Annotated in this window: 43 protein-coding genes and 3 tRNA genes; 20 read left to right on the top strand and 26 right to left on the bottom strand. The window is 65.6% G+C overall.

Going from position 1 to position 53,311, the window contains the following annotated elements; all coding sequences use genetic code 11:
- Window positions 1-49: 49 nt before the first annotated feature.
- On the bottom strand, window positions 50-1,960 hold the full coding sequence (locus PCK14_RS17460; protein ID WP_269939791.1) for a S53 family peptidase: 1,911 nt from the start codon (window positions 1,958-1,960) through the stop codon (window positions 50-52).
- 181 nt (window positions 1,961-2,141) lie between these two features.
- Between PCK14_RS17460 and PCK14_RS17455 the strand changes: the two genes are divergently transcribed.
- The 3 genes from PCK14_RS17455 (at window position 2,142) to PCK14_RS17445 (ending at window position 5,418) form a co-directional block, all read left to right on the top strand.
- Window positions 2,142-2,501: an ArsR/SmtB family transcription factor gene (locus PCK14_RS17455; protein ID WP_269939793.1), complete on the top strand. Its 360-nt coding sequence runs from the start codon at window positions 2,142-2,144 to the stop codon at window positions 2,499-2,501.
- Window positions 2,498-2,983, top strand: a complete 486-nt coding sequence (locus PCK14_RS17450; RefSeq protein WP_269939790.1) for an SRPBCC family protein — start codon at window positions 2,498-2,500, stop codon at window positions 2,981-2,983. Before PCK14_RS17455 ends, PCK14_RS17450 begins: the two co-directional genes overlap by 4 nt.
- Window positions 2,984-3,258: 275 nt before the next feature.
- Window positions 3,259-5,418, top strand: a complete 2,160-nt coding sequence (locus PCK14_RS17445; RefSeq protein ID WP_269939789.1) for a hypothetical protein — start codon at window positions 3,259-3,261, stop codon at window positions 5,416-5,418.
- 92 nt (window positions 5,419-5,510) lie between these two features.
- On the opposite strand, the gene PCK14_RS17440 is transcribed toward PCK14_RS17445, so the two are convergent.
- The 10 genes from PCK14_RS17440 to PCK14_RS17395 all read right to left on the bottom strand — a co-directional run bounded on the left by PCK14_RS17440 (window position 5,511) and on the right by PCK14_RS17395 (window position 16,636).
- Entirely contained in the window at window positions 5,511-6,956 is a 1,446-nt protein-coding gene (locus tag PCK14_RS17440; RefSeq protein ID WP_269939788.1) for an amino acid permease, read from the bottom strand.
- A gap of 311 nt (window positions 6,957-7,267) precedes the next feature.
- On the bottom strand, window positions 7,268-7,924 hold the full coding sequence (locus tag PCK14_RS17435) for a response regulator (protein ID WP_269939787.1): 657 nt from the start codon (window positions 7,922-7,924) through the stop codon (window positions 7,268-7,270).
- Window positions 7,921-9,183 carry a sensor histidine kinase gene (locus PCK14_RS17430; RefSeq protein WP_269939786.1) on the bottom strand — a complete coding sequence of 421 codons (1,263 nt, stop codon included), beginning with the start codon at window positions 9,181-9,183 and terminating at the stop codon, window positions 7,921-7,923. Before PCK14_RS17430 ends, PCK14_RS17435 begins: the two co-directional genes overlap by 4 nt.
- Window positions 9,184-9,335: 152 nt before the next feature.
- A complete protein-coding gene (locus PCK14_RS17425; RefSeq protein ID WP_269939785.1) occupies window positions 9,336-10,112 on the bottom strand; it encodes a fumarylacetoacetate hydrolase family protein in 777 nt (258 codons plus the stop codon).
- Window positions 10,113-10,148: 36 nt separating this feature from the next.
- Entirely contained in the window at window positions 10,149-11,369 is a 1,221-nt protein-coding gene (locus PCK14_RS17420; protein WP_269939784.1) for a hypothetical protein, read from the bottom strand.
- 1 nt (window position 11,370) lies between these two features.
- Entirely contained in the window at window positions 11,371-11,880 is a 510-nt protein-coding gene (locus PCK14_RS17415) for an RNA polymerase sigma factor (RefSeq protein WP_269939783.1), read from the bottom strand.
- A gap of 48 nt (window positions 11,881-11,928) precedes the next feature.
- Entirely contained in the window at window positions 11,929-12,384 is a 456-nt protein-coding gene (locus PCK14_RS17410) for a hypothetical protein (RefSeq protein WP_269939782.1), read from the bottom strand.
- 242 nt (window positions 12,385-12,626) lie between these two features.
- Window positions 12,627-13,937, bottom strand: coding sequence for a YncE family protein (locus PCK14_RS17405; protein ID WP_269939781.1), 1,311 nt, complete (start codon window positions 13,935-13,937; stop codon window positions 12,627-12,629).
- Between the two features lie 343 nt (window positions 13,938-14,280).
- Window positions 14,281-15,393 (bottom strand): branched-chain amino acid aminotransferase, encoded by a 1,113-nt coding sequence (locus PCK14_RS17400; RefSeq protein WP_269939780.1) that lies wholly within the window; start codon window positions 15,391-15,393, stop codon window positions 14,281-14,283.
- Window positions 15,394-15,553: 160 nt separating this feature from the next.
- Window positions 15,554-16,636 (bottom strand): 3-isopropylmalate dehydrogenase, encoded by a 1,083-nt coding sequence (locus PCK14_RS17395; protein ID WP_269939779.1) that lies wholly within the window; start codon window positions 16,634-16,636, stop codon window positions 15,554-15,556.
- Window positions 16,637-16,765: 129 nt separating this feature from the next.
- Here PCK14_RS17395 and PCK14_RS17390 point away from each other — a divergent pair, with 129 nt between their 5' ends.
- Both PCK14_RS17390 and PCK14_RS17385 read left to right on the top strand, forming a co-directional pair.
- Window positions 16,766-18,163, top strand: coding sequence for a DUF7134 domain-containing protein (locus PCK14_RS17390; RefSeq protein WP_442864752.1), 1,398 nt, complete (start codon window positions 16,766-16,768; stop codon window positions 18,161-18,163).
- Window positions 18,164-18,167: 4 nt separating this feature from the next.
- The gene (locus tag PCK14_RS17385) at window positions 18,168-18,875 is read left to right on the top strand and encodes a response regulator (RefSeq protein WP_269939777.1); all 708 of its coding nucleotides are present in this window, start codon (window positions 18,168-18,170) and stop codon (window positions 18,873-18,875) included.
- Between the two features lie 138 nt (window positions 18,876-19,013).
- Here the strand turns inward: PCK14_RS17385 and PCK14_RS17380 are convergent, their stop codons facing one another.
- The 4 genes from PCK14_RS17380 to PCK14_RS17365 all read right to left on the bottom strand — a co-directional run bounded on the left by PCK14_RS17380 (window position 19,014) and on the right by PCK14_RS17365 (window position 23,405).
- Window positions 19,014-19,850: a carbohydrate ABC transporter permease gene (locus PCK14_RS17380; RefSeq protein WP_269939776.1), complete on the bottom strand. Its 837-nt coding sequence runs from the start codon at window positions 19,848-19,850 to the stop codon at window positions 19,014-19,016.
- Window positions 19,847-20,818: a carbohydrate ABC transporter permease gene (locus tag PCK14_RS17375; protein WP_269939775.1), complete on the bottom strand. Its 972-nt coding sequence runs from the start codon at window positions 20,816-20,818 to the stop codon at window positions 19,847-19,849. The genes PCK14_RS17380 and PCK14_RS17375 overlap by 4 nt, the downstream gene beginning before the upstream one ends.
- Window positions 20,819-20,824: 6 nt before the next feature.
- Entirely contained in the window at window positions 20,825-22,126 is a 1,302-nt protein-coding gene (locus tag PCK14_RS17370; protein WP_269939774.1) for an ABC transporter substrate-binding protein, read from the bottom strand.
- A gap of 64 nt (window positions 22,127-22,190) precedes the next feature.
- Window positions 22,191-23,405, bottom strand: a complete 1,215-nt coding sequence (locus PCK14_RS17365) for an aminotransferase class V-fold PLP-dependent enzyme (protein ID WP_269939773.1) — start codon at window positions 23,403-23,405, stop codon at window positions 22,191-22,193.
- A gap of 219 nt (window positions 23,406-23,624) precedes the next feature.
- Here PCK14_RS17365 and PCK14_RS17360 point away from each other — a divergent pair, with 219 nt between their 5' ends.
- The 3 genes from PCK14_RS17360 (at window position 23,625) to PCK14_RS17350 (ending at window position 25,750) form a co-directional block, all read left to right on the top strand.
- Window positions 23,625-24,317 (top strand): FadR/GntR family transcriptional regulator, encoded by a 693-nt coding sequence (locus tag PCK14_RS17360; protein ID WP_269939772.1) that lies wholly within the window; start codon window positions 23,625-23,627, stop codon window positions 24,315-24,317.
- A 39-nt stretch (window positions 24,318-24,356) separates the two neighbouring features.
- Complete coding sequence (locus PCK14_RS17355) at window positions 24,357-25,472, top strand: winged helix DNA-binding domain-containing protein (protein ID WP_269939771.1); 1,116 nt, start codon at window positions 24,357-24,359, stop codon at window positions 25,470-25,472.
- A 98-nt stretch (window positions 25,473-25,570) separates the two neighbouring features.
- Entirely contained in the window at window positions 25,571-25,750 is a 180-nt protein-coding gene (locus tag PCK14_RS17350; RefSeq protein ID WP_269939770.1) for a hypothetical protein, read from the top strand.
- Window positions 25,751-25,803: 53 nt separating this feature from the next.
- On the opposite strand, the gene PCK14_RS17345 is transcribed toward PCK14_RS17350, so the two are convergent.
- Together PCK14_RS17345 and PCK14_RS17340 are read right to left on the bottom strand one after the other, a co-directional pair.
- A complete protein-coding gene (locus PCK14_RS17345; RefSeq protein WP_269939769.1) occupies window positions 25,804-26,394 on the bottom strand; it encodes a GNAT family N-acetyltransferase in 591 nt (196 codons plus the stop codon).
- A 68-nt stretch (window positions 26,395-26,462) separates the two neighbouring features.
- On the bottom strand, window positions 26,463-27,605 hold the full coding sequence (locus PCK14_RS17340; protein ID WP_269939768.1) for a class I SAM-dependent methyltransferase: 1,143 nt from the start codon (window positions 27,603-27,605) through the stop codon (window positions 26,463-26,465).
- 169 nt (window positions 27,606-27,774) lie between these two features.
- On the opposite strand from PCK14_RS17340, the gene PCK14_RS17335 reads away from it, so the two are divergent.
- From PCK14_RS17335 to PCK14_RS17325, 3 genes are all read left to right on the top strand, one after another.
- On the top strand, window positions 27,775-28,527 hold the full coding sequence (locus PCK14_RS17335) for an ABC transporter ATP-binding protein (RefSeq protein WP_269939767.1): 753 nt from the start codon (window positions 27,775-27,777) through the stop codon (window positions 28,525-28,527).
- Window positions 28,528-28,530: 3 nt separating this feature from the next.
- Window positions 28,531-31,053 (top strand): ABC transporter permease, encoded by a 2,523-nt coding sequence (locus tag PCK14_RS17330; RefSeq protein ID WP_269939766.1) that lies wholly within the window; start codon window positions 28,531-28,533, stop codon window positions 31,051-31,053.
- A gap of 200 nt (window positions 31,054-31,253) precedes the next feature.
- Window positions 31,254-32,258 carry a type IV toxin-antitoxin system AbiEi family antitoxin domain-containing protein gene (locus PCK14_RS17325; protein WP_269939765.1) on the top strand — a complete coding sequence of 335 codons (1,005 nt, stop codon included), beginning with the start codon at window positions 31,254-31,256 and terminating at the stop codon, window positions 32,256-32,258.
- Between the two features lie 89 nt (window positions 32,259-32,347).
- On the opposite strand, the gene metG is transcribed toward PCK14_RS17325, so the two are convergent.
- A complete protein-coding gene (gene metG / locus PCK14_RS17320; RefSeq protein ID WP_269939764.1) occupies window positions 32,348-33,928 on the bottom strand; it encodes a methionine--tRNA ligase in 1,581 nt (526 codons plus the stop codon).
- Between the two features lie 39 nt (window positions 33,929-33,967).
- On the opposite strand from metG, the gene PCK14_RS17315 reads away from it, so the two are divergent.
- Window positions 33,968-34,090 carry a hypothetical protein gene (locus PCK14_RS17315; RefSeq protein ID WP_269939763.1) on the top strand — a complete coding sequence of 41 codons (123 nt, stop codon included), beginning with the start codon at window positions 33,968-33,970 and terminating at the stop codon, window positions 34,088-34,090.
- Here PCK14_RS17315 and serA read toward each other — a convergent pair.
- From serA to ilvD, 5 genes are all read right to left on the bottom strand, one after another.
- Window positions 34,087-35,682 (bottom strand): phosphoglycerate dehydrogenase, encoded by a 1,596-nt coding sequence (gene serA, locus PCK14_RS17310; protein ID WP_269939762.1) that lies wholly within the window; start codon window positions 35,680-35,682, stop codon window positions 34,087-34,089. The two genes, PCK14_RS17315 and serA, sit on opposite strands and share 4 nt — an antisense overlap.
- A gap of 313 nt (window positions 35,683-35,995) precedes the next feature.
- On the bottom strand, window positions 35,996-37,021 hold the full coding sequence (ilvC, locus tag PCK14_RS17305) for a ketol-acid reductoisomerase (RefSeq protein ID WP_269939761.1): 1,026 nt from the start codon (window positions 37,019-37,021) through the stop codon (window positions 35,996-35,998).
- A gap of 75 nt (window positions 37,022-37,096) precedes the next feature.
- Window positions 37,097-37,609, bottom strand: a complete 513-nt coding sequence (gene ilvN / locus PCK14_RS17300; RefSeq protein WP_269939760.1) for an acetolactate synthase small subunit — start codon at window positions 37,607-37,609, stop codon at window positions 37,097-37,099.
- Between the two features lie 2 nt (window positions 37,610-37,611).
- Entirely contained in the window at window positions 37,612-39,501 is a 1,890-nt protein-coding gene (locus tag PCK14_RS17295; protein WP_269939759.1) for an acetolactate synthase large subunit, read from the bottom strand.
- A 389-nt stretch (window positions 39,502-39,890) separates the two neighbouring features.
- Window positions 39,891-41,579, bottom strand: a complete 1,689-nt coding sequence (ilvD, locus tag PCK14_RS17290; protein ID WP_269939792.1) for a dihydroxy-acid dehydratase — start codon at window positions 41,577-41,579, stop codon at window positions 39,891-39,893.
- 401 nt (window positions 41,580-41,980) lie between these two features.
- Here ilvD and PCK14_RS17285 point away from each other — a divergent pair.
- From PCK14_RS17285 to bcp, 3 genes are all read left to right on the top strand, one after another.
- Window positions 41,981-42,053, top strand: a tRNA-Lys gene (locus tag PCK14_RS17285).
- Between the two features lie 66 nt (window positions 42,054-42,119).
- Window positions 42,120-42,192 (top strand) — tRNA-Lys (locus tag PCK14_RS17280).
- 138 nt (window positions 42,193-42,330) lie between these two features.
- Window positions 42,331-42,807, top strand: coding sequence for a thioredoxin-dependent thiol peroxidase (gene bcp, locus PCK14_RS17275; RefSeq protein ID WP_269939758.1), 477 nt, complete (start codon window positions 42,331-42,333; stop codon window positions 42,805-42,807).
- Between the two features lie 63 nt (window positions 42,808-42,870).
- On the opposite strand, the gene PCK14_RS17270 is transcribed toward bcp, so the two are convergent.
- A tRNA-Leu gene (locus PCK14_RS17270) sits at window positions 42,871-42,952 on the bottom strand.
- A 147-nt stretch (window positions 42,953-43,099) separates the two neighbouring features.
- Between PCK14_RS17270 and PCK14_RS17265 the strand changes: the two genes are divergently transcribed.
- From PCK14_RS17265 to PCK14_RS17255, 3 genes are all read left to right on the top strand, one after another.
- The gene (locus PCK14_RS17265) at window positions 43,100-44,791 is read left to right on the top strand and encodes an ABC transporter substrate-binding protein (protein WP_269939757.1); all 1,692 of its coding nucleotides are present in this window, start codon (window positions 43,100-43,102) and stop codon (window positions 44,789-44,791) included.
- 78 nt (window positions 44,792-44,869) lie between these two features.
- Entirely contained in the window at window positions 44,870-46,357 is a 1,488-nt protein-coding gene (locus PCK14_RS17260) for a malate:quinone oxidoreductase (RefSeq protein ID WP_269939756.1), read from the top strand.
- A 72-nt stretch (window positions 46,358-46,429) separates the two neighbouring features.
- Complete coding sequence (locus tag PCK14_RS17255; protein ID WP_269939755.1) at window positions 46,430-49,708, top strand: efflux RND transporter permease subunit; 3,279 nt, start codon at window positions 46,430-46,432, stop codon at window positions 49,706-49,708.
- An 18-nt stretch (window positions 49,709-49,726) separates the two neighbouring features.
- Here PCK14_RS17255 and PCK14_RS17250 read toward each other — a convergent pair whose 3' ends face one another.
- Window positions 49,727-51,202, bottom strand: a complete 1,476-nt coding sequence (locus PCK14_RS17250) for an MFS transporter (RefSeq protein WP_269939754.1) — start codon at window positions 51,200-51,202, stop codon at window positions 49,727-49,729.
- A 201-nt stretch (window positions 51,203-51,403) separates the two neighbouring features.
- Between PCK14_RS17250 and PCK14_RS17245 the strand changes: the two genes are divergently transcribed.
- Window positions 51,404-52,519 carry an LLM class flavin-dependent oxidoreductase gene (locus tag PCK14_RS17245; RefSeq protein ID WP_269939753.1) on the top strand — a complete coding sequence of 372 codons (1,116 nt, stop codon included), beginning with the start codon at window positions 51,404-51,406 and terminating at the stop codon, window positions 52,517-52,519.
- Window position 52,520: 1 nt separating this feature from the next.
- Window positions 52,521-52,976 carry a MarR family winged helix-turn-helix transcriptional regulator gene (locus PCK14_RS17240; RefSeq protein ID WP_269939752.1) on the top strand — a complete coding sequence of 152 codons (456 nt, stop codon included), beginning with the start codon at window positions 52,521-52,523 and terminating at the stop codon, window positions 52,974-52,976.
- Window positions 52,977-53,056: 80 nt separating this feature from the next.
- On the opposite strand, the gene PCK14_RS17235 is transcribed toward PCK14_RS17240, so the two are convergent.
- Window positions 53,057-53,311 (bottom strand): HNH endonuclease (locus PCK14_RS17235; RefSeq protein ID WP_269939751.1); only part of this gene is annotated, 255 nt, incomplete at its 5' end.

Below are 53,311 nucleotides of genomic sequence, written 5' to 3'. Positions count from 1 at the left end.
CGGCACCGTGGGTGCCGTGCCCGACGTCGTGCATCAGGCCATTGCCGCCTTACGGAACCGGGGTCAGCCAGCCGGCACGGGGGCTGCCCCAGCCGGTTTCGCTGTCCCAGCCGCTGCCCACCGTCAGGGTGGTGTTGATGGTGTTGAACGAGCGCACCGAGTACACGTACCCGCCGCTTGCATCCAGGCCATTGACGAAGTCAACCCTGATGTTGCCGGCATCAATGCCCGCGCCGGTTACATCGTGGAAGCCCGAGTGGTTCGCGTAGATCTTCGGGTTCAGCAACCCCAGCCCGTGCCCGCTGGCCTGGATCTTCAGCGCCGTCATGCCCGCGAACAGCGGCGAGGCAAGGCTCGTGCCGCCAATCCGGTACCTGTCGTAGGCTGCAGTCTTGCCAAACGTCTGGGTCTGGCCCACCAGCATTCCGGTGGTCGGGTCCGCATTCATTGACACGTCGGGCAGCGCACGGCCGCCGTTGGGGCTGTGGATTCCGGCGGCCACCTGGTAGTCCGGTTCGGGGATGTTGGAGGAGAATCCGCCTCCGCCACCATACTGGAAGGCGATGGACGGGGCCCAGGCGCCGTTGGTGATGGAGTACTTGGTGGTCTGCCATCCGGTCTCGCCCGTGACGCCGGCCGGGGTGATGGCCGTTGAGGTGCCGCCCACTCCGGTGACGTAGGGGTCCGAGGCAGGGTAGTCGGTCTGCGGCGTGCCCACGTTGGTGACCTCGTCTCCGGAGTCGCCCGTGGAAAACACGTAGCTGATGCCCTGCACGGCACCCTGCAGGAACGCGGTCTCGTACGCCAGAAGGAGGGTCGGCTTGACCACATCACCCACGCCGCCCCACGAATTGGTCACAATGTTCGCGACGCCCTCGTCGTTGATGCGGCTGAAGGTGTCCAGCAGTGCCGAGTCCTGGCAGCTCGCGCCCGCGTAGTAGCGGATGTTCGCGGCCGGGGCCATGGCGTGCACGGCCTCGACGTCGAGGGTTTCCTCGCCGTACCATCCGGATGCGTCGCACTGCCTGGGCGAGTTGTTGGCATTGACCTGGGTGAAGGCCCGGGGCAGGCTCTGGGAGAACTGTCCCGCCGCGAAGGGCCGGTCGCCCGTCTCGATGGCGTAGCGGTTCGCGTCCGCCTCGATGGTTGGGGAGGCGTAGGCGTCGGTGATGGCAACCGTCACGCCGCGGCCGTCGAGCCCCGCGGGAGCCCCAGCCTCGTAGGCGTTGCGCAGCTGGGGGCCGGTGTAGCCGCACGGGGCGTAGGGCAGTGTTGCTCCATTGAGCTGCGGGAGCACCGTGCCGTCAGGGGCAGGGAGCGTGGTGGGGTTTTGGTCCCCGTACCAGTGCGAGCAGACGGGGGCGTTGCGGAAGCCGTCGCTCGGAGGCGAGGGCTTCTGGGTCTTGGGCTCGACGATCGAGACCGTGGTGTCCAGTCCCGAAACGGCAATGATGGCCGCCGCAACGTTGTCAGGAGCGGTGGCCGGGCCGGTTGGGGCCTGCACGCTCAATCCATCGTGGCTGAATTTGGAGATTTTGACGCCGAAGGCCTTGTTGGCCTGGCCCACGCTTCCCGTCGCATCAATGTAGCGGTGGTTTGCTTCCACGCTCACCTTCAGGCCGGAGCCGGCCAGCCAGCTGCTGACTGCGTCCACGGTTGCCGCGGAGGGGTCAAACTGCGCGTGGTACTGGCCGGGCGTGAGGTACTGGTTCGAGCTGGACGCAGCAGTTGCGGCGGCTTTCAGTGCATTGAGCCCTCCGTTGGGCGCGAGGTAGACGCGTGCGCTGACGGGGGCGTTCGGGGCTGCTGTTCCAAGGTTTTTGCCATGGGCCAGCCAGCCCGGTTGTGAATTGGGAATGGGTTTCGGGGTCGGGGCGGCGTCTGCGGCGCCAGCACCAGCGATGGCAACCACAACAGCCGCCACCACCGCCATTGACACTCCCGTGAAGTGTTTGTGCATTGCAGAATCTCCAGACTTTTTTGGGGCTGGGTGACGGCTGTCAAAAGCCCACGGGTCAAGGCTAGGACTCGGGGCCCCGGGCGGCAATGGTTTTTGCTTCACCCGGCCAGAAAGTGCCCGTTGAATTGCCCCTGCCCCAACCCTTGACATGGCAAATCCGGCAGGCGTAATCTACAACCAAATGGTTGTAGATCAGCTCAGCGAAGACACCGTCGACCGCCTGTTCCAGGCGCTCTCGGATGCGACCCGGCGGGACATAGTCCGGCGGGTCAGCTCCGAACCGTTTTCAGTGTCGGGCCTCGCCGCCCTCTACGCCATGAGTTTCGCGGCGGTCCAGAAACATGTGGCCGTGCTGGAGCGTGCTTCCCTGGTCACCAAGGAAAAGCGCGGAAGGGAGCAGATGGTGAATGCCAACCGCGACGGGCTGCAAAGGGCCCGCCAACTGCTCGACGAATATGAGGCAATCTGGCGGCAGCGCGCCGTACGGATCGCCGACATCCTTGCCGAAGACAACGAACAGCTTGGAGATGCATTGCCATGACAGTCACCAACTCCACCAAGACCCCCGAGGACCTGCAGCTGGCCATCACGGCCGAGTTCGCCGCCGGCGTCGACCGCGTCTGGCAGGTCTGGGAGGACCCGCGCCAGCTCGAGCGCTGGTGGGGCCCGCCCACCTGGCCGGCCACATTTGAAGACTATGACTTCCAGCCGGGAGGCAAGGCCGCGTACTACATGACGGGCCCGGACGGCAGCAAGCCCCGCGGCTGGTGGCAGTTCACCTCCATTTCCGCCCCGACGGCGCTGGTGGTCGAGGACGGCTTCGCCGACGACAACGGCGACCCCATGACCGAGATGGGCTCCGCCAGCATGTCCGTCTCCCTTGAGGACCGCAGCGGACTCACGCTCATGACCATCACCACCACCTTTGAGAACGAGGCACAGATGGAGCAGATGCTGGCCATGGGCATGGAGGAGGGCATGCGCGAGGCCATGGGGCAGATCGACTCAATTCTGGCCGGGTAGCCACCCGGCACCACGGCCACCCGCAGCCACCCGCGGAAAATGACACCGATCCCGCTTTTTGACCCCGGAATTCCGGGGTCAAAAAGCGGGATCGGTGTCATTTTGCGCATGCCCGGGAGAACGCAGGCAGGGAGTCACGGCCACTTTTTCTTGTTCAGTAAAGGTCACGTTTACATAACGACCGACTTTAGTGCCATCCGCTCATGTATGTTACTCGTCAGTAGCTTAACTTGTTAGCTACGTCACATTCTTCCAACATTCGTGAGGAACTGCCCATGACCCGCAGCACTACAGGCGCGCCGTTGCACAGGACCGTCAGAAACCACTACATTGCCCATGCTGTGCTCGGCCTGTTGATTCTGGGGCTGGTCGCATTCTTCGCCCTGACCACCACCAAAATCGCAACCGGCGCTTCTCAGCTCAACGACGGCACCAAACTCACCTCGGCCGGGGCCAACAAACTCCAGCAGGGGGCCACCGAGCTGGACGACGGCGCAGCCGCGCTGTCCAAGGGCGCCGCCGCGGCAGCCACGGGTGCCGCCGATGCCAGCGCCGGGGCCGGCAAACTCTCCAGCGGGGCAATGGAGCTCAGCGAAGGAATTGAAGAAGAGCTCCTGCCCGGACTCGAAGGCGCCAACGAGGGCGCCCAGGCATTGTCCGACGGGGCAGCCAAGACGGCCAATGACGTCCGCAACAAGCTCGCCCCGGGCGTCTACTCGGTTGACGACGGCGCGAAACTGCTGGCGGTGGGCGGCGCGGAACTGTCTGCAGGAGCCTCCACCCTCGCCTTCGGCGTGAAGAACCAGCTCGCCCCGGGCGTTTTGGCCGCCAACAACGGCGCCCAGGAATTGTTCGCGGGATCCAAGGCCCTCCGGTCCGGCGCAGCCTCCGTGGCCGACGGCGTGGCAACAAAGCTGGCACCCGGCATCTCAGCTGTGGACAAGGGTGTCGGCGACGCCGTGCTTGGTGCCGCCAAGCTCAACGGCGGGGCGCAGCAGTTGAGTGCCGGGGCGGCCGCTGCCGCAGCCGGCGCCGAAGCCCTTGGCGCCGGCGCCGCCCAGGCAAACACCGGTGCCTTGCAGCTGAGCGCTGGCGCCCAGGGATTGGCCGCCGGCGTCTCACAGCTCTCCGCCGGCCTCACGGCCTCGTCCACGGGAACAGATCCACAGAACCTGGCTGACGGTGTCAAGCAATTGGCGGCCGGGGCAGCCCAGCTGGCCGGCCACGGTTCCGCGGAAGGCGTCCCGGCCGAGGGCACCGCCGCCCTCAGCGAGGGAATGTCGCAGCTGCTGGCATATTCCCAGGCCAACCCATTGACCCCTGTTGGGGCCCTGCTGGACAAGCTGGCGGCCCTGGACGCGGGCGCCCGGAAGGCTGCCGCGGGAAGCGCCAACCTTGCAGCCGGAGGCCAGCAGCTCCAGGCCGGGTTTGGCGTATTGGGCCAGAAACTCAACAGCACAGATCCCCAGAATCCGGGCCTTGTGGCCGGCGCACAGCGACTGCAGGCCGGGGCCCAGCAGCTTGCCGCCGGAACGACGCAACTGTCGGCAGGGCTCAACGGTGTACCCAACGATGCCACCCAGCCCGGACTTGTTGCCGGCACCCAAAAACTTGCGGCAGGCGCCGTCGAACTTTCCGGCGGAACCCAGCAGCTCGAAGATGGCGCCGCAGCCTTGCGTGCCGGAACGCGGCAGTTGGTTGCGGGTGTGCATGGCGTGCCGGGTGATCCGGCCCAGCCGGGTCTGCTCAAAGCGGTGCAGTCCCTGGCGGCCGGATCCACCGCACTGTCCACCGGCACGGGCAAGCTCGCCACCGGCACAGGACAAATCGCCGCGGGCCTGGATGGAACCGCAGGAAAGAAGGGACTCATTGACGGCGCCGCCGAACTGGCTGCCGGAGGCTCAAAGATCTCTGCAGGCACGGGCAAGCTCGCCGCCGGCACCCAGTTGCTGGTCTTCGGCATGGACGGCACCCCCGGGGACCCCGAACGTCCCGGCCTGCTGTACGCAACCAAGAACCTGGAAGCCGGCACGGGAAAGCTCGCCACTGGCACGCAGGCGCTGCATGACGGCGTCGCCGGAACCCCGGAACAGGCTGGCTCGGGCCTGCTGGCGGGCAGCAAGGCGCTGGCCGACGGCGCCGGGAAACTGGCTGCGGGCAACGCGGCGCTGAAGGACGGGAATGCCAAGATCGCCGACGGCTCCTCGGCCTTGGCCGCGGGTGCAAGCCTCATGGCCGACGGGGCGGACGCATTGGCTGCAGGCAACAGCCAAGTGGCCGACGGCACCTCGGAGCTGTACACGGGAGTTTCGGCCGTCACTCCGGCCGGCGCAGTCTCGTCGCCGGCGCCCATCCTGGCCATCATCGGGGCACTCCTGGTGGCCATCGCGCTGACACTCATGCTGCGCCGCCGGACGTCGACACGGCGGGACTAGCCGGCAGGGCATGAAAAAAGGATGGCGTTCGTGCCGCCGGCCTCGGGTTTCCCCTGGGCCGGCGGCGCGAACGCCATCCCTTTTGGCGGGTGCTAGCTGAACAGCTCGCTCTTGGGTTCGTTGTTCTTCACGAACTGCCAGCCGAGCCACAGGACCACGGCGAAGAACGGGATGGTGCACAGCGTCCACAGGCCCAGCAGGAAGACGCTGCCGTCAGGGGCCGTCATGGTGTCAAAGCCAATCAGCACGGTGATGACCAGGAGGGCAACCAGGCCCACCCAGCTTGTCCAGGGCGATCCGGGCATGGGCAGCGAGGAGACCTTGCCCTTCTTCTTGCGCAGCATGATCTGGCTGGCAAAGATGGAGCCCCAGGTGAAGATCACGCCGATGGAGGCCGTGTTCAGTGCCAGGTCGAAGGCGTGTGAGCCGCCGAGCCAGATGTTGGCGAGCACGCCCACCACGTACACGCCGGCAATGCTCAGGATCGCGGCGTACGGCACATGGCGTGAGGACATCTTGGTGAGCCAGGCCGGCGCGTGGCCATTGTTGGCCATGGTGCGGAAGATGCGCCCAATGGAGTACAGCCCGGAGTTGCAGGACGACAGTGCCGCGGTGATGACAACAAAGTTCATGACCGAGCCCACCCAGTCCAGGCCCATGGCGGAGAAGACCGTCACGAACGGGCTCTCGCCGGACTTGTACTGGTCGGAGGGCATGATCATGGCCAGCAGCGTGACCGAGCCAACGTAGAACACCACAATGCGCAGAACGACGGCGCGGATCGCCTTGGGCACCTCGCGGGCCGGGTTCTTCATTTCGCCGGCAGTGATGCCCACCAGTTCAATGGCGTTGTAGGCAAAGATCACGGCGTTCAGGACCAGGATCATGACCAGGCCGCCCTTGGGGAACATGCCGCCCTGCTCGTGGAACAGGTTTCCAACGCTGGCATGGCCGGCGCCAACGGAAGCGTTGGTGACCACCATGAAGGTACCCACTGCGAGGAAGATCAAAATGGCGCCAACCTTGAGGCAGGAGGCCCAGAACTCAAACTCGCCAAAGGCCTTCACGCTGAGCAGGTTCACCGCCACCAGCAGGATCAAGGCACAGAAGGCGCTCACTTCAACGGGAACGCCTGGGAAGAAGTATTGGAAGTACAGGCCAATGGCAATCAGCTCCGCCACGCCCGTCATGGCCCAGTTGATGAAGTACATCCAGCCGGAGAGGAACGCGCCCTTCTTGCCGAAAAGCTCGCCGGCGTAGGAGACGAATGAGCCGGAGGTCTGGCGGTACATGATGAGCTCGCCCAGCGCACGCATGAGCAGGTAGGCAATGACGCCGGCGATGGCGTAGGAGAAAATCAGTGCCGGGCCCGTGGAGGCGAGGCGTCCGCCGGCACCCATGAACAGGCCCACGCCGATGGCGCCGCCCATGGCAATCATGGTGACCTGGCGTCGGTTCAAGGTCTTTTGGTAGCCCTCGGCGGTGATGTTGTCCGGGACGGCAACGGGTGTTGCTTTGTCTGTTGCTTCGGTTGTCACGCAAGGTCCTTTGTTGTAGGTTCGCCCGCTTGCAGGAGTCCATAATTCGCAGTTTTGCCACAAACATGGTCTCAAAGGGCTTCACAATCCTACTACGGCAAAATATGTGCGTGATGCCAATCACAAGCTCATCTGCGATCCGCGGCACCCCGGGGCCACGCCAATTTGGCAAAAAATCCGCGGATTGCCGCTTATTTTCGGTTGAGCGGGACACGCCATAAATTCGGCAAGAAAATTGCGCGGCGATGCAGACAATATCGGGTACAAAAAATCGCCGGACCGCTCCGCAGGCCCGGGAAAATTGCCGCGGTTCAGTGCATCGAGTCCCGGAAAAGAAGCGCCGCCTGGACCCTGTTTTCCAGTTCCAGTTTCGCCAAAATCCGCGAGACATGGGTCTTGACGGTTCCCTCGCTCAGGAACAGCCGACGCGCGATCCCGTCGTTGCTCATGCCCTGGGCAACAGCGTCCAGCACCTCGGATTCCCGCGCCGTCAGCCTGTCCAGGCGGGCAACGGCTGCCTTGGCGCGCGCCGCCGCGGCCCGTTCCCTGGTCCTGTCGATCAGCCGCTTCGTGACGCTCGGCGCCAGCATGCCCTCCCCCGCCGCCACGGCCCTGATGGCATGGAACAGCCGATCCGGGTCCGTGTCCTTGAGCAGGAATCCGCCGGCACCGGCCTCCAGGGCGGCAAACACGTAGTCGTCCAGGTCGAAGGTGGTCAGGACCAGGACCTGCGGCGGCTGCTCCAGTGCGCGCAGCTGCGCCGTTGCCGTGATCCCGTCACCACCGGGCATGCGCACGTCCATCAGCACGACGTCGGCCCGCTGCACTTGTGCGCACCGCACCGCCTGCGGGCCGTTGGCGGCCTCCCCCACCACCTGCATGTCGGTGCGGGAATTGACCATCTTGACCAGGGCGGCCCGGACCAGCGTCTCGTCGTCGGCCACAATGACCCGGATCTGGTGGTTCACTCCGGGGCCCCATCCGCTGAGTCCAGGAGGTCCGGACCATGCCCTGAAATCGGGATGCGGGCGCACAATTGGAATCCGTTGCCGGCGCGCCCGTGTGACAGCGTGCCGCCCAGAAGCTGGACACGTTCAGCCAAGCCGACCAGACCCAAGCCCGCTCCCACTGCGGCGCCCGCCGGGTCTCCGGGACCGTTGGAAACTGTGATGTGCAATTGCCGTGCAATGATTTCAAGGCCCACCTTTGCCTGGGCATCCGGGGCGTGGCGGGCCACGTTTGTGATCCCTTCCTGCACCACCCGGAAGGCGGCCCGGCTGACGGCATCCGAAAGTCCTGCTTCGAGTTCGGGGATGGGCGTGAAGTCGACAGCGACTCCGGCCTGGCGCCATTCCTCCAGCAGCCCTGGAATCTGGGCAATCCCGGATGGGGCAGTTCGGATCCGGCCGCCGGAGTCCGCTGACCCGGTTCCGTGACGTTCCACGGGCTTCCAGCCGGCGTCAGTCGCGGTTCCGTCCTCATGCAAAACACCCAGGACATCGCGGAGCTCCCCCAGGGCCGCGTGTGCAGTTTCCCGAATCAGCCGGGCCGAGTTGGCGGTTTCGGTGTCGGGGGCATCCACCTGCAGGGCAGCGGCCTGGACGGCCACGAGCGACATCCGGTGGGCCAGGGTGTCATGCATTTCGCGGGCAATCCGGTGGCGCTCGGCCAGCCGGCTGTTTTCAACGGCCGCGGCCCGTTCCAGCTCGGCCAGCTCGGCACGCTCCCGCAGGGAAGCCAGCCGCGCCTCCCGGTCCCGGACGCGCTGGCCACGGTAGGCGCCCCACCCCGCAATGGCCGCGAGCAGCACAACACCCAGCAAGGCTTCCGCCCAGCCCAGCGGCTCGATGCCGACCAGGGCCTCGGCCCCCAGGCAAAGCGCAATGAGGCCGGCAACCCACCACGACAATTGCCGCCGGGCCAGCAGGTAGAGCGCCACCAGGAAGGCAATTCCGCTGAAGGTCAGTGCGCCCACAATGGCGGCGGCTGCGGCCACCGACCTGGGAAATCGGTTGCGCCAGATGAGCGCCACGGCACCCAAGGGGGCAAGCACGGGCAGGCCCGCGTAGCGAATGAATTCGACGGCGCCCGGCTCGGCCGGCACGGTTCCGCTGTCCAGGCCGAGGCCCAGGCTTATCAAAGAGAGCAGGAAGTCGGCGGCGGCAACAACGACCACGAGCAATGCCGTACGCCATACGCTGCCAACTGGGGTGGTTTTTGTGTTCATGCTTCAAGCCTAAATTTCGCGGCATTGCCGCCACATCCAACTAAAGTTGTCACTTCCAGCGGGCCAGCCAGGATCGCGGGGCGGGCACCGCACAAAAGCCAAGTGCCGCCGTCGAACTTAATCAACGGCGGCACGCAGCAAAGAACCGGACGTCAGCGGCGGACCACCGGGTTGGACAGGCGGCCGATGCCCTCGATTTCGACATCGTAGCGGTCTCCTGCCTGCAGAAGGTCCACGCCGGCCGGGGTGCCGGTCATGATGACGTCGCCCGGGAGCAGGGTGAAGGCGTGGGAGACGATCGAGACGAGTTCGCGGACGCTGCGCACCATCTGGTTGCTGCTGCCGTCCTGGCGGAGTTCGCCGTTGAGCCAGCCCTTGATGTAGACGTCGTCGGGGTCCAGCTCGGTTTCGATCCACGGGCCCAGCGGGGCTGAGGTGTCAAAGCCCTTGGCGCGGGCCCACTGGCCGTCGCCGGCCTGGACGTCGCGGGCCGTCAAGTCGTTGCCGCAGGTGTAGCCGAAGATGACCTCGTCCACGCGCTCCTCCGGGACGTCCTTGCAGATGCGGCCGATGACCACGCACAGCTCGGCCTCGTAGGAGACCTCCTCGGAGAATTCCGGCAGCACGATGGGCTCGTTCGGGCCGATCACTGAGGTGTTGGGCTTGAGGAACATGAGCGGGTTCTCGGGCACCTCATTGCCGAGTTCGCGGGCGTGCTCGGCAAAGTTGCGGCCCACGCCGATGACCTTGCTGCGCGGGATGATCGGTGCCACGAGGCGCACGTCGGCAAGCGGGTGCTTCTCGGCGGTGCGCTCAACGCCGTTGAAGAAGGGGTCACCCTTGATGACAGTGACAATTTCACTGCCGGGTTCGCCTTCAACCACGCCGTACATGGGGTCATTGTCTACTACAAAACGGGCTATACGCATGTGCTTCAGTGTATCCGCTCGGCCGCGGCGGGCCAGTCACTCCGGCGGCTCGCCCACCAGCCCAAGCCTGAGATCCGCGGGAATTCCGGCCGCCTCCATGTCCTGCACCATCGATTCGATCATGGACTCCGGGCTGGCACCGGCTCCCGAGCGGGACTCCCAATCCGGCACGGACGTCCCGGGCGTGAACTCGTACGCAGTCCCGTTGTACTTCGCGAAGTAGAAGGAGTCGCTGCCTTCATGGACCTGACCGCTGGCCTGGGTGTCATCGTGCCAGCTTTGGCGGCCGGCGTCGCTGAGTTGGAAGGCCAGCCAGCCTCCCGCACAGTGCACCACCCGGTAATTCTCCGTGTGGGCGGCGATGTCTTTCACGAGCCAGTTCTCTGAGTCGCCCACGGTTGTCATTGCCTTGATGCTGCACGCCGAGCCGTTGTTCGGGTCATCCGCCCCGACGTTCCGGGGGCCTGCGGGTGCTGCGTCAGGGCTGGCCGGCGGCCCGCCCACCAGTTCCGGGCGACGGATCGGCATGACGCCCAGTTGCTCCTGCAACAACCTGTCCATTTCCACTGCCTTCTCCGCCAAGGTGCCGTCGACGGGTTCGATGATGTCCCAGCCGGGAAGGGCAACCTCGGGGTCGTATATGTAGCCACTGACGGCGAAGCGGGCAATGTAGTAAACCCCGAAGGCGCCAGCTCCTGCCCCCTGCGCCAGCAGCCGCTGGTAGCCGGTGTCAGTCAATTCGAATGCCAGCATCCCGTCGGTGCAGCCGAGCACCTTGAAGTCGCCCGGGTACGTTTCCATGTTGAGCGGCATCTGGCCGGGCACCCCCTCGGCCGAGACGTTGCGGAACACGCAGGCCGCCCCGGTTGCGGGGTCGCTCGGAGGCCGTTCCGTCGTCGTGCTTGGCACAGGTGTTGGGGAGGGCTGCGGCGTGGCAATCTGGGTGGGTGCCGCCGTCGAACTTGGCGAGGGCAGGGGCGTTGGACCGGCCGGCTGCGGCTTCAGGACACCCTGGGCCAGCACGCCAAAGACCCCGGCAGCGGCGACAAGCACCACGGCCGCCATCGCTGTGACCAGGGCCCGCCGCTTGGCGAATCCAGGAGTGCGTGCGCGGGAGATGCGGGCGGAATCGCTGCCTCCGGTGCGCGCATCGGACTCCTCTGCCAGAAGCAGCCCGGGTGGCAGCGAAGGCGTAGTTCCCGCAGACTCGCCGGGAACAGGATTGATGCTTCGAAGCATCGATTCGATGGGGTCCATCTCAATCCTTCCCGGTGGGACGCAGCCGTGGCGGCAGCGACTTTTCAAATGACTTCCGGGCCCGGTGGAGCCGGACCCGCGCTGTGGCCTCCTTGCATGAAAGCACCTGCGCAATCTCCGCCAGGTTCAGGTCCTCCCAATACGCCAATTGCAGGATCTCCCGGTCCTTTTCTCGAAGCCGTCCCAACGCTGCGGCGATGGCGGCGTGCGCGCCGTCGTCATCGCCGCCTTGGCACTTGAGCGTCTCACTGTCCCTGAGCCTGTCCTGCAACTGTGCGGCGCGGGCTCGGCTCCGGTACTCGTTGCCGATCAGGTTTCGGGCCACATTCAAGAGCCAGCCAATGGAGGGGTCAGGATCGCTGACTCGCTTTTGCCACGCGATGCGGAATACATCTGCAGCAATTTCCTCCGCCGTTTGGTCGGAGGAAATCCGGCGCCTGACATATCCCAGCACACGTGGCTTGAAGGCCTCATGCAAGGCGATAAAGCTGTCCTGCCGCGTTGGTGCCACCGGATCCCCTCCATCCGTCGTCCTGATTCAAAACCGGATTGCCCTTGTTCAGCAGATCGTGCTGGTGCCCCAACCTTCACGGAACAGGCTGGTGGTATTTGAAATCTGCCACATCACGTCCACGCAGGTGCTGCCGGGCGCGTAAGTCTGCAAGGTCGCGGCGCTGCCGCCGGCACCAACGGCAGTCTCATAGAAGTTGCTGCCCTCCGCGTGTCCGTGCATGACGACCCGGTAGGAGTTGTCGGTCGTGAAACCGTAAACATTGACCCAGTTCATGCCACACTTCGGTGAGTAAACCAGCTGCGCCAAACCCTGGACCTCGTTGTACACGGCGTTGCGCATGTCCCACGACTTCACCACATAGGCTCCAACGTTGCAGCCGGTCACGGTGGGGTCGGTGCCTTCGAGCGGGTGCTGGGCAGGTGCCGCCTGCGCCCCGGCGGTCTGCGACAGTGCCATGCCGCCTGCCAAAATGAGTGCCGCCACTACTTTTCGCTTCCACATGATTCTTCCTCCTGTTGCTCAGTTTGATAACTTCGCACGACCAAAAGGCCGCGATACACAGGTAGTTTCCGAATTGGTGACTTAGGTTGCATATCCCTGAGAGGAATTTCCATGGCGACGCGGACACGGCAGCTGGGCGTCCCGCCGTCGGGCACAAAAAATGCGCCCGTCCCCCGCGAATGCGCCCGGTTGAAGGGGCGCATTTGCGGGGAACGGGCGCGGCTGCCGGATTCAGGCAGGGCCTAGTGGGCCATCCTTCGGCGACCCATGGCTGCACCTCCAACGATGATCAGCAAGAGCGCTGCGGCAACCAAGGGCAGCACCGTCCCGGGACCCGTGGCGGCAAGAACAGCCACTGCGGAAGCGGAAGCCACCGGGGTGTTGCTGTTGGGCGCCGGTGCCGTGGTGGTGCCCGGCGCCTGCTCCTCGGTTGGCGGCACAGTGGTTGGCGGCACGCTGGTCGGCGGCAGCTGTGAGGGCGTTTCCGTGGGAACCACCTCACCGGCAGCCTCAACAGCAAGCGACCTCAAGACGGCGCTTCCACCCTCGTTGCCCTGGATGAACCAGGCGCGGTCGCCGTCGAAAGGTGCGGACAAGCGCCCCACCGAACCCGCGGCCGTGGCGGTGGAGACCAGGGTGTTCGTCGCGGTGTCAATCTCCCCCACGGTCTTGTGCAGGTTCCCCGCCACGATGAGCCGGGTGCCGCCTGATGTCAGTTGCGCAAAGCTCGCCTGGAAGCCGACGTCGATCGTGTCCAGGATGCTTCCGGTGGCCGTCTGGACCACGGCAACCACGCCATCGCCGCAGGCCACATATGCCGTGGCACCGTCCTTGCTGAAAGCCATCGCGCTGGCCACGTCACAAGGCTCGATGGACCGTACGACCAGTCCGGTTTCCACGTCAATGACCAGGATGTCTGAAACCGAGGTGCTGGGACTGGTCACGTAAAGACGCGATACATACGCGTAGTCATCGCCGGGGCTGGTCCACACCGCCAATGCTTCGCGGTCTGCGGGCAAGGGAATGGTCTTGGTGACAGTTCCCGCGGCCGGGTCAATCACGTACAGCTTTTTGGGCGAGCCTTCGCCCAGCAGCACCACGGAGGCGCCATCGGCGGATTCGGCAATGGTGTAGGCGGTATCGGCAATCGGCACTGTCTTCACCACGGTGTTTGTTGCCGTGGAGATGGTGGCAAGGATGCTGCCTTCGCCAGAGCCGTAGCTGCTGGCAAAAATTGTGGAACCGTCGCGGCTGGCTGTCAGCGCACCGATGATGCCGGGAAGCGGGATGGTCGCCAGGGCATTGCCCGACGCCAGGTCATAGGCCGTCAACGTCCCGGTGCCGGCCACGTAGGCGCGTGAACCGTCAGGAACCGTGACCATAGTCGAATCCTGCGGTGCCAGGGCAATCTCCGGCCCCTGCACCGTGAGCACCGCCGGCATGGTGCCGGCCTGGGGTCCGGCGGTGGCTACAACCACACCGGACAGGGAGAGCGTCCCCACCATGGCAGCGCCAAAAAGCACCTTCGCCATGGACACTCGACTAATTTTCACTCTTGCCTCCGAATCTATCCCAAACTCCTGTAGTCCGCGTCGCGGCAGGAGGAGATGACACAAAGACTAATGCATAAAATGCTCTTCAAATCCACCGCGAACGCCAGGTCTCGGGCCGTGACAATTGCCCCGTGGCGGCGCCCGCGGAATTCCGCCATCGAATTGACGCCGTTATGTTTTCGCCATCATTTCGAGCCCGAATTGATATGAAAGCCAGACGAACATGACGGTTCAATGACGGCACTGCCGCCAACAAAATTGACCCGCAGTTGTGGTCGTTAAAACAACCTCAATTGGTTGTTTCAACGACCACAACTGCGGGTCAGCTGAAAAGCGGGAAAGGCTACGCCAGGCGGGTCAGCCAGCCGTGCAGGTCCTCGACGGCGCCGGTCTGGATGCCCAGCAGCTGCTCGCGGATGGCGGCGGTGACTTCGCCGATGCCGTCCGCCGGGGAGGAGATGGTGCCCTCCGCGGTCTTGAGCTCGCCGATCGGGGTGATGACGGCGGCGGTGCCACAGGCGAAGACCTCGGTGATTTCACCCGAGGCGACGCCGGAACGCCATTCATCGATGGTGATCTTGCGTTCCTGGACCTTCATGCCGCGGTCCGCTGCCAGCTGCAGCACCGAGGAGCGGGTGATGCCGTGCAGGATGTGGCCGTTGAGTGCCGGGGTGACGAGCGTGCCGTCCTTGAACACGAAGAACACGTTCATGCCGCCGAGTTCCTCAACAGCGTTGTCGTTGAACGGGTCAAGGAACAAGACCTGCTTGCAGCCGTTGGCCTCGGCCTCCATCTGCGCGGCCAGCGAGGCGGCGTAGTTGCCGCCGCACTTGGCCTCGCCGGTGCCGCCTTCGCCGGCGCGGGCAAAGGTGGTGGTGAGCCAGATGGAAACGGGCTTGAGCTCGCCGCCAAAGTAGTTGCCGGCCGGGGAGGCGATGACGCGGTAGGAAACTTCACGGGCCGGGCGCACACCCAGGAACGCCTCGGTGGCAATCATGAACGGTCGCAGGTACAGGGCCTCGCCGTCGCCGGAGGGGACCCATTCCTGGTCCACGGACACCAGCTCGCGCAGCGATTCCAGGAACGTCTCCGGGGGCAGCTCCGGCAGCGCCAGGCGGCGGGCGGAGGTGTTCAGGCGTGCCGCATTGGCCTCGGCCCGGAACGTCCAGATGGAACCGTCGGCGTGGCGGTAGGCCTTCATGCCCTCGAAGATTTCCTGCCCGTAGTGCAGCACGGCAGCCGCCGGGTCCATCATGATCGGACCGTACGGCTCGATGCGTGCGTTGGACCAGCCGCCCTCCCCGTTGGCGTCAACCTTGAAGTCCACAACGGCCGTGTGATCCGTGAAATAGTCACCAAAGCCGGGGTTGGCCAAAATGGCGTCCCGCTCGGCTGCGCTCTTCGGATTCTGGTTAAGCTGGCGTGAAAAGCTCAGCTCACTGGCGTTCTGGGTCATGCTTCCTCCACGTTGTGATGCCCTGGTGAGCGTGCTGCGCCGTCCGGCCTGGGGCGGGCCCGGTGCGCACTCAATAGTCAATACCCCAAGCCTACTCCCGCGTACACCCCGCCCCGGCTTGCGCCGTTGTGGCGAAAGCCCGCAGGAATGGACGACGGCGTCAGGCGGCTGCCGCGATGGCGTCGCCAATCGCGCTGGTTGGCCGCGGTGACGCCGGATTGCGGGTGGCAATGTCGGCGGCGACGGCAACTTCGATGCGTTCCGCTGCGCCATGGTGGCCCAGGTGGTGCAGCAGCAGGGCCGCGGACAGGATCGCCGCCGTCGGGTCTGCCTTCTGCTGGCCGGCAATGTCGGGCGCCGAACCGTGGACCGGCTCGAACATGGACGGTGCCGTGCGGTCCATGTTGATGTTGCCGGAGGCGGCCAGGCCGATGCCTCCGGTGACGGCTGCGGCCAGGTCGGTGACGATGTCGCCGAACAAGTTGTCGGTCACGATCACGTCAAAGCGGGAGGGGTCGGTGACCAGGAAGATCATGGCCGCGTCAACGTGCAGGTAGTCAACGGAGACCTGCGGGAATTCCTTGGCCACGGCCTCAACCGTGCGCTTCCACAGGTGGCCGGCGTAGACCAGCACGTTGTGCTTGTGCACGTAGGTGAGCTTCTTGCGGGGGCGCTCGTTGGCGCGGCGGAAGCCGTCGCGGACCAGGCGCTCCACGCCGAAGGCGGTGTTGACGGAGACCTCGGTGGCCACCTCGTGCGGGGTGCCCTTGCGCAGCACACCGCCGTTGCCCACGTAGGGGCCCTCTGTGCCTTCGCGGACCACCACGAAGTCAATGGTGCCGGGGTTCGCCAGGGGTGAGGCCACGCCGTCGTACAGGAAGGAGGGGCGCAGGTTGACGTAGTGGTCCAGGGCGAAGCGCAGCTTCAGCAGCATTTCGCGCTCGATCAACCCGGAGGGGATGGACGTGTCACCGGGGGCCGCGCCCACCGCACCGAAGAGGATGGCGTCGTGCCCGCGCAGGGCCTCGATGGTGGAGTCGGGAAGTGTCTCACCCGTGGCCAGCCAGTGCTCGGCGCCGAGCTTGTAGTCGGTCAGCTTCAGCTCCAGGCCCTCGGCGGCGGTAACCTTCTTCAGGACCTTTACGGCCTCGGCCGTGACCTCGGGGCCAATGCCGTCGCCGGCGATGACTGCAATGTCAATGGCGGACGGGTTTGCAACGGCAGTGTCATTCGATGCGCTCATGCATTCAGCCTAGCCAAACCATCCACATGATGGGCAAAGTATCTCAAAATATGAGACGTCGAGCCATGGATCTCCACCCTGGGCAGGATGCAGCAGGCCGCCGCGCACCCTAGAGTTGAAGACGTGATCATGCATTCCATCTACGACTGGTTCCGGCAGCACCGCTTTGCCGTGGACTTTGTCCTGATGTCCGTTCTGTGGCTTGTCGCCATGCCCCTTAGCGCGATCGACGGCGGCTACTCCGGTTCCACCTCCGACACCGTCCTGGCCGTTGTCTTCGCCACGGCACTCATTGTGCCGCTGGCCTGGCGCCGCACACGCACAGTCATGGCTGGCTTCATCATCGCGGGTGTGGCGATTCTCCAGTGGGCACTGCACGTCGCGCCCACCCCCGCCGACATTGCGGTGCCGCTCATTGTCTACGCCCTGGCCGCCTTTGGGCCGCGCTGGGCTAGCCTGGGCGGGCTGGCCCTGGCCCTGTTGGGCTCGATCATGCTGGTCACCCGCTTCTTCTACAACCTCACCGCCCAGTCCCTGGCGGATGTTCCCTACGGCATCGTCATGGTCTTGATGGTGTGGGTCCTGGTGCTGTTCAGTTGGACGGCAGGTGACCTCACACGCACCAAGCGCCTGCGCGAACAGGCGCTTGCCGACCGCGCCCACCGCCTGGAAATTGAGGCCCAGCACGAACGTGAGCTGGCCGCCAGCGACGAGCGCGCCCACATCGCCCGCGAGATGCACGACATCGTGGCCCACTCATTGTCCGTCATCATCACCCAGGCCGACGGCGCCCGGTACGCCGCCGCCGCCAACCCCGAAATTGCCCCGGAAACCCTGGCCACCATTGCCGCAACGGGCCGGGCTTCGCTGCAGGAAATGCGCCGGCTGCTCGGCGTGCTGCGCGGCGGCGGGGAGGCCTCGACCCGCCCGCTGCCCGGCCTGACCGACCTCGACGAGCTCCTGCTGGGCATCCGCGCGGCCGGCCTGCCCGTGGCGTACACGGTCACCGGCGATGCGCGCCGGCAGCTGCCGCCGGGCGCGGAACTGACGGCCTACCGTGTGGTCCAGGAGGGCCTGACCAACGTCATGAAGCACGCCGGGCCCAACGTCACGGCGTCCGTCAACCTTGGCTGGAATGCACGCGGGCTTGAGGTCACTGTGCACGACGACGGCCGCGGCGCCACTGCCGCCCTGTCCACGGCGCAGGTCCCCCGCCAGCCCACGGCATCCCCCCGGGCACCGGCCAACGCGCCGCGGGTGCCCGCCATTTCCGCGGCGGCCCCGGCCGGCGGTGTCCCGAGCCCAGCGGCTGTACCCACCAACTCACCGCACGACGCCGGCACTCCCCCGGGTGCGCACCCCGCCACTTCCCCGACCGCGCAACTGTCGGCAGCCGATGCCTGTGGCGGCAACGGCCTGCGTGGCATGGCCGAGCGCACCAAACTTTACGACGGAACCCTCAAGGCCGGCCCACTGGCCGGCGGCGGCTTCGGCATCACTGCTTTCATCCCCTACTCGGAGCACTAAACACATGAGCCTCACCTCCCCCATCCGCGTCGCCCTCGTTGACGACCAGCAGCTGGTCCGTTCGGGCTTTGGCATGCTGATCAATTCCCAGCCGGACCTGAAGGTGGTGCTGCAGGCCGGCAACGGCATCGAGGCACTGGCGGGGCTCGCGGCAACGGCGGCCGACGTTGTCCTCATGGACGTGCGCATGCCCGGCATGGATGGCCTGGAAACCACGCGCAGGCTCATGGAGCGGACCAAGGCGGCGCCCGCGGGTTCGTGGCTGGCTGAGCTGAAGATCGTGGTCCTGACAACCTTTGACCTGGACGAGTATGCGCTGGCCGCCATCCAGGCCGGCGCCAGCGGCTTCTTGCTCAAGGACGCCCCGCCCGAGGAACTACTGGGTGCCATCAGGACAGTCTTCGCCGGGGATGCCGTGATTGCACCGTCCACCACGCGCCGCCTGCTGGACCACGTGGCCCCCATGCTCTCGGCGCCGAGCCCCGCCAACGACGCCCACGCCCAGGCCGTGGCGCGGTTGACCGGGCGCGAGCACGAGGTGTTTGTGTTGATTGCCAACGGGCTCTCCAACCCGGAAATTGCCGCACAGTTGTTTGTTTCCGAGGCCACTGTCAAGACCCACGTGGGCCACATCCTGGCCAAGCTCAACGCCCGCGACCGCGTCCAGGTTGTTGTCATCGCCTACGAGACCGGCATCGTCTCCCCGCGTTAACCCCGCCCCGCCCCGCCCCACCCCAGACGCGGCACCACTTAACGTCCACTTTTCACGAATGCGGCACCACCTTGGTGGTGCCGCATTCGTGAAAAGCCAGCGTTAAGTGATGCCGCGTTGGAAAGGGGCTCGAAGCCTTTAGCCCTTGACGGCTCCTGCCGTGAGGCCCTGCACAATGAACTTGCTGGCGAAGGCGAAGATCGCCAGGGTGGGCACCACCGTCAGCACGGCCGCGGCGGACATGGCACCCCAGTCGATGTTGAAGCTGGAGATGAAGCCGGCCAGGGCCGTGGGGATGGTCTTGTTCTCGTCGCTGTTCATCAGCGTCACCGACAGGAACAGCTCGTTCCAGCAGTTGACGAAGTTGAAGATGAAGCTGGCCGCGATGCCCGGGAGCATGACGGGCACCAGCACGCGGAACAATGCGGAAAGGCGGGAACAGCCGTCGATCATGGCCGCCTCCTCCAGCGCATCGGGCACGTTCTCGAAGAAGCCGCGCAGCATGATGGTGCAGAACGGGATGCAGATGGCGATGTAGACCAGGATCAGGCCCGTCTTGGAGTCCACAAGATCGAACTTGCTCATCATCATGTACAGCGGGCCCAGGGCAATGAAGCCCGGGATCATCTGGGTCAGCAGGAACGCGGCCATGACGGCGCCGCGGCCGGCGAACTGGAAGCGCGCCAGCACGTAGGCGGACAGCAGCGAAATGAGCGTGGCCACCGTGGCGGCGACCGTGGCCACCAGCAGGCTGTTGACCATGTACTGGCCAAAGTCGGACTTGGTGAACAGGCCGATGTAGTTCTCGAAGGAGACCTCGGTGGGCCAGTACTTCAGCGGCAGCTCGTAGATGGCGCCCGGTGCCTTGAGCGAGGTGACAACAATCCAGTACAGCGGGAAGACCGTCACCACAAGGCTAAGCGCCAGGAACACAATCTTGGACACGCGGCCAAAGGTTGTTTGCTTGTCAATCATTGCTTGGCCTTTCGGGGCCGCATGGCCATCAGGTAGAAGACGGCGAACAGCATCAGCGTGAAGACCACAATCAGGCCCAGCGCCGAGGCCTGGCCGTAGTCGCCCTCCTGGGTGATCTTGATCATGTAGGTGGTGATGATGTGCGTCTGGTCGGCCGGTCCGCCGCCGGTCATGGCCCAGATGATGTCGGGGAAGTTGAAGATCCAGATCACGCGAAGCAGGATGGTCAGCCCCAGCGTCACGGAAATGGCCGGCAGGGTGATGCTGAAGAACGTGCGCACCTTGCCCGCCCCGTCAATCGCGGCTGCCTCGTACATTTCATCGGACACCGACTGCAGCGCGGCCAGGATCATGATGGCGAAGAACGTCACGCCGTACCAAATGTTGGCAACGATGATGGCCGTCATGGCAAAGCCGGGCGAGGCCAGCCACGGCACCGGGGTGTCGATCAGGCCGGTTTTCATCAGGAGGTCGTTGACCACGCCAAACTCGGCGTTGAACATCCAGCGGAACAGCATGCCGATGAGGAAGCCGGACACGGCCCAGGGGAAGAAGATGAACGCCTGGTAGCCGCTGCGGAAGCGGAACTTGCGCTTGAGGAACAACGCCAGGGCGAAGCCAATCACCACCTGCGGAACCAGCGAACCAACCACCCAGACCACGGTGTTGCGGACTATGGTGCCGAACTCCGGGTTCTCAAAGAGCGCCTTGAAGTTGTCCAGGCCAATCCAGGAGGTGTCGGAGAGGTCGTTCAGGTTCCAGTGCCGGAAGGCCATCTGGGAGCCGGAGATCATGGGGTAGTACGTGAAGATGGCCACGAAAATGGCGGCAGGCGCCATGAACGCCAGCATGGTCCACCCTGTCCGGGAGCTGAACTTCTTCTTGCGTGGAACAAATGTGTGCGGCTCGGGGGCCGCGCCGGACGTTTCCGTCCTGCGCCGCCCCTTCCGCTGTGTCTCAACAGTCACGGTGGACTATCCCGCCATCTTTTCGGTCCAGTACGTGTCCCAGCTGGCCAACAGTTCCTTGGTGGTCATCTTGCCGGTCAGGACGCGCTGCAGTTCGCCGTCGGACTTCTTGATCCATTCGGTCCACCAGGCCACGCCGCGCGGCTGGACGGCCGAGATGTAGGTGTCGGGGTTTTCCGTCATGGTCACGTAGGCGGCCCAGGGGCCTTCGCTGTAGTACGGGTCCTTGGCTGCCGACTTCAGGATCGGGACCAGGCTGTTTTCCTTGCTGAAGGTGGTGGCGGGTTCGCCCTGGGCCAGGTACTTGATGAGCTTGACGGCCTCGGGCTTGTGCTCGCTGCTTTCGGCGATGCCCCAGCCTGCGGAGGCGACCGGCTGGATGGCCTTGCCCGTGGGGCCCACCAGGAGCGGGGCCACGTTCCACTGCTCAGCCTTGACGGAGGTGGATTCCTTGATGGTGGCAATCACCTCGGGGTCCTGGAGCAGGAACGCGGTGGAGCCGTTGCTGAAGCCCTGCACCATTTCCGGGTAGCCCCAGGCCACCGAGGACGGCGGGGAGCCCTTCTTGAACAGTTCCAGGTAGTCGTCCATGGCCGTCTGTGCCTCGGGCGCGGAGAAGATGGTCTTGCCGTCCTTCAGCAGGAACGCGTTTTCCTTGTCAATGTTGTCGGCCGTGTAGGCCTCGATGACGGCAACGGCGTTGGAGTTGGCGTTGGGGCCGCCGCGGAAGGCGTAGCCGAACTTGTTCTTGGCCGGGTCGTTGAGCTTCTCGGACTGCTCCAGCAGGTCCGTCCAGCTCTTGGGCGGGCCGTCGAAGCCGGCCTCCTTGACCAGGTCGGTGCGGTAGAACAGGGACAGGCCGTAGAAGCCGTACGGGATGTAGTAGGTCTTGCCGTCCTGCTTGGAGTAGTTGACGGCGTTGTCGGTCAGATCTCCCCAGCCCTCCCAGCCGTCCAGGTCGGCCGTCATGTCATAGAGCCACTTGTTGGCGCCGAAGGAACCCACGGTGATGTCGCGTGCCTCCACCACGTCAATGCCCTTGCCCGACTGCAGCATCTGCTGGATCTTCTGGTCTGCCGAGTCCGTGGGAGGCGAGACCAGTTCAACCTTAATGTTCGGGTTTTCGGCCTCGAAGCCGGCCAGCAGCTTCTTGATGGTGTCGGTGCGCGTGGGGTTGGTGAGGCTTTCCACCATCTGCAGCGTGACCTTGCCGTCGGCTGAATCCTTGCCGGCGCCACCCCCGCATGCGGAGAGGGCCAGCACGGCGGCAACGCCGATGGCAGCCATTGAAGTGAGTTTCTTATTCATGAAAAGCCTTTCATTGTGGGGTGGGAGGGGCTTGCTCGCCCTAAAACGTGTGTGGGCCGCCGGTTCAGCGTGGCCGCGCCAGCTCCACGAGGGCGGGAACCGCCCGCTCCGCGAAGGCTTCGTAGTCGGCGGGCGTGTTGTACAGGTGGGTCGACAGGCGCAGGTAGCCCGCGCCGCCGAAGGTGGTGATGGCCGTTTCGAAGTCGAAGCGGTCGGAGATCATGGCCCGCACCGCGTGGGAATCCTCGTGGCTTTCGGCCAGACCGCGGGGCAGGCGCACCAGGCGCAGCGGGTCCACGGGCATGCCCACGTCCACGGATGCGTCCTCGCCGGTCAGCGCAGTGAAAGCGCCGGCCACCAGGCCCTGGGCGTAGTCACCCAGCGAGGTGGCGTAGCTGCGGAAGTTGTCCCAGCCGTAGCGCTCCTCGATGGTTTCAAAGGACGCCGTGGCCGCCATCCAGGACGTGATGTCCTGCGTGCCCACATGGTCAAAGCTCTCCGGGAAGACATGCGGGAAGCCCCAGGAATCGATCAGCGGCGTCAGGTGGTGGCGGAACGGTCCGCGCGCCACAAGGGCTGCCGTGCCGCGGGGTGCGCAGGCAAACTTGTGCAGGTTGCCCACCCAGAACCCCTCAAAGTCCGGGACGGGGTTGGCCAGCACGCCCGGCGCGTGGGCGCCGTCCACGAGCACCGGCACGCCACATTCGGCCGCCGCCTTGGCAATTTCCGCCACGGGGAAGGCGCGGGCGGTGGCCGAGGTGATCTGGTCGATGACGATCAGGGCCGTGCGCTCATTGACCTCAGCCATGACAAGTTCGACGACGAGGGCTGCGTCCGCATCCAGCGGCACCTCCGCGACGGCGACCCGGCCGTTGTGCCTGCGAGCAATGCGCTTGGCGCCCTCCAGCACCGCCCCGTAGGTGTGGTCGGTGGTGACGATTTCCGCGCCTTCGGTGAAGGGCAGGGAGTTGTAGACGGCGGTGACGCCGGCACTGGCGTTGATGACAAGGGCCATGTCCTCCGCGGGCACCCGCAGGAATGCGGCAATTCCTGTGCGCGTGCCGGCCAGCGTTGCCGCCTGCCCCATGAACCAGGTGCAGGGGTTGGCATCCATCTGTGCCTTGAGCTGGAGCTGGCGCTCCTGCGCCGCACGGGGCACGGCGCCGTAGGAGCCGTGGTTCAGGTGGACCTTGCCGGCCGTCATGGACCAGTCGGACAGGGCAGGATTGCCCTCCGGGGTAAGCAGGGCGGCGGGTGGGGCGGGGGCGTAGATGGGCACGGCTGGCTTTCTGTCGAAAGGGATCAATGCCCTGTAAGTTATCTCACAAAAATGCCCAAGACAAGGGCTGACTCCATAAATTCATCAGATGACTTTGGAATAGTTCGCGATGGATCGAGCATATATTGCATGTTACGTCCAGATAGATCGGACAACTTGGGAAACACATATGATGAGTTCCGGAACGTCAACAGCGAAGTTGCAAGAGGAGCCAAGGCCATGAGTGCAGTGGAAACAGCCATGCAGGGACTGCGTGCCAAGATCGCCTCCGGCGAGTTGGCGCCTGGCCAAAAATGCCCGCCCGAGGGCGAGCTGGCCGCCCAGCTCGGGGTGTCCCGCAGTTCCCTGCGCGAAGCCATCCGGGCACTGTCGGCCCTGGGTGTCATGGAGGCCCGGCACGGCTCGGGTACGTACGTTTCCTCGCTGGAGCCGGCGGAAATCCTCAAGGGCTTCGCCCTGCTTGTGGACCTTTTCCCCTTTGACAGCGTCCTGGAACTGTTTGAAATCCGCCGGGTACTGGAATCCCACGCGGCCGCTGCCGCCGCCGCCCGTTCACTGCCCGAACTCATCGCGGAGCTGGACTCGCTCATGGAGGCCATGGAGGCCACGGACAACTCCTCGGACATTTCCGACCTTGATGCCCGCTTCCACGAGGCCATCTGCGAAGCCGGCGGCAACTCCACGCTCGCGGGGCTCATGCGGCTGTTCCGCTCACGCGGGCGCCACTTCAACATCTTCGACAGCCGGGACGGCGCCGCCGTGCGGGAGCTGAGCAACAAGGGCCACCGCAGCATTGTCGATGCCATCCGCGGCCAGGACCCCGCCATGGCCGCCACCGCAACGGCGGGCCACATTGCCCAGACCGAGTTCTGGCTCAAGAAGCTGCGCCCGGAACCCAACGTTTCCCCGTAGCACGCAGCCAGCCCCGGGCGGCGGGACTACGCTGGTGCTGTGCCACCGACCATGGACCCCGCCGACGTCACCGCCCTGCGCATGCACAGCCATGCACTGTGGTCGCCGCTGCCGGCGAGCGCCGGGGGCATAGTCGGGCACTTCACCGCCATGCAGGCACAGGAATACCCCTACGCACTGTGGGCCACGGCCCAGCGCAGGCAAGCCGGCTCGGAACGCAACGGCGCCGCGGACCTGGCTGACGCCGTCGACCGCGGCGAGATCCTGCGGACCCACGTGCTGCGCCCCACCTGGCATTTCCTGGCGCCGGCCGACGCCCGCTGGCTGCTGGGACTGACGGCCCCGCACGTCCACCGCAGCAACACGGCCTACTACGCAAAGTTTGGGCTCGACGGCGCTGTCCTTTCGCAGGTGCACCGGGTGCTGGCGGCCGAGCTGGCCGGCGGGCGGCACAGGACGCGTAGCCAGCTTCAGGAGGCACTGGCCGCCGCGGGCATTGAGGCCTCGGGGATCCGGCTCAGCTACGCCCTGATGCACGCCGAGCTGGAGCAGCTCATCATCAGCGGCGCATCGCAGGGCAAGCAGCGCAGCCATGCCCTGTTCGAGGAGCGCGTGCCCTCTGGTGCGCCGGTGGACCGGGACGAGGCGCTGAAGCGGTTGGCCGAACGCTACCTGGCCACCCGCGGGGCTGCCACAGTCAAGGACTTTGCCGTGTGGAGCGGCCTTCCCATGGCCGACGCGCGGTCGGGGGTGGCCGCCGCCGTGGAGGACTCCCCCGGCCGCTTCGAGTTGCGCGAGGTTCAGGGCCTGCAGCTGTGGTGCGTGGGGCAAGCCCTTTCGCTGCCTGCCCCTCCCGCGCCGCGGGTGGATTTGGCACAGTGCTACGACGAGTACGTGATGTCGTACTTTGAGTCAAAGCACCTGCTGTTCACTCCCGCCCGGCTCCGGGTGGAACCAGGGGCAACGTTCTACCACCCTGTCCTCATCGACGGCCTCATGGCGGCAACCTGGAAGCACGTGCCTGCCGCTTCCGTTGCCCGCGTGCAGCTGGCTCCCCTGCGGGCCCTGGGCCGCCAGGAGCGCCTCGCGGTGGAGGCCGCGGCCGCGCAGTTTGGTGCGTTTTGGGGGCTGCCGGCCACCGTTGAGTGGTTCTAGGCGGCCGCCCGGGGCACCTAGAATGGCATACCCCCTGGGGTATGTAGAATGGGAAGCGCCCATACTCCCCTGGGTATCCAAGAAGAAGGAGTTCCGGCATGTGCCGAGCCGTCAACTGCAAGAGCTGCAACAAGACCACCTGGGCCGGCTGCGGCAACCACGTGGACGCCGTCATGGCCAACGTTCCTGCGTCCAAGCGCTGTGGCTGCGACCGCAACGCCCCCAAGGATGCGGCACCCGCCTCCGGCAGCTGGTTCGCCCGCCTGTTCGGCAAGTAGCGGCCACCAGACACGCCCGCCGAGCAGGGCGGCCACTTGCAGATGGGCCGCCGCTACTGCGCGGGGGGCGGGGCCGCTTCCTGCGGACGAGCTGCCAACCACTCTTCCCGGGCGATGGCGTACTCCACGTCGCCTTGTTCGTCGCCATCGATCCTCACTGGCCAGTCGGCGGTGAAGTGCCTGACCAGCCGCATGCCCGATTTCTCCATGACCCTGCGGGACGCCGCATGAACGGTCATGGTCTCCGCCACAACCCTGGTGGCGGGGGTGTGCAGGAACGCATGGTCGATCAGGGCGCGGCTGCCTTCAGTCGCCAAGCCCCGGCCCCAGCTGGAGCGGCGCAGGCGGTACCCGAGCTCCGGTTCAGCGTCCGGGCAGCCGGGACCGGGCCGCAGGTGAAACCAGCCCAGAAAGTCACCGCTTGGCGGATCCTGTGCCACCCAGAAGCCAAAATCCGGCGATGCCCGATGGTAGGCGAGATAGGCGGGAATGTGGTCCTCGACTATTTCCCGGAGGGGCGTCGGAGTCCCGTTGGACAAGTAGCGCATGACGGAAGGATCCCCGTCCAGCGCCACAAGAAACCCGGCATCGGACTCGGCAAATTCCCGCAACACCAGCCGCGGTGTTTCCAAAAGTATCCGCATGCCCCATTGTGCACCCGCGCATCCCGCCGCCGCACACTCAGCAACCGCTGCGCCTGCAGCAGCCGACTTCAGGGGTGCAGCCGGTAAAAGCGGAAGACCGAGAAGTCCTCGATGGGCAGCTTCTCCACGGCGGCATACCCGGCCTCGGCCGCATAGCGTTCCAGCACGGGCGGGCGCATGAGCGTCCCCGTGCCTGCCGACCCCGGCGTTGACAGGCTGTCCGGCAGGCATACAAACAGGCTGTACGCGTACATGAGCCGCTCCAGCACGTCGCCGCCATCCCTTGCGCCGTCAGGTCCTGCGCCACCCGGGGAGAAGGTGTCGGCGACGGCTTCGTCCATGACCACCACCACGCCGTCGGGCTTGACCATGGCGCGCACGGCGGCCAGCACCTGGACGGGAAACGGCATGTCGTGCAGGGCCTCGAAGATGAAAACGGCGTCCTGGCTTCCGGGCGCCACCGGCCCGGCGGCATCTGCGAGCCGGAAGGCGGCCCGGCCCTCCAACCCCAGCGCGCGGGCATTCTCCCGGGCCTGCCCAATGGACGGCCCGTCCACGTCGATTCCCGTGAGGGCTGCGCCCGGGTAGGCGCGCGCCAGCGCAAGGGTCGACCAGCCGCAGCCGCAGCCGAGGTCGGTGATCTGCGCTCCGGGCCGGGACAGGACCTTGTGGACCGGGCCCACCGAGGCAAGGGCTGCGGCCAGACGCTGCTCAAACCAGGGCCTGTTGCCGTCGGCCTGAGACTCCCTGGCGTCCGCACCCAACAGGGCCCAGGGAACACCTCCGCCGTTCCGGTACGCCGCCAGCAGCTCCGGCATGTTCGCCACACCCGCCCGGAGCATGCGCACCATGGGCATCAACGCTGTGAGCGAACCCTCGTGCACCAGTGCCTCCGCAGCACCTTCGGGAAGCCGGAAACGGTGGGCGCCGGGCACCAGCTCCACAAACCCGGCCATGGCCTGCTGCTCCAGCCACTCCCTGGCATAGCGTTCCTGCGTGCCGGTTCCGGCAGCCAGTTCCGCCGGGGCCAGCCCGCCGCTGCCTGCGGCCGCGAGCGCGGCATACCAGCCCAGCGCATCGCCCACGACAATGCTGGCCGTTTCCGCGAATCCCAGCACGGCCGCCACGACCCTGTCCGCGTAGGCGTCAACGGCGGCCTCGCTGCCGCCCTCGCCTGCCGTGCCCGCCACACCATCCGCTGCGCCGTCCATGCCGCCATTGTCCTCCTCCCCCGCCGCGGGCGGAAGCTTGATCTTGGCAGCTGTCCGGACCTAACGCCTGCGGGATCATCCCCTGGTAGGAGGTGGCGGCGTCGAACTTCACGGCGATATCCACCCCGGCTCCGATCCGCGAGGCCCCGGGCAAAAATAGGCTGGTGCCATGACCATCACAACTGAGAAAAACCAACGCACACTGGCGGTTCAGGCCCGCGGGCTGCGCAAGACATACGGCAGGGGCGAAACGGAGGTGGCGGCACTCAAGGGCGTGGACCTGGAGTTCCCGGCCGGCCAGTTCACCGCCATCATGGGGCCGTCGGGCTCGGGCAAGTCGACACTCATGCACTGCCTGGCGGGGCTTGATTCAGTCACTGCCGGCACCATCCACCTGGGCGACACCGAGCTGACCGCGCTCAATGACAAGGCCCTGACCCAGCTGCGCCGCGACCGGATCGGCTTCGTCTTCCAGGCCTTCAACCTGGTCCCCACGCTGAGCGCCGAGGCCAACATCACCCTGCCCGTGGCCCTGGCCGGCGGCTCCGTGGACGCTGAATGGTTCACGTTTATCACCTCCACGCTCGGCCTGACGGACCGGCTCAAGCACAAGCCGCACGAGCTCTCCGGCGGCCAGCAGCAGCGCGTGGCCGTGGCCCGGGCCCTGCTCACCCGCCCCGACGTCATCTTCGGCGACGAGCCCACGGGCAACCTGGATTCCCGCTCCGGCGCCGAGGTGTTGGGCATGCTGCGCCGCTCCTCGCGCGAGATGGGCCAGAGCATCATCATGGTCACGCACGACCCCGTGGCCGCCTCCTACGCCGACCGCGTGGTCCTCATGAACGACGGCGCACTCGTGGGCGAGCTGTCCCAGCCCACCGCCGAGTCGGTGCTGGCCTCGCTGGCGCAGCTGGGGGCGTAGGCCATGCTGCAGGTAGCCCTGAGCCAGCTCAGAACCCATTCGCGGCGCTTCATCGCCATCACCCTCGCCGTGCTCCTGGCCGTGGCCTTCCTTTCCGCCACGCTCATGGTCAACGCCTCCACCAAGGCCTCGCTGAAGGCGAGCATCGGCCAGGCCTATGCCTCGGCAGACCTGGTTGTCTCCCCTCCCGGCTTTGATCCGTTGACGACGGCGGCAGCCAAGACCGTGGCTTCCTCGCCCCTCGTGGCGGAGTCCTATGCACAGCGCTCCGTCTATGTGGAAAGCAATCTGGGCGCCAGTTCGGTTGCCTCCTTCATCCGCAACATGCCGGCTTCCGCTTCCCTGGAGCCGGTCAAACTGCTCTCCGGCTCCTGGCCCTCCTCCGACGGCGAGGTGGCGGTGGATTCCGTCACGGCCGCACGCAACTCGCTTGCCGTGGGCGGCAAGGTCACGCTGACCGGACAAACCGCACCCACCGGGGGCTCCGGTGGCACAGGGGGCTCCGGGGGTTCCCCGGCAGACAAGGCCCCGGAGCTCACCGCGACGGTCTCCGGCATCACTGCCGCCTCGAACGAACCCAACGCCTCCGGCATGGCCCAGTTTGTGGGCACCGCCGCGGCCGTGGACAGGCTCAGCCTCCCCGACGCCGGGTACGGCGTCATCACCGTGAAGCTGGCACCCGGCGTCTCCTTGGCCGATGCCAAGACCGCCCTGGCCGGTGCCGTGGGGCAAGCCGCAGACACCGTCCTGACGCCGGATGAGAAGACCACCCAGAAAGTCGCCAGCTTCACCGACGGCCAGGACCAGCTGACCATTGTGCTGCTCGCCTTCGCCGCCGTTGCGCTGCTGGTCGCCGCCCTGGTCGTCTCCAACACCTTCTCGGTCCTGGTGGCCCAGCGGACCCGCGAATTGGCACTGCTGCGCTGCGTCGGCGCAAGCCGCAGCCAGGTCAGCCGTTCGGTCATCGTCGAGGCCCTGGTGGTGGGCTTCATTGCCTCCGTGCTCGGTGTCCTGGCCGCCACGGGCACCATGGCCCTTGTTTTGACCCTGCTGAGCCAAAACCCGGACTTCAGCTTCGCCACCCTGGCGGTGCCGCCGTCGGCCATCATCGCCGGCATCGTGGTGGGCACCCTGCTCACGGTCCTGGCGGCCCTGGTGCCGGCCCGCGCGGCAACCCGCGTGGCCCCGCTCGCCGCGCTGCGCCCGGCGGATGACCTCTCGGTGCACAATTCCGGCGGCCGGGTGCGCCTGGCAATTGGCGTGGTGCTGCTGCTGGCCGGCGGTGCAGGCCTGGTGTACGGCGGAATCTCCTCCCAGCTGCTCGTGGCGCTGCCTTCCGGTGCGTTGTCGTTCGTCGGCTTCCTCATGGCCGCCTCGCTGTTCGTGCCCAAGCTAGTCTCGCTGGCCGGCACGCTGGCAGCCCCTGCCGGCGTTCCCGGGAAAATGGCTGCGGCGAATGCCGTGCGCAACCCGCGCCGCACCACGGCAACGGCGTCGGCGCTGCTGATCGGCGTCACGCTCGTGACCATGATGATGACCGGTGCGGCCACGGCCCGGAACGCCTTCAACACCGAGCTGGACGGCCACTATCCGGTGGACATCACGGCGGAGACCCGCCCGGGCGACCCGGAGATCACGGAGGCCGCCGTGGCCAAGGCCGCCGCGCTGCCGGGCGTCAGGCACATTGCCCGGCTGCAGCTCGTGGGCGTGGTCACGGCCGGGGACACCCAGATCCCCGCCTACGGGATCTCCGATGCCGACGCCAACGCGCTGCTGGCAAACCCCGCCAACAGGCCCACCCGGACGTCCGCGGTGCTGCCTGCCAGCATCAAGGCGACAACGGCCAGCCTCGCGGCAGGATCACAGTCAACCAACGTCACGGCAACACCGGCAACCACCGACGGCCACAGCGCGCTGGTCTCGCTCGACGCATTCCCGCCGCTGGCGGCCGACGACCCCCTGCGCGCCCAGGCCGTGGCCCCGCTGTGGATTTCCGTGGACCAGTCGCTGGACGCCAACGCCCTCATGGACCTGCGCACCCAGCTGGCCTCGGCCCTGGGCGTCAACGAGTTCCAACTTTCCGGCGCCGTGCTGGAGAAGGCCATGTTCAACCAGGTCATTGACATGCTGCTGCTGGTGGTCACCGGGCTGCTGGCCGTGGCAGTCTTCATCGCACTGATCGGCGTGGCCAACACGCTCTCACTCTCGGTGCTGGAGCGGACCAGGGAAAACTCGCTGCTGCGGGCACTGGGCCTGACCCGAGGACAGCTGCGCGGCATGCTGGCGCTCGAGGCCCTGCTGATTGCCGGGGTGGCGGCCATCATCGGCTCCGCGCTGGGTGCCCTGTATGGCTGGGCCGGGGCACAGTCCGCCCTGGGCACCTTTGCCGACGTCACGGCCGTCATCCCGTGGGGACAGATCCTGGCGGTTGTCGGCGTGGCTGCCGTTGCCGGGCTCCTGGCCTCCGTGGTGCCGGCACACCGGGCAGCCAAGCTTTCCCCCGTTGAGGGCCTGGCCATGGACTGATCTTGCCTCGCCGCACCAAAAGGGACGGCGTTTGCGCGTTCGGCGAGTGGTAGACCACCCGCCCTTTGCGCAAACGCCGTCCCTTTTCATTTTGCTGCCCCGGCGAACGCATTCCTCCACAGCACGTGCCGGCACCCGCGATGTCCACACTTGCCGGGCATCGTCTTCTGAGGGCTCCAGGCGATGAGAGCGTAGATCGCATGAACACACCACGACTGATCCGTCCATCCGACTTCGACTGTGTGGGCAGGGATCGACGCCAACTGGTTGCATTGTGCAACAAGGGCGAACTCACGAGGGTTCGCCGAGGCGTCTATGCATGGTCGGCCGACTGGAAGGATTTGCCCCGGCTGGAACAGTATGGGCTGAAGGTGCAGGCGCTCCAACAGGTGTCGCGAACTCAGCCTGTGCTTGCCCACGCAACGGCCGCATTGCTCTGGGGACTCTGGATCGTTGGAACACCCCGGAAATTGCACGTCATGACTGATGTGACATCTGGCGGCCGCAACGAGAATGGCGTCATCCGGCACCGCGGTTCGATGACCCAAGGTGTGGTCCAATGCGGATCATTCCTGCTCACGGACAAACTCACCACCGTCATGCAGTTGATGCTCAGCCTGGACTTTCCCTACGCCGTGGCCGTGTGCGACTCAAGCCTTCGCCAGTCCCCGAGCCGGAGTAGTCTCAACCATTTCTCGTTGGTGGGCAGTGCCCAAGATGATGGTGAACCCGTGTGGCAGAGCGCCTACCCGCAAGGGTGTGCCTTGCTCCGTGAAGAACTTGAAGCGGCTGCCAGCCGTCTCCCCAGCAGGGCAGCGCGGGTGCGGGCCGCGACCGTCATCAGCTTTGCTTCGTCCTTGTCAGGATCGGCCGGGGAATCACTGAGCCGGGCCAAAATGCACATGTTCGGCTTCCCGGCCCCAGTCCTGCAAAAGAAATTCACGCTTCGGGACGGCCACGACGCATTCACCGACTTCTGGTTCAAGGAAATCAACCTATCCGGCGAGTTCGACGGCCGGGAAAAATACCTCCGGGCCGGTTGGGGCAATGGCATGTCGATCCAGGACCGGGTCATGAGGGAGAAGGATCGGGAAGATGCGATCCGGGCGCAAGGCGTGGGATTTGTGCGGTGGACGTGGGCGGAAATGATGAACAAGGAACGATTCATCTATCTGCTGCGACAGGCCGGACTGCGGCAGCAATAGGCGAAGTCGCAGAAAAGCCGGTGTTCGCGGTTTCGGCGGGCCATCTAACACCCGCCGAAACCGCAAACACCGGCTTTTGTCGGATGAAATTACGCCTCGACGGGCGCGGGCTCCTCGTACTTGGGGAAGATCGGCGCCGGGGCGGGCAGCACTGTGCCGGGCACCAGGGGCGTGGCGAAGGCGGAGAACTGGCGCACGGCGTCGTCGGCGGAAGTGCCCTGGCCCAACACGTCCAGCAGCTTTGCGGCGGCGTCCGGCATGACCGGCTGCACCAGGAGGGAGACCATGCGCAGCACCTCGAGGGTCACGTACAGCACGGTTTCCATGCGGTGGACGTCAGTCTTGCGCAGCACCCACGGGGCCTGCTCGGCGAAGTAGGCGTTGGTGTCTCCCAGAACGTGCCAGATCTTCTCCAGCGAGCCGTGGAAGTCCTGCACCTGGTACGCGGCGCGGGACTGCTCCAGCAGGGCAGAGGCCGCGGCCAGGATCTCCTCGTCCGCGGACGTGAACGCACCGGGGGTGGGAACGGTCCCGGCGCAGTTCTTGGCCACCATGGACAGTGAACGCTGGGCCAGGTTGCCCAGGTTGTTGGCCAGGTCGGAGTTCATCCGGCCCACCACGGCGTCGTGGTTGTAGGAGCCGTCGGCGCCGAAGGGCACCTCGCGCAGCAGGAAGAAGCGGACCTGGTCCAGGCCGTACTGGGCAACCCACTCGGCGGGGGCCACCACGTTGCCCAGTGACTTGGACATCTTCACGCCGTTGTTGTTCAGGAAGCCGTGGATCATGACGCGCTTGGGCAGTTCCAGCCCCGCAGACATGAGGAATGCAGGCCAGTAGACGGCGTGGAAGCGGGAGATGTCCTTGCCGATGATGTGGACGTCGGCCGGCCAGAACTTCTGGAAGGCCTCCGAGTCCAGGTCGGGGTAGCCCACGCCGGTGAGGTAGTTGGTGAGGGCGTCAACCCACACGTACATGACGTGCTTGTCGTTGCCGGGGACCGGGACGCCCCAGTCGAAGGTGGTGCGACTGACGGAGAGGTCCTCGAGGCCGCCCTTGACGAAGCTAATGACTTCGTTGAAGCGGGTGCGCGGGGAACCGAAGTCGGGCTGTTCGCCGTAGAGGGCCAGGAGCTTGTCCTGGTAGTTGGAGAGGCGGAAGAAGTAGCTTTCCTCCTCGGTCCAGGTCAGCTCGGTGTCGGTGACCTTGGAGTAGCGCTTGCCGTCTTCGCGCAGCTCGGTTTCGTCTTCGCCGTAGTAGGCCTCGTCGCGGACCGAGTACCAGCCCTCGTACTTGCCCAGGTAAATGTCGCCGGCGTCTTCCATCTTCTTCCAGATGGCCTGCGAGGCGGCGTAGTGGTCGGCATCCGTGGTGCGGATGAAGCGGTCGTAGCTGATGCCAAGGGCCTTGTGGGCTTCCTTGTAGACGGCAACGTTGCGGTCAACGAGTTCCTTGGGCGTGACGCCTTCCTTCTCGGCCGTCTGCGCAATCTTCATGCCGTGCTCATCCGTGCCGGTCAAGAACATGACGTCGTACCCGTCCAGGCGCTTGAAGCGTGCCATGGCGTCGGTGGCGATGTACTCGTATGCGTGCCCGATGTGCGGAACGCCGTTCGGGTACGTGATGGCGGTGGTCAGGTAGTAAGGCGTCTTGGCCGTGTCAGATGATGTCACCCTATGAATTTACCGTGAAGCAGCACCAAACCTCGATTCGTGACCGCCGCAACAGCCTTAAACCACGACGGCGGCACCTTGGCAGGTGCCGCCGTCAATGCGGAAGCCGTGGCCCGGGGTCTCGACAAGCTCGACCACCGGCACCAGTTCAGTGGATGCTAGTCCTCCAGGTCAACCTCGCGGGCCATGGTGGCGCCGATCTCGGTCTTGATGGATTCCAGCAGTGCCTGCGGCACAGAGCTGTCAACCGTGATGAGGGCGAGTGCCTCGCCGCCTTCGGTGCGGCGGGCAACCTGCATGCCGGCAATGTTGACATTGTTCTCGCCCAGGATGCGGCCCAGGGTGCCGACCACGCCGGGGCGGTCTGCGTAGGAGATGACCAGGAGGTGGTCGCTCATGGGGATTTCCAGCTCGTAGCCGTTGACGGCGACGATCTTCTGGATCTGCTTCGGGCCCGTCAGGGTGCCGGAGACGGAGATCTGCGAATCGTCCGACAGGGCGCCGCTGATGGTCAGCACGTTGCGGTAGTCGGTTGATTCGAGCGTGGTGATCAGGTTGGTCTTGATGCCGCGCTGCTCGGCCAGGACCGGTGCGTTGACGTAGGAAACCTGCTCGGAGACGACGTCCTTGAAGACGCCCTTCAGTGCGGAGAGTTCCAGTGCCTTGACGTCGAGTGCGGCAATTTCACCGGCAACAGTGACGTCGATCTGGGTGACCGAGGCGTGGGTCAGCGCGGTAAAGATGCGGCCCAGCTTCTCGATCAGCGGGATGCCCGGGCGGACGTCGGAGGCGATGACGCCGCCGGCCACGTTCACGGCATCCGGCACCAGCTCGCCGGCCAGGGCCAGGCGCACGGACTTGGCCACGGAGATGCCGGCCTTTTCCTGTGCCTCATCGGTGGAAGCACCCAGGTGCGGGGTGGCAATGACGTTGTCGAGCTCCAGGAAGTCGACGTCGGTGGCCGGCTCCTTGACGAACACGTCAATGCCGGCGCCGGCAATGTCGCCTTCGCGCAGGGCAATGTTCAGGGCCGCTTCGTCGATGAGGCCGCCGCGGGCCACGTTGATGACGTAGGCGGTCTTCTTCATCTTCTTGAACGCCTCGGTGCTGATCATGCCCAGGGTCTCGGGCGTGCGCGGCATGTGGATCGTGATGAAGTCGGACTGCTCCAGCAGCTCATCCAGGGAGAGCAGCTGCACGCCCAGGCTGGCGGCGCGGGCGGAGGTGACGTAGGGGTCGTACGCGACGATCTCCATGCCGAAGGCCTTGGCACGCTCGGTGATGAGGGCGCCGATGCGGCCCAGGCCGATGATGCCCAGCTTCTTTTCCAGCAGCTCGGTGCCGGTGTACTTGGAGCGCTTCCACTCGCCGTTCTTCAGCGCGGTGCTGGCGGCCGGGATGTGGCGGGCCAGGGACAGGATGTGCCCGATGGTCAGTTCGGCGGCGGAGACGATGTTGGAGGTCGGCGCGTTCACAACCATGACACCTGCCTGGGTTGCAGCCTTGATGTCCACGTTGTCCAGCCCCACACCGGCACGTGCAATGACCTTCAGGTTCTTCGCTGCGGCAATGGCCTCGGCGTCAACCAAAGTTGCGGAGCGAACCAGGATCGCATCAACGTCAACAATGGCAGAAAGCAGTGCGGAACGGTCTGCGCCGTCGGCCTGGCGGATCTCAAAATCGGGGCCCAGCGCCTCGATCGTGGCGGGCGAAAGTTCCTCAGCGAGGAGTACTACGGGCTTGGTGGCTGTCACCGGTGACCTCTTTAGCTCTCAGTTGTGTTCTTGTGGGGATTTTGGTGAGTGGTTTTGGTGCTGGCGTTGCAGCAGAAAAGCCGGGTTCCAGTTTATGGGAGCCCGGCTTCGCTGCCGTAACAAAGGGCGGCCCGGACGACGCAAGCGACACACGTCACATGCCTTCCGCGGCCTGCCCCGAAGGGGAAAGCACGACGGCGCCTGCCGGGCCAGCGCGGGCCCGGCAGGCGCCGTCGTCACCTATGGGCCCACACGCCCGAGGGGCCCCGAGCAGATACGCGCCAGCGGATCTGCTCGGGCCGGTGAGTGGGGACTAGCGGGCGACGGAACCTTCGGTGTAGTCGTCGCTGTTGCTGATCCAGGAGAACAGTCCGCGCAGTTCGCGGCCGGTGGCCTCGATCGGGTGCTCTTCGCCCTTCTTGCGCAGCGCCATGAATTCCGGTGCGCCGGCATCCTGGTCGTTGATGAAGCGGGTTGCGAAGGCGCCGCTCTGGATGTCCGCGAGGACAGCCTTCATGTTTTCCTTCACCTCGGGGGTGATGACGCGGGGGCCGGAGACGTAGTCGCCGTACTCTGCGGTGTCGGAAACGCTCCAGCGCTGCTTGGCAATGCCACCTTCCCACATGAGGTCAACGATGAGCTTGAGCTCGTGCAGGACCTCGAAGTAGGCGATTTCCGGCTTGTAGCCGGCTTCGGTCAGAACTTCGAAGCCGTACTGGACCAGCTGCGAGGTGCCGCCGCAGAGGACAGCCTGCTCGCCGAAGAGGTCGGTTTCGGTCTCTTCCGTGAAGGTGGTCTCGATGACGCCCGCACGGGTGCCGCCGATGCCCTTGGCGTAGGACAGGGCAAGTGCCTTGGCGTTGCCGGTGAAGTCCTGCTCGATGGCGATCAGGTCGGGGATGCCACGGCCGGCTTCGAATTCGCGGCGCACGGTGTGGCCCGGAGCCTTGGGGGCAACCAGGGCGACGTCGACGTCGGCCGGCGGGGTGATGTAGCCGAAGCGGATGTTGAAGCCGTGGCCGAAGAACAGCGCGTCGCCGGACTTCAGGTTCGGGGCGATGTCTTCTGCGTACACGAAGCGCTGGACCTGGTCCGGGGTGAGGATCATGATCAGGTCGGCTTCAGCCGTTGCTTCGGCAACGCTGAGGACGCGCAGGCCCTCTGCCTCTGCCTTGGCGCGGGACTTGGAGCCTTCCTTGAGGCCAACGCGAACGTCGACGCCGGAATCGCGCAGGCTCAGTGCGTGTGCGTGGCCCTGGCTGCCGTAGCCGATAACGGCGACCTTGCGACCCTGGATGATGGAGAGGTCGGCATCGTCGTCGTAGTACATGTCGGTCACTGTGGAACTCCTTGAATAAGTGATGGGTGTTGCTTTGGTGAAAAGTATTGCATGGCGGCCCCGGAGGGCCATGCGCTAGGAAGCGCGAAGTGCCCTGTCGCTCATGGAGCGGGATCCCCGCCCAATGGCCAAGGTTCCTGACTGCACGATCTCCCGGATGCCGAAGGGCTCCAGGACGTTCAGCAGTGCAGCCAGCTTGTCCGCGTAGCCGGTGGCCTCGATGGTCAATGAGTCTGTGGACACATCGACCACGGAAGCCCTGAAGAGGTCTGCGGCTTGGGTGACCTGCAGCCTCGTGGCGGCGTCCGCGCGCACCTTGACCAGGATGTGGTCCCGCTGCACGGAATTCTCTGAAACAAGTTCAACGATCTTGATGACGTTGATTAGTTTATTCAGCTGTTTGGTGACTTGTTCAATCAAGTCGCCGTCGGCGTCGACCACAACCGTCATGCGCGAGATGCCCGCGTTTTCGGTGGGGCCCACGGCCAGGGAGTTGATGTTGAAGGCGCGTCGGGCAAACATGCTGGCCACGCGGGTCAGCACGCCGGGCTTGTCCTCGACCAGTACGGAAAGAGTGTGTCGTGTCATTTCTAGTCCTCCTCGTCCCACACCGGGGTCATGTTCCGGGCTACCTGAATTTGGTCGTTGCTGACGCCCGAGGGCACCATCGGCCAGACCATGGAGTCCGGGCTGACAACGAAGTCAATGATGACGGGGCGGTCGTTGATGGCAAGGGCCGCCTGGATGGTGGCGTCGATGTCCTCGACCCGCTCGCAGCGAAGTCCCACGCAGTCGTAGGCGTCGGCGAGCTTGACGAAGTCCGGCACCCGGATGCTGTCGTGGCCCGTGTTCAGGTCGGTGTTGGAGTAGCGGCTGTTGTAGAACAGCGTCTGCCACTGGCGCACCATGCCCAGGGACGAGTTGTTGATGACGGCAACCTTGATGGGGATGTTGTTGATGCGGCAGGTTGCCAGTTCCTGGTTGGTCATCTGGAAGCAGCCGTCGCCGTCGATGGCCCAGACCACGCGGTCCGGGTTGCCCACCTTGGCACCCATGGCGGCCGGAACCGAGTAGCCCATGGTGCCGGCGCCGCCGGAGTTGAGCCAGGAGCGGGTGCGCTCGTACTTGATGAACTGCGCGGCCCACATCTGGTGCTGGCCAACGCCTGCGGCGTAGACAGCCTCGGGGCCGGTCAGGGCGCCGATGCGGGAGATGACGTGCTGCGGGGACATGAGGCCGTCCTCCGGCTCAGTCCAGCCCAGCGGGTAGGTGTCGCGCAGGTTGCCCAGGAACGCCCACCAGTCGCCGAGGTCAGGGGTCCCGTTCGTGTCGAACTCGACCTTCACGGCGGCGGTCAAGTCGGGGATGATCTCCTTGACGGAGCCCACGATCGGGACGTCGGCCGTGCGGTTCTTGGAGATTTCGGCCGGGTCGATGTCGGCGTGGATCACCTTGGCGTGCGGGGCGAAGCTGCTCAGCACGCCTGTGACGCGGTCATCGAACCGGGCGCCGAGGGTGATCAGCAGATCGGACTGCTGCAGTGCGGTCACGGCCGAGACCGTGCCGTGCATGCCGGGCATGCCCACGTGCAGGGGGTGGGAGTCCGGGAAGACGCCGCGCGCCATCAGCGTGGTGACCACGGGTGCACCGGTCAGCTCGGCCAGTGCCATGAGCTCCTCGGAGGCGTTGCCCTTGAGCACGCCGCCGCCCACGTACAGCACGGGCTTCTTGGCCTCGCGGATCAGCCGGGCGGCTTCGCGCAGCTGCTTGGAGTGGCCGCGGAACACAGGGCGGTAGCCGGGCAGGTCAATGACCGGCGGCCAGGAGAAGGTCATCGGGCCCACCTGGGCGTCCTTGGCCACGTCAACCAGGACGGGGCCGGGGCGACCGGTGGAGGCGAGGTGGAAGGCCTCGGCCAGCACGCGGGGAATGTCGTTGGGGTCCGTCACCAGGTAGGAGTGCTTGGTGATGGGCATCGTGATGCCAACAATGTCGGCTTCCTGGAAGGCGTCGGTGCCGATGACGGCGCTGGAGACCTGTCCGGTGATGGCAACGATCGGCACGGAGTCCATGTGGGCGTCCATGATGGCGGTGACCAGGTTGGTCGCACCGGGGCCGGAGGTGGCGATGCAGACGCCAACCTCGCCGGTGACCATGGCGTAGCCCTGGGCGGCGTGGCCGGCACCCTGTTCGTGGCGCACCAGGATGTGGTTGAGGGAAGAAGCCATGAGCGGGTCATAGGTGGGAAGGATGGCGCCGCCGGGAAGGCCGAAGACGTCCTTGACGCCGAGCTCCTCGAGTGAGCGCACAAGCGCCTCGGAGCCGGTCATCTGGATGGGTGCCACAACATTGTTGGGACCCACGACGTCGGAGGTTGGGTTGGCGGTGCTCACGGCACCTGATCCGGTGCCTGGGTGGGCGCCGTGCCCGGAGGACTTGGCTGCCATCAGCGCTGGGCTGGCGGGCGTTCCTTTGCTCATCGGTTCTTCCTTTGGGTAACTCATCTTCTTGGGTACTTCTTCTTGGCTTGCGTTCGTTTTGGTGTGGTTCACGCAGTGATTCGAGTTGCCGCTGGTGTGTGGAAACAAAAAAACCCCTCAGCCCATAAGGCTCTCAGCGAGGGGTATGCACGTGTCGTGAGGTTCTCTCATCAAGAAATTCACTAAGGGCCATGGCCATGGGTGTGGCCATTCGCGTCACGCGCTAGCTAATGACGACTGGAAGCTTTGTTTGCATACGTGTAGTCTCCCGTTTAGCGCTCGGGAGTGTCAAACAGGCCACAGGCATATCTCACTATGTGGACGCAATGTCCACTCTGTGGGCAGGACTCTTTCGCGCCCCAAATCCGCGCCTTGCCAGGGGCCCCGTTTCAGCCGCAGTACGCGCCCGTCGAGGCGCTGTTGACGAGCTTGGCATATTTGGCCAGCACGCCCGAGGTGAACTTGGGCGGCAACGGCTGCCAGCCAACCCTGCGCGCCTCCAGCTCCGCCGAATCCACCAGCAGGTCGAAGGACCGGGCGGCAATGTCCACGCGGATCGTGTCGCCGTCGCGCACAAAGGCAATGGGCCCGCCGTCCACCGCTTCCGGGGCAACATGGCCGATGCACAGGCCCGTGGTGCCGCCGGAGAAGCGCCCGTCCGTCAGCAGGAGCACGTCCTTGCCCAGGCCCGCACCCTTGATGGCGCCGGTGATGGCCAGCATTTCGCGCATGCCCGGCCCGCCCTTGGGGCCCTCGTAACGGATCACCACAACGTCCCCGGCGTGGATTTCGCCGCGGTCCAGGGCGTCAAGCGCCCCCTGCTCACGCTCAAACACGCGGGCCGTGCCCTCAAAGACGTCCAGGTCGAAGCCTGCGCTCTTGACCACGGCACCCTCCGGGGCCATGGTGCCGTGCAGGATGGTGATGCCGCCGGTCTTGTGGATGGGGTTGTCCATGGCGCGCAACACCTTGCCGTCGGGGTCCGGCGGGTTGATGCTGGCCAGGTTCTCGGCAACGGTCTTGCCCGTGACGGTGAGACACTCGCCATGGATGAGTCCGGCGTCGAGCAGGGCCTTCATGATGACAGGCACTCCCCCAATCTTGTCCACGTCAAACATGACGTAGCGGCCAAAGGGCTTCAGGTCGCCCAGGTGCGGGACCTTGTCGCCGATCCTGTTGAAGTCGGCCAGGGTCAGCTCAACGTTGGCCTCGCGGGCGATGGCCAGCAGGTGGAGCACGGCGTTGGTGGAGCCGCCAAAGGCCATGGTCACGGCAATGGCGTTCTCAAAGGCCTCCTTGGTCATGATGTCGCGGGCCCGGATCCCCTTCCTCAGCAGGTTCACCACGACCTGGCCGGACTGGCGCGCAAACATGTCGCGCCGGCGGTCGGCGCTGGGCGGGGCGGCCGAACCGGGAAGTGACATGCCCAGTGCTTCGCCGATGCAGGCCATGGTGTTGGCCGTGTACATGCCGCCGCAGGCACCCTCGCCCGGGCAGATGGCCCTTTCAATGGAGTCCAGGTCCTTCATGCTCATCTTGCCGGCGGCACAGGCGCCCACCGCCTCGAAGGCGTCGATGAGGGTGACCTCCTTCTCCGTGCCGTCCTCCAGCTTGGCAAAGCCGGGCATGATGGAGCCGGCATAGAGGAACACGCTGGCCAGGTTCAGCCGGGCGGCGGCCATGAGCATGCCGGGCAGGGACTTGTCGCAGCCGGCCAGCAGCACCGAGCCGTCCAGGCGCTCGGCCATCATGACGGTTTCCACGGAGTCGGCAATGACCTCGCGGGACACCAGGGAGAAGTGCATGCCTTCGTGGCCCATGGAGATGCCGTCGGAGACGGAGATGGTGCCGAACTGCATGGGGAAGCCGTCGGCGGCGAAGACCCCCTCCTTGGCGCCCTGGGCCAGGCGGTTCAGGGACAGGTTGCACGGGGTGATCTCGTTCCAGGAACTGGCCACGCCGATCTGGGGCTTGCGGAAGTCGTCGTCGCCCATGCCGACGGCGCGGAACATGCCGCGGGCCGGTGTGGCGTGGATTCCGTCGGTGACAGCCCGGCTTCGGGGCTTGATGTCCGGCATGCCATCAGCAGTGCGGACTAGATCGTCATTTCGTTTCTCTGAATTGGTCTCCACGCTCATGTGCGCCAGTCTAGGACCGATTTGTGACCCCGGCCACTGTTGTGGATCGCCGGATATGTCCGGTCCATGCCGCGCAGGGGCAGGCCGCGGGCCCAGGGGCGGCCGATTGGGCGCCACCGAGGGGCCCGCCGGACCCCCTCGGGCAAAATTATTCGCCGATTTCAGCCCGCGCGATCCGCATGATTCCGCGGTTTTCGCAGGCATGGACTGTGATCCATGCCGCAAATTGGCAAAATTGGCCCATTTCGATTTCACACCTGAGGAAAAAGCCCGTATAGTTTCATGTCGTTGCGAGGAACACCGCGGACACAATCCGAAGTGGTTCTCAGCAGTGGAAAGATGCACCTCTAGCTCAATTGGCAGAGCAATTGACTCTTAATCAATGGGTTTCCGGTTCAAGTCCGGAGGGGTGCACGGGTAAAGCCGCTCCGACACTGGTAACAACCGGTGTCGGTGCGGTTTTTTACTGCACCAACAGCCGCACCTCTAGCTCAATTGGCAGAGCAATTGACTCTTAATCAATGGGTTTCCGGTTCAAGTCCGGAGGGGTGCACGGGTAAAAACCGCTCCAACGCAGGCTTCGGCCGGCGTTGGGGCGGTTTTTTTGTTGCCCGGCGCCCAAGCTGACGTCAATCCCCCAACAAGCTGCCCCGCTGCATGAGTGCGCGGCAGCGACACAAAGGAGTTTTCCATGACCGAGCGCCTTGTCCCCGGCGATGCCGCCCCCGCCTTCGCCCTGCCCAACGCCGCCGGCGGCACCACCTCACTGTCCGACTTTGCCGGCAGCAAAGTGATCCTGTTCTTCTACCCGGCGGCCATGACGCCCGGCTGCACCAAGCAGGCCTGCGACTTCCGCGACAACCTGGCCTCCCTGGCCCAGCACGGCTACCAGGTGGTTGGCATCTCCCCCGACCCCGTGGCCAAGCTGGAGAAGTTCGTGGAACGCGACGCCCTGAGCTACCCGCTGCTCAGCGACGAGGACCACGCCGTGGCCCTGCAGTACGCGGCGTGGGGCGAAAAGAAGAACTACGGCAAGACCTACCAGGGCCTGATCCGTTCCACGATCGTGGTGGATGCCTCCGGCAAGGTTGCCGTTGCCCAGTACAACGTGCGGGCAACCGGACACGTGGCCAAGCTGCGCCGCGACCTGAAGATCGACGCCGCCTGATCCCCGGCACATGCAAAAGAGCCTGGCGTCGAAACGTGTTCGACGCCAGGCTCTTTTTGACTGTGCGCAAGAGGGGACTTGAACCCCTACGCCCGAAGGCACAGGTACCTAAAACCTGCGTGTCTACCAATTCCACCACTCGCGCGGGTGCATTGAAGCATGAATCATACTACCGGCTTGCGCGCCCCTTCCCGAACACGTCCGGGTGCAGTTGCCAGCAAACTGCCAAGGAAGTCCCACTATGATGAGTGGCTGAACGTTTATGCCCGCCAAAACCAAGGAGACCCCCACCGTGCCACGCCCCACCGGAGAACTGCGACGGGTGTTCCGGCGCGCGGTGGCGGTGTCCGCCGTCGTCCTCCTTGCGGCAACCGGCTGCACGGCGGCCCCCGCCCCTGCCCCGGGGACCACGGCACCGGCCACGGCACAGGCCCCTGCCCCCACCGAGGTGTTCAACTTTGGCACGGGCTCGGACCCGCTGGGATTCGACCCGGCCCTGGTCTCGGACACGGAATCGTACCGGGTCACCCGCCAGGTACTGGAGGGGCTGCTGAGCGTTGACCCCGTGACGGGCGCGCCGGCCCCGAGCCTCGCGACGGCATGGAAGGAGCTCGACGGCGGGCTCGGCTACAGCTTCAAGCTCCGCCCGGATGTGCGCTTCCACGACGGCACCGCCTTCGACGCCCAGGCGGTGTGCACCAACTTTTCCCGCTGGTACACCATGGGCCCGGCCACGCGCGGAGACGGCTCGGTGGCCATGTTCAAGCAGGTGTTCCGTGCCTTCTCCGACGACGCCGCGAACTCGATCTACCAGGGCTGCGCCGTGGACGGGGCACTGGAGGTCACGCTGACCCTGAAAATGCCGCTCACCGGCTTCCTGCAGGCGCTGACGCTGCCCGCCTTTGCCATCTCCTCCCCCGCTGCGCTCAAGGCCGGCACGGCCAACGTCCTGGACCAGGAATTCTCCGGCAACAAGGTCTCCCGCTACGGCCTGCACCCCGTGGGCACGGGCCCCTTCACCTTCACCTCGGCCTCCTCCGGCGCCACCACCATGCGCGCCTACCCCGGATATTGGGGCACCAAGGGCCAAATCGCCACACTGAACTTCAAGACCTTTGAGCAGCCCGAAACCCGCCTTGCCGCCCTGGAGGACGGAACGCTGGACGGCTTTGACCCGGTGACGCCGGGCAACTTTGACAAGCTCATCAAGGGCGGCCGGCAGGTCCTGCAGCGCGACCCGTTCTCCGTCATGTACCTGGGGCTCAACCAAAAGGTCCCCGTGCTGGCTGACTTGAAGGTGCGCGAAGCCATTGCGGCGGCGGTCGACAAGTCCGCCATTGCCAGTAACTACTTCATTGCCGGCACGGCAACCACGGCCCAGTTCATCCCGCCCAAGCTCAGCGGCTTCAACAACGCCGTCCAGGGCATCAATTACGACCCCGCCAAGGCAAAGAAACTCCTGGAAGAGTCCTCCTACAAAGGCGAGGAACTGAAGTTCTACTACCCCACGAACGCTTCCCGCACCTACCTGCCCTCGCCGGAAAAGGTCTATGCCCAGATCGCCGCCGGGCTGACTGCCGTGGGCTTCAACATCAAACCGGTCCCGGTCCCGTGGAGCGATGGCTATGTGAACGCGATCAAGACCGGCGGCGACCACGCCCTGAGCCTGCTGGGCTGGAACGGCAGCTATGCGGACCCCGACAACTTTGTGGGCCCCATCTTCGGCACCCCGGGAGCCGAGCTGGGCATGGATGATCCCCAGCTGGTCTCCAAGATCACCCGCGCACGCAGCATGCCCAACGGCCCCGACCGCGTGGCCGCGTACGATTCCATCAGCAAGCAGCTTGCCGCCACTGTGCCGGCCGTGCCCATCGCGTTCCCCATTTCCGCCATCGCACTCTCGGACAGGGTGTCCTCCTTCCCGCTGAGCCCCGTGCTGAACGAAGTCTTCAACCACGTGGTTCTGGCGCCGAAGGCCGGCTGAGCAGCAAGCGGATTTACGCATCCAGTCCCCGCCGCGATACGCTTCTAGCGCTAGGAAGAGCCTCTACCGGAGTTGACTGTGACCTTCATTTCGAACACCAAAGACGCTGACGTCGTCCTCATCGGAGGCGGCATCATGAGCGCCACGCTGGGTACCATGCTCAAGCAACTCGAACCAACCTGGAAGATTGCGCTGTTCGAACAGCTCGACACTCCCGGATTGGAATCCTCCAGCCCGTGGAACAATGCCGGCACCGGCCACTCCGCGCTCTGTGAGCTTAACTACTCCCCGGCGGCCGCCGACGGTTCCGTCAACCCGGCCAAGGCCATCAACATCAACGAGCAATTCCAGCTCTCGCGCCAGTTCTGGGCGCACCTGGTGGACCAGTCGCTGATCGGCTCCCCCAAGGGCTTCATCAACACGGTTCCGCACATGAGCTTCGTCATTGGCGAGGCGCACAGGAAGTTCCTCAAGACCCGGCATGAGGCACTGAAGTCCAGCCCCCTGTTCGCGTCCATGGAATACTCCGAGGACCCGGCCACCATTGCCAAGTGGGCCCCGCTGGTCATGAAGGGCCGCGACCCCCAGCAGGTTGTCAGCGCCACGCGCTCAGCCGAAGGCACCGACGTGGACTTTGGCGCCCTGACCCGTGAACTCATCGGGTACATGGGCAAGAACGGCGTCGAGGTCAACTACGGCACCTCAGTGACCGATGTTGCCCGCTCCTCCGACGGCGGCTGGGACGTCTCGCTCAAGCACCCCTCCTCCGGTGAACACGGCAAGATCAAGGCCAAGTTTGTGTTCATCGGCTCCGGCGGCGGCGCCCTGCACCTGCTGCAGAAGTCGGGCATCCCCGAGGGCAAGGGCTTCGGCGGCTTCCCCGTCTCCGGCCAGTTCTTCCGCTGCACGGATCCGGACATCGCCTCCAAGCACAGCGCCAAGGTTTACGGCCAGGCTTCCGTGGGCGCCCCGCCCATGTCGGTGCCCCACCTGGACACCCGCTACGTTGACGGCAAGCGCTCACTGCTGTTCGGCCCGTACGGCGGATTCTCCACCAAGTACCTCAAGACCGGCAGCTACATGGACCTCCCCGGTTCCATCCGCCCCAGCAACCTGATCCCCATGCTGGCCGTGGGCAAGGACAACCTGGACCTGGTCAAGTACCTGGTGGGCGAGGTCACCAAGTCCCGCGCCGGCAAGGTGGATGCGCTCCACGAGTACTTCCCGCAGGCCGACGGCAAGGACTGGGAACTCATCACTGCCGGCCAGCGTGTGCAGATCATCAAGAAGGACGCCAAGAAGGGCGGCGTGCTGCAGTTCGGCACCGAGGTCATCACGGCCGCCGACGGCACCATTTCAGCACTGCTGGGCGCATCCCCCGGAGCATCCACGGCCGTGCCGATCATGATCGAACTGCTGCAGCGCTGCTTCCCGCGCAAGTTCAAGCTGGAGTGGCAGGATTCCCTGCGCTCCATGATGCCCACCTACGGCACCAAGCTCAACGACGATGCCGAGCTGTTTGAAAAGAGCCTGGCTGCCACGGCGGCCTCACTGCAGTTGAAGTAACACCTGCCGTAAGGACAGCCCCAAGGCCCCGGGGCCTGGACGCAAGCGACATGAAGCACTGGGAGTGGTTTGATGTTTAATTTGGCCAAAATGTCCTTGGGCAACCGGGCGCTGATTGCCCTGGTCACCATCTTTGCGGTGGTGTTCGGGGTGATCACGCTCGGCTCCTTGAAGCAGGAACTCATCCCCAGCATCGACTTCCCGCAGACCACAGTGGTCTCGGCCATGCCGGGCGCCTCCCCCGCGGTGGTGGACAAGCAGGTCAGCGAGCCACTCGAGGCTGCACTGAACGCGGTGGAGGGGCTGGAATCCAGCACCTCCACCTCGCGCAGCGGCGTCTCCACCATCAACCTCTCCTTCGCCTACGGCACCAACCTGGACCGTGCCCGGAACCAGATTGACCGGGCCATCTCCAACGTCAGCGGCCGGCTGCCCGACGGAGTCCAGCCGCAGCCCATTGCCGGCAGCATCGCCGACTTCCCCATCGTCTTTTTGGCAGTTTCCTCGGATGCGGACCTTGCCGCCCTGAACACCCAGCTTCAGGCGACGGCCGTGCCCCGGCTCATGAAGATTGACGGCATCCGCAGCGCCGATGTCAGCGGCGCCAACTCCCAACACATCCAGATCCTGCCGGACCCCGCCAAGATGGCCGCCGCCGGAGTGAACCCCGGCTCCATCGCCACCGCGCTGAAGAACAACGGCACGCTGATCCCGGTCGGGACGCTGGACACCGACGGCCTGACCCTGTCCATCCAGGCCGGCAGCCCCGTGGACTCGCTCGACGCCGTCAAGGCCCTGCCGCTTTCCGGTTCCACCGCCGACGGCGCGGCCCCGACGATTGCCCAGGTGGCCGCCGTCGCCCTGGCCGATGACCCCACCACCTCCATCACGCGCACCAACGGCGAGCCCACGCTGGCACTGTCCATCACCAAGAAGCCCGCCGCGGACACCGTGACCCTCTCGCACCAGGTCAACGAGGTGCTGCCGGAAATCGCCGCCGCGATGGGCAACAACGTCCAGTTCACCACTGTCCTGGACCAGGCGCCCTTCATTGAAAAGTCCATCCACGACCTCACGGTGGAGGGACTGCTGGGGCTTGGCTTCGCTGTCGCGGTCATCCTGGTCTTCCTGATGTCGGTGCGCTCCACGCTGGTCACCGCCATCTCCATCCCGCTTTCTCTGCTGGTGACGTTCATTGGCCTGTGGGCCACGGGCTACTCGCTGAACATCCTGACCCTGGGCGCGCTCACGATTGCCATTGGCCGGGTGGTGGATGACTCCATTGTGGTCATTGAGAACATCAAGCGGCACCTGAGCTACGGCGAGGACAAGAAGACAGCCATCCTGGCCGCCATTCGCGAGGTGGCTGCGGCCATCACGGCTTCGACACTGACCACCGTGGCCGTGTTCCTGCCCATCGCGTTTGTGGGCAGCCTGGCCGGCGAGCTGTTCCGTCCCTTCGCCCTCACCGTCACCTTTGCGCTGATCGCGTCGCTGCTGGTCTCGCTGACCATTGTGCCGGTGCTGGCGTACTGGTTCCTGAAGTCCCCCGCGCCGGCTGGCTCCGCCGCTTCCGCTTCCACTTCCACTTCCGTGGACGACGGCGGCACCGCCCTGAGCGGGCAGGCGCTGCTGAGCGCCGTGGAGGAGAAGGAACGCGGCTCCCGCCTGCAGCGCGGCTACCTGCCCATCCTGGCCAAGACGCAAAAGCACCCCGTCATCACGCTCGTGGCCGGCGGCGTCATCCTGCTGGCCACACTCGCCATGACCCCGCTGCTGCCCACCAACTTGCTGGGCGACACCGGGCAGAACAGCATCAGCATCCAGCAGGACATGCCCCCGGGAACCAGCCTGGAGGTCACCAACGAGGCCTCCAAGAAGGTCGAGGCCGTGCTGGACGGCATTGACGGCATCACCGATGTCCAGGTGACCGTGGGCAACGGCTCCGGCGGCTTTGCGGCCCTGCTGTCCTCGGGTGCGTCCAGCGCTTCCTTCCAGGTCATCACCAACCCCGATGCGGACCAGGTGGCGCTGAAGGACAAGGTCCTGACTGCCATTGACGGCATCAAGGATGCAGGCACCATCAGCCTTGGCTCGCAGGGCGGCGGCTTCGGCACCTCCAGCACAGTGGACATCACCGTCAAGTCCTCAACGGGCGATGAACTGCAGGCAGCCAGCGACGCCCTGGTCAAGGCCATGACCGGCCTGCCAGGGGCCCAATCGGTCTCCAGCAACCTCAGCGGCACCCAGCCCGTGGTCCAGGTCAGCGTGGACAGGGCCAAGGCCGTGGCCGCGGGCCTGGACGAGCAGCAGATCACGGGCCTGCTCGCCGCCACCGTCAGCCCCATCCCGGGCGGCACGGTGCGCATCGACACCACCGACTACCGGGTGCAGATTGGCCTCGGCACCAAGTTTGATTCCGTGGCAGCCCTGGCCGCCGCCCAGGTTCCCACGGCAGCCGGGCCCGTCCCGCTCTCCGCCGTGGCCACCGTCAAGGAAGTCCAGACGCCGCTGACCGTCACCTCCTCCGACGGCCAGCGCACCGCCACCGTCTCCGTCACGCCCGAGGGCGACGCCCTGGGCTCGCTCAGCGCCGAGGTCTCCAAGCGCCTGGATGCGACAACCCTGCCGGCCGGCACCATTGCATCCATTGGCGGTGCGGCCACGCAGCAGGCGGAGTCGTTCCAGCAGCTGGGGCTGGCCATGCTGGCGGCCGTTGCCATTGTCTACGTGATCATGGTTGCCACGTTCAAGTCGCTCATCCAGCCGCTGATCCTGCTGGTGTCCATCCCGTTCGCCGCAACCGGCGCCATTGGCCTGCTGCTCATCACCCGGGTCCCGTTGGGCCTGCCGTCCCTGATCGGCATGCTGATGCTGGTGGGCATTGTGGTCACGAACGCCATTGTGCTCATTGACCTCATCAACCAGTACCGCCAGCCGTCCGGGGACAGGCCCGCCATGAACGTGGCCGACGCCATTGAACACGGTGCCCGTCAGCGCCTGCGCCCCATCCTCATGACGGCCCTGGCCACCATCTTTGCCCTGACCCCCATGGCTCTCGGCCTGACGGGCGGTGGCGGTTTCATCTCGCAGCCGCTGGCCATTGTGGTGGTGGGCGGGCTGGTCTCCTCCACGGCCCTGACGCTGATCCTGGTGCCTGTGCTGTACCGCCTGGTGGAGGGCCGCAAGGAAAAGCGCGATCTCATCAAGGCGCTCAAGGTGGTCCACACACCCACCCCGGAATCCGGCGCGGGTTCCTCCGGCGGTGCAGGAACGGACTCCGCCAATGAGTTTCAGGACTGGACCACGGGTGCCATCCCGAAGATCCGCGGCCGCCGCGCCGCGGACTGAACAGCCGTCAACCCCGGCCTAATCCAGCGGCAGGGTGGGCCCGAACGCGAGCTTTGGCACGAAGTACAGGGCCACCGCGGCAACCAAGGCGGTGACACCGCAAATGGTCCACACGAGCATGTAGCCCTCGATCGGGGCCGCCGTGCTGCCCGCCCCGGGTGTCAGTGAGCCGAGGGCCTGGCCGGCCAGGGCGATGCCGAACACGCACGAGGCGAAGGCGCCACCCAGGGTCTTGGTGGCGTTCGTCAGCCCGGTGGCCATGCCCGTCTGGGTCAGCGGGGCTGCCGCCGCGGCGGCCGAGGGCAGGGCCGCCACAAGGGCGCCGCTGCCGATGCCGGCAATGGCCATGTTGGTCAGCACCTGCGCCATGGAATCGTGGAAGGGCAGGAACAACAGGTAGCCCACAGCGACAAGGAGGGCCGCCCCCATCAAGGTGAGTCTCGGCGTCGTCCATTTGGTGACGACCGGGTACAGGAGCGCGCCGACCAGCAGGCCCAGGACGTAGACGCCAATCAGGATCGAGACAAGGCCCGAGCTCACGCCGAGGCCGTAGCCAACCTCGGCGGGGTCGGTGCGGGCGAACGTGGACAGCGGGGCCTGCGCACCGAGCACGGAGACGCCGAACAGGAACGCGGTCAGCTGGACCGGCCACATGCTGGGCTGACGGAGCAGGCGGATGTCCACGAGAGGATCCTTGTGGCCCAGTTCGTGGCGCGTGAACGGCACGAGTGAGAGGATGCCCAGCACGACGGCGGCCCATGCCCACCAGGTGCCGGGGCCGTTGATGCGCATGAAGGTCAGGCCGGCCGTGATGAGCAGCAGGCCGGTCGAGAGCATCGTCAGCCCAACCATGTCGATGCGGCCGCCCGTGCGGTTCTCGGATTCGGGGACGCCGAACAGGATCACGAAGAAGCAGAGGGTGACCGCGATGGCAGGGATCATGAGTGTGAGCCACAGCTTGTCCGGGAAGGCGCCGCCAATGAAGCCGCCGGCGAGGGCGCCGGCAATCACGCCGAACTCGAGGCCGGCCACGAGGATGCCGGCCGCCCTGCGGGTGACCGCGGCGCCGTCGGGCTGCTTGTGTGAGCGGCTGAAGATGAGTGCGACTTCCAGCGGCAGCCAGACCACGTAGAAGCCCTGCAGCGCCCAGGCGGCCAGGAACAACCAGAAATTGGGGGCAAAGGCCACGCCCCACGAGGCTGCCGCGGTCAGTGCCGTGGAGATGAGCAGAATCTTGCGGTGGCCCACCATGTCGCCCAGCTTGGCGAGCACCGGCACCACCAGGGCGCTGACCATCAGCTGGGCCGCCTCGAACCAGTTGACGTCGGCGTCGTGGATGCCGAGGAACCGGGCAATGTCCGTCAACAGCGGCGTGTAGTAGCCCTGCAGGATGCCGCTGGTGAGCTCCACCAGGACCAGGAAGCCCACAATTGCGCCGGCGGTGGGCGCCAACCTGACGGAGCGCCCGGCCACGCCGCGCTGCAATGAAGCCATGGGATTCCTTTTCATCATGTGTGATGTGCGCAACACACCCTTGATGAGCATACTAATACCCGCCGGTAGCTTTTGGCTCCGCCCGCCGCAATGAGCCGCAGGACACCTCGGGAACATATTGGCCACCCCTGAGGTTGGCAGGTATATTAGATACAAACGCATATATCTTGCGGAGACCCCGCGGGACAAAAGGAGCACACCATGCAGTTCGGAATCTTCAGTGTTGGCGACATCACCATGGACCCCACCACGGGCCGCACGCCGACCGAGCACGAGCGCCTGAAAGCCATCACCACGATCGCCAAGCACGCCGAAGACATCGGCATGGATGTGTTTGCCACGGGCGAGCACCACAACCCGCCGTTCTACCCCAGCTCCCCCACCACCATCTTGGCCTACATCGCAGCGCAGACGGAGAAGATCATCCTCTCCACCTCCACCACGCTGATCACCACCAACGACCCGGTCAAGATCGCCGAGGACTACGCAACGCTCCAGCACCTGGCCGAAGGCCGTGTTGACCTGGTGCTGGGCCGCGGCAACATGGGCGCCGTGTACCCCTGGTTCGGCAAGAACAACCAGGACTCCGTGGAACTGACAGTGGAAAACTACGCCCTGCTGCGCCGCCTCTGGGACGAGGAAGTGGTGAACTGGGAAGGCAAGTTCCGCACACCGCTGCGCGGCTTCACATCCACGCCCCGCCCGCTCGACGGCGTCGCCCCGTTCGTGTGGCACGGCGCCATCCGCACGCCCCAGGTGGCGGAGATTGCCGCCTACTACGGCGACGGATTCTTCGCCAACAACATCTTCTGGCCCAAGGAGCACTACCAGCAGCTGATCGGCCTCTACCGTGAGCGCTACGCACACTACGGCCACGGAACACCGGAACAGGCCATGGTTGGCCTGGGCGGGCAGTTCTTCATCCGCAAGAACTCGCAGGACGCCGTCAACGAGTTCCGCCCGTACTTCGACAACGCACCCGTCTACGGCCACGGCCCGTCCATGGAGGACTTCACCTCGCAGACGCCGCTGACAGTGGGCAGCCCGCAGGAACTGATCGAAAAGACGTTGACGTTCCGCGACTACTTTGGCGACTACCAGCGCCAGCTGTTCCTGGTTGACCATGCCGGCCTGCCGTTGAAGACCGTCCTGGAACAGCTGGACCTGTTTGGCTCAGAGGTCCTGCCCACGCTGCGCAAGGAGTTTGCGGCCAACCGCCCGGCGGACATCCCGGAGGGCCCCACGTTCGAGGCCCGCCGTGAGGCCGCCCGGGCCAAGGCTGCCACCGCTTCCACAACCGCTGCAGGGGTGAACTGACATGTCCGCCGCCGCGCACCGGAAACTGGCCACGGATGCCTGGGAATCGCTGTTGCGCACCCAGGTGGCCGTGATGCGGGAGCTCCAGAAGGAACCCAGCTTCAAGGCCCTCGGCAGCAGGGAGTACGACGTGCTCTACAGCTTGTCCCGCTGCCCCAGCGGCTGGCTGCGCCTGAATGAACTCAACGACCATGTGTTGCTGACGCAGCCAAGCATCTCCCGCATGGTGGACCGGCTCGAGGCCCGTGGGCTGATCCAGCGCAAGACACCCGAGGACGACAAGCGCGGCGTGCTCATTGGGCTGACAGAGGAGGGCGCTGCACTGCAAAAGCAGGTGGGCCGGGCGCATGTGCGCAACATCCTTGAAGTCATGGATGCCGCGCTCACCGACGATGAGATGCGCACATTGCTGGAGCTGACCGGCAAGCTGGGCGAATCGGTGGCGGGACACAAATAGTCCCCGGCGTTTCTCGCCACAGTTTGACGCAGTTGGGCCCCGATCTCCTTGGATCGGGGCCCTTTTCCGTTGCGGTTGGGTTAGGGGTGTTGTTGTGGGGTGAGGCCGTGGTGGTAGGTGTTGCGGCGTGGGGTTTGGGTGTGGTCGATGATCCAGGGTGGTGTGAACCAGGGGGTGCCGTTGATGAGCTGGATGCTCCAGTCGCTGGTGTGGAGCAGGGTGTGGTGGTGGCTGCAGAGCAGGCAGCCGTTCTCAACGCTGGTTTCCCCGCCTGCCTGCCAGGGGATGATGTGGTGGGCTTCGGTCCAGGTGGCCGGACTGGTGCAGTCCGGGAA

This window comes from Arthrobacter sp. HY1533 (genome assembly GCF_027568515.1).
Lineage (GTDB): Bacteria > Actinomycetota > Actinomycetes > Actinomycetales > Micrococcaceae > Specibacter.
The sequence above is the reverse complement of the archived record's forward strand: the minus strand, read 5'-3'. Positions and strand labels throughout refer to the sequence as shown.

Excerpts from the sequence above, each read along its gene's own strand:
- PCK14_RS17460 (WP_269939791.1), bottom strand. The coding sequence starts at position 1,960 with ATGCACAAACACTTCACGGGAGTGTCAATGGCGGTGGTGGCGGCTGTT.
- PCK14_RS17455 (WP_269939793.1), top strand. The coding sequence starts at position 2,142 with ATGGTTGTAGATCAGCTCAGCGAAGACACCGTCGACCGCCTGTTCCAG.
- PCK14_RS17450 (WP_269939790.1), top strand. The coding sequence starts at position 2,498 with ATGACAGTCACCAACTCCACCAAGACCCCCGAGGACCTGCAGCTGGCC.
- PCK14_RS17445 (WP_269939789.1), top strand. The coding sequence starts at position 3,259 with ATGACCCGCAGCACTACAGGCGCGCCGTTGCACAGGACCGTCAGAAAC.
- PCK14_RS17430 (WP_269939786.1), bottom strand. The coding sequence starts at position 9,183 with ATGAACACAAAAACCACCCCAGTTGGCAGCGTATGGCGTACGGCATTG.
- PCK14_RS17425 (WP_269939785.1), bottom strand. The coding sequence starts at position 10,112 with ATGCGTATAGCCCGTTTTGTAGTAGACAATGACCCCATGTACGGCGTG.
- PCK14_RS17420 (WP_269939784.1), bottom strand. The coding sequence starts at position 11,369 with ATGGACCCCATCGAATCGATGCTTCGAAGCATCAATCCTGTTCCCGGC.
- PCK14_RS17410 (WP_269939782.1), bottom strand. The coding sequence starts at position 12,384 with ATGTGGAAGCGAAAAGTAGTGGCGGCACTCATTTTGGCAGGCGGCATG.
- PCK14_RS17400 (WP_269939780.1), bottom strand. The coding sequence starts at position 15,393 with ATGACCCAGAACGCCAGTGAGCTGAGCTTTTCACGCCAGCTTAACCAG.
- PCK14_RS17395 (WP_269939779.1), bottom strand. The coding sequence starts at position 16,636 with ATGAGCGCATCGAATGACACTGCCGTTGCAAACCCGTCCGCCATTGAC.
- PCK14_RS17390 (WP_442864752.1), top strand. The coding sequence starts at position 16,766 with ATGCATTCCATCTACGACTGGTTCCGGCAGCACCGCTTTGCCGTGGAC.
- PCK14_RS17385 (WP_269939777.1), top strand. The coding sequence starts at position 18,168 with ATGAGCCTCACCTCCCCCATCCGCGTCGCCCTCGTTGACGACCAGCAG.
- PCK14_RS17380 (WP_269939776.1), bottom strand. The coding sequence starts at position 19,850 with ATGATTGACAAGCAAACAACCTTTGGCCGCGTGTCCAAGATTGTGTTC.
- PCK14_RS17370 (WP_269939774.1), bottom strand. The coding sequence starts at position 22,126 with ATGAATAAGAAACTCACTTCAATGGCTGCCATCGGCGTTGCCGCCGTG.
- PCK14_RS17360 (WP_269939772.1), top strand. The coding sequence starts at position 23,625 with ATGAGTGCAGTGGAAACAGCCATGCAGGGACTGCGTGCCAAGATCGCC.
- PCK14_RS17350 (WP_269939770.1), top strand. The coding sequence starts at position 25,571 with ATGTGCCGAGCCGTCAACTGCAAGAGCTGCAACAAGACCACCTGGGCC.
- PCK14_RS17345 (WP_269939769.1), bottom strand. The coding sequence starts at position 26,394 with ATGCGGATACTTTTGGAAACACCGCGGCTGGTGTTGCGGGAATTTGCC.
- PCK14_RS17340 (WP_269939768.1), bottom strand. The coding sequence starts at position 27,605 with ATGGACGGCGCAGCGGATGGTGTGGCGGGCACGGCAGGCGAGGGCGGC.
- PCK14_RS17335 (WP_269939767.1), top strand. The coding sequence starts at position 27,775 with ATGACCATCACAACTGAGAAAAACCAACGCACACTGGCGGTTCAGGCC.
- PCK14_RS17330 (WP_269939766.1), top strand. The coding sequence starts at position 28,531 with ATGCTGCAGGTAGCCCTGAGCCAGCTCAGAACCCATTCGCGGCGCTTC.
- PCK14_RS17325 (WP_269939765.1), top strand. The coding sequence starts at position 31,254 with ATGAACACACCACGACTGATCCGTCCATCCGACTTCGACTGTGTGGGC.
- ilvN (WP_269939760.1), bottom strand. The coding sequence starts at position 37,609 with ATGACACGACACACTCTTTCCGTACTGGTCGAGGACAAGCCCGGCGTG.
- PCK14_RS17295 (WP_269939759.1), bottom strand. The coding sequence starts at position 39,501 with ATGAGCAAAGGAACGCCCGCCAGCCCAGCGCTGATGGCAGCCAAGTCC.
- ilvD (WP_269939792.1), bottom strand. The coding sequence starts at position 41,579 with ATGCCGGACATCAAGCCCCGAAGCCGGGCTGTCACCGACGGAATCCAC.
- bcp (WP_269939758.1), top strand. The coding sequence starts at position 42,331 with ATGACCGAGCGCCTTGTCCCCGGCGATGCCGCCCCCGCCTTCGCCCTG.
- PCK14_RS17255 (WP_269939755.1), top strand. The coding sequence starts at position 46,430 with ATGTTTAATTTGGCCAAAATGTCCTTGGGCAACCGGGCGCTGATTGCC.
- PCK14_RS17250 (WP_269939754.1), bottom strand. The coding sequence starts at position 51,202 with ATGGCTTCATTGCAGCGCGGCGTGGCCGGGCGCTCCGTCAGGTTGGCG.
- PCK14_RS17245 (WP_269939753.1), top strand. The coding sequence starts at position 51,404 with ATGCAGTTCGGAATCTTCAGTGTTGGCGACATCACCATGGACCCCACC.
- PCK14_RS17240 (WP_269939752.1), top strand. The coding sequence starts at position 52,521 with ATGTCCGCCGCCGCGCACCGGAAACTGGCCACGGATGCCTGGGAATCG.